The 53,703-nt window shown below is 59.1% G+C and carries 59 protein-coding genes and 2 tRNA genes (2 of these 61 cut by a window edge); 36 read left to right on the top strand and 25 right to left on the bottom strand.

The genetic code is table 11. The features are described 5' to 3' along the window. On the bottom strand, positions 1–372 hold the 5' portion of the coding sequence (locus ACYBHZ_RS14395) for a DUF4174 domain-containing protein (protein WP_460274975.1). Its footprint begins 66 nt before the window's first position; only the first 372 of its 438 coding nucleotides appear in the window; the start codon lies at positions 370–372; the stop codon falls past the left edge of the window. A gap of 103 nt (positions 373–475) precedes the next feature. Here ACYBHZ_RS14395 and scpA point away from each other — a divergent pair, with 103 nt between their 5' ends. Next, positions 476–2,599 (top strand): methylmalonyl-CoA mutase, encoded by a 2,124-nt coding sequence (gene scpA, locus ACYBHZ_RS14390; protein ID WP_460274974.1) that lies wholly within the window; start codon positions 476–478, stop codon positions 2,597–2,599. A 77-nt stretch (positions 2,600–2,676) separates the two neighbouring features. Here scpA and nhaA read toward each other — a convergent pair whose 3' ends face one another. Next, positions 2,677–3,900, bottom strand: a complete 1,224-nt coding sequence (nhaA, locus tag ACYBHZ_RS14385) for a Na+/H+ antiporter NhaA (protein ID WP_460274973.1) — start codon at positions 3,898–3,900, stop codon at positions 2,677–2,679. A 92-nt stretch (positions 3,901–3,992) separates the two neighbouring features. Here nhaA and ACYBHZ_RS14380 point away from each other — a divergent pair, with 92 nt between their 5' ends. From ACYBHZ_RS14380 to ACYBHZ_RS14360, 5 genes are read left to right on the top strand one after another with little or no spacing between them, the layout of a single operon-like run. After that, positions 3,993–4,613, top strand: a complete 621-nt coding sequence (locus ACYBHZ_RS14380) for a VOC family protein (protein ID WP_460274972.1) — start codon at positions 3,993–3,995, stop codon at positions 4,611–4,613. Beyond that, complete coding sequence (locus tag ACYBHZ_RS14375; RefSeq protein WP_460274971.1) at positions 4,610–5,113, top strand: GNAT family N-acetyltransferase; 504 nt, start codon at positions 4,610–4,612, stop codon at positions 5,111–5,113. The genes ACYBHZ_RS14380 and ACYBHZ_RS14375 overlap by 4 nt, the downstream gene beginning before the upstream one ends. A gap of 52 nt (positions 5,114–5,165) precedes the next feature. Continuing rightward, a complete protein-coding gene (locus tag ACYBHZ_RS14370; RefSeq protein ID WP_460274970.1) occupies positions 5,166–5,849 on the top strand; it encodes a TerB family tellurite resistance protein in 684 nt (227 codons plus the stop codon). After that, complete coding sequence (locus ACYBHZ_RS14365; RefSeq protein WP_460274969.1) at positions 5,846–6,904, top strand: endonuclease/exonuclease/phosphatase family protein; 1,059 nt, start codon at positions 5,846–5,848, stop codon at positions 6,902–6,904. Before ACYBHZ_RS14370 ends, ACYBHZ_RS14365 begins: the two co-directional genes overlap by 4 nt. 7 nt (positions 6,905–6,911) lie before the next feature. Further along, positions 6,912–7,268, top strand: a complete 357-nt coding sequence (locus ACYBHZ_RS14360; RefSeq protein ID WP_460274968.1) for an AAA+ family ATPase — start codon at positions 6,912–6,914, stop codon at positions 7,266–7,268. Between the two features lie 3 nt (positions 7,269–7,271). Here ACYBHZ_RS14360 and ACYBHZ_RS14355 read toward each other — a convergent pair whose 3' ends face one another. From ACYBHZ_RS14355 to ACYBHZ_RS14345, 3 genes are all read right to left on the bottom strand, one after another. Further along, on the bottom strand, positions 7,272–8,825 hold the full coding sequence (locus ACYBHZ_RS14355; RefSeq protein ID WP_460274999.1) for a Ppx/GppA family phosphatase: 1,554 nt from the start codon (positions 8,823–8,825) through the stop codon (positions 7,272–7,274). A gap of 101 nt (positions 8,826–8,926) precedes the next feature. After that, entirely contained in the window at positions 8,927–9,610 is a 684-nt protein-coding gene (locus tag ACYBHZ_RS14350; protein WP_460274967.1) for a P-loop NTPase family protein, read from the bottom strand. Between the two features lie 2 nt (positions 9,611–9,612). Then, positions 9,613–10,698, bottom strand: coding sequence for an AI-2E family transporter (locus tag ACYBHZ_RS14345; RefSeq protein WP_460274966.1), 1,086 nt, complete (start codon positions 10,696–10,698; stop codon positions 9,613–9,615). Positions 10,699–10,947: 249 nt separating this feature from the next. Here ACYBHZ_RS14345 and proS point away from each other — a divergent pair, with 249 nt between their 5' ends. From proS to ACYBHZ_RS14320, 5 genes are all read left to right on the top strand, one after another. Next, positions 10,948–12,291, top strand: a complete 1,344-nt coding sequence (gene proS, locus ACYBHZ_RS14340) for a proline--tRNA ligase (protein WP_460274965.1) — start codon at positions 10,948–10,950, stop codon at positions 12,289–12,291. Positions 12,292–12,357: 66 nt separating this feature from the next. Continuing rightward, a complete protein-coding gene (locus tag ACYBHZ_RS14335; protein ID WP_460274964.1) occupies positions 12,358–12,861 on the top strand; it encodes a hypothetical protein in 504 nt (167 codons plus the stop codon). A 135-nt stretch (positions 12,862–12,996) separates the two neighbouring features. Further along, entirely contained in the window at positions 12,997–13,503 is a 507-nt protein-coding gene (locus ACYBHZ_RS14330) for a DUF2937 family protein (RefSeq protein WP_460274963.1), read from the top strand. 90 nt (positions 13,504–13,593) lie between these two features. Next, on the top strand, positions 13,594–14,889 hold the full coding sequence (locus ACYBHZ_RS14325; protein WP_460274962.1) for a lipoprotein-releasing ABC transporter permease subunit: 1,296 nt from the start codon (positions 13,594–13,596) through the stop codon (positions 14,887–14,889). Then, the gene (locus tag ACYBHZ_RS14320; protein WP_460274961.1) at positions 14,882–15,562 is read left to right on the top strand and encodes an ABC transporter ATP-binding protein; all 681 of its coding nucleotides are present in this window, start codon (positions 14,882–14,884) and stop codon (positions 15,560–15,562) included. The genes ACYBHZ_RS14325 and ACYBHZ_RS14320 overlap by 8 nt, the downstream gene beginning before the upstream one ends. 5 nt (positions 15,563–15,567) lie before the next feature. On the opposite strand, the gene ACYBHZ_RS14315 is transcribed toward ACYBHZ_RS14320, so the two are convergent. From ACYBHZ_RS14315 to ACYBHZ_RS14300, 4 genes are all read right to left on the bottom strand, one after another. Next, entirely contained in the window at positions 15,568–16,428 is an 861-nt protein-coding gene (locus tag ACYBHZ_RS14315; protein ID WP_460274960.1) for a phosphotransferase, read from the bottom strand. Between the two features lie 176 nt (positions 16,429–16,604). After that, the gene (locus ACYBHZ_RS14310) at positions 16,605–16,874 is read right to left on the bottom strand and encodes a hypothetical protein (RefSeq protein ID WP_460274959.1); all 270 of its coding nucleotides are present in this window, start codon (positions 16,872–16,874) and stop codon (positions 16,605–16,607) included. Between the two features lie 92 nt (positions 16,875–16,966). Next, positions 16,967–17,383: a hypothetical protein gene (locus ACYBHZ_RS14305; RefSeq protein ID WP_460274958.1), complete on the bottom strand. Its 417-nt coding sequence runs from the start codon at positions 17,381–17,383 to the stop codon at positions 16,967–16,969. A gap of 150 nt (positions 17,384–17,533) precedes the next feature. After that, a complete protein-coding gene (locus ACYBHZ_RS14300; RefSeq protein WP_460274957.1) occupies positions 17,534–17,677 on the bottom strand; it encodes a hypothetical protein in 144 nt (47 codons plus the stop codon). Between the two features lie 180 nt (positions 17,678–17,857). Between ACYBHZ_RS14300 and ACYBHZ_RS14295 the strand changes: the two genes are divergently transcribed. Further along, positions 17,858–18,283 (top strand): type II toxin-antitoxin system PemK/MazF family toxin, encoded by a 426-nt coding sequence (locus ACYBHZ_RS14295; protein WP_460274956.1) that lies wholly within the window; start codon positions 17,858–17,860, stop codon positions 18,281–18,283. Between the two features lie 167 nt (positions 18,284–18,450). Here ACYBHZ_RS14295 and ACYBHZ_RS14290 read toward each other — a convergent pair whose 3' ends face one another. Together ACYBHZ_RS14290 and parE are read right to left on the bottom strand one after the other, a co-directional pair. Next, complete coding sequence (locus tag ACYBHZ_RS14290) at positions 18,451–19,254, bottom strand: TIR domain-containing protein (RefSeq protein ID WP_460274955.1); 804 nt, start codon at positions 19,252–19,254, stop codon at positions 18,451–18,453. 46 nt (positions 19,255–19,300) lie between these two features. Next, positions 19,301–21,256, bottom strand: coding sequence for a DNA topoisomerase IV subunit B (gene parE, locus ACYBHZ_RS14285; RefSeq protein WP_460274954.1), 1,956 nt, complete (start codon positions 21,254–21,256; stop codon positions 19,301–19,303). 174 nt (positions 21,257–21,430) lie between these two features. Between parE and ACYBHZ_RS14280 the strand changes: the two genes are divergently transcribed. The 3 genes from ACYBHZ_RS14280 (at position 21,431) to ACYBHZ_RS14270 (ending at position 24,200) form a co-directional block, all read left to right on the top strand. Continuing rightward, positions 21,431–22,402 carry a glycosyltransferase gene (locus tag ACYBHZ_RS14280; protein ID WP_460274953.1) on the top strand — a complete coding sequence of 324 codons (972 nt, stop codon included), beginning with the start codon at positions 21,431–21,433 and terminating at the stop codon, positions 22,400–22,402. A 166-nt stretch (positions 22,403–22,568) separates the two neighbouring features. Continuing rightward, complete coding sequence (gene ppk2, locus ACYBHZ_RS14275) at positions 22,569–23,567, top strand: polyphosphate kinase 2 (protein WP_460274952.1); 999 nt, start codon at positions 22,569–22,571, stop codon at positions 23,565–23,567. 180 nt (positions 23,568–23,747) lie between these two features. Beyond that, complete coding sequence (locus tag ACYBHZ_RS14270; RefSeq protein ID WP_460274951.1) at positions 23,748–24,200, top strand: hypothetical protein; 453 nt, start codon at positions 23,748–23,750, stop codon at positions 24,198–24,200. Positions 24,201–24,233: 33 nt separating this feature from the next. On the opposite strand, the gene ACYBHZ_RS14265 is transcribed toward ACYBHZ_RS14270, so the two are convergent. Beyond that, positions 24,234–25,178: an isopenicillin N synthase family dioxygenase gene (locus ACYBHZ_RS14265; protein WP_460274950.1), complete on the bottom strand. Its 945-nt coding sequence runs from the start codon at positions 25,176–25,178 to the stop codon at positions 24,234–24,236. Between the two features lie 192 nt (positions 25,179–25,370). Here ACYBHZ_RS14265 and ACYBHZ_RS14260 point away from each other — a divergent pair, with 192 nt between their 5' ends. Beyond that, positions 25,371–25,823, top strand: coding sequence for a GNAT family N-acetyltransferase (locus tag ACYBHZ_RS14260; protein ID WP_460274949.1), 453 nt, complete (start codon positions 25,371–25,373; stop codon positions 25,821–25,823). Between the two features lie 9 nt (positions 25,824–25,832). On the opposite strand, the gene ACYBHZ_RS14255 is transcribed toward ACYBHZ_RS14260, so the two are convergent. Beyond that, positions 25,833–26,252, bottom strand: a complete 420-nt coding sequence (locus ACYBHZ_RS14255; protein WP_460274948.1) for a DUF983 domain-containing protein — start codon at positions 26,250–26,252, stop codon at positions 25,833–25,835. Between the two features lie 297 nt (positions 26,253–26,549). On the opposite strand from ACYBHZ_RS14255, the gene ACYBHZ_RS14250 reads away from it, so the two are divergent. From ACYBHZ_RS14250 to ACYBHZ_RS14235, 4 genes are all read left to right on the top strand, one after another. After that, positions 26,550–27,482, top strand: coding sequence for an EF-hand domain-containing protein (locus ACYBHZ_RS14250; RefSeq protein WP_460274947.1), 933 nt, complete (start codon positions 26,550–26,552; stop codon positions 27,480–27,482). A gap of 89 nt (positions 27,483–27,571) precedes the next feature. Further along, positions 27,572–28,162 (top strand): RNA polymerase sigma factor, encoded by a 591-nt coding sequence (locus ACYBHZ_RS14245; protein ID WP_460274998.1) that lies wholly within the window; start codon positions 27,572–27,574, stop codon positions 28,160–28,162. Beyond that, positions 28,149–28,592 carry a hypothetical protein gene (locus ACYBHZ_RS14240; protein WP_460274946.1) on the top strand — a complete coding sequence of 148 codons (444 nt, stop codon included), beginning with the start codon at positions 28,149–28,151 and terminating at the stop codon, positions 28,590–28,592. The genes ACYBHZ_RS14245 and ACYBHZ_RS14240 overlap by 14 nt, the downstream gene beginning before the upstream one ends. Before the next feature lie 3 nt (positions 28,593–28,595). Further along, positions 28,596–29,177, top strand: a complete 582-nt coding sequence (locus ACYBHZ_RS14235; protein WP_460274945.1) for a periplasmic heavy metal sensor — start codon at positions 28,596–28,598, stop codon at positions 29,175–29,177. A gap of 68 nt (positions 29,178–29,245) precedes the next feature. On the opposite strand, the gene ACYBHZ_RS14230 is transcribed toward ACYBHZ_RS14235, so the two are convergent. Beyond that, positions 29,246–30,628, bottom strand: a complete 1,383-nt coding sequence (locus tag ACYBHZ_RS14230) for a diguanylate cyclase (protein WP_460274944.1) — start codon at positions 30,626–30,628, stop codon at positions 29,246–29,248. 141 nt (positions 30,629–30,769) lie between these two features. Here ACYBHZ_RS14230 and ACYBHZ_RS14225 point away from each other — a divergent pair, with 141 nt between their 5' ends. The 5 genes from ACYBHZ_RS14225 (at position 30,770) to ACYBHZ_RS14205 (ending at position 33,670) form a co-directional block, all read left to right on the top strand. Beyond that, complete coding sequence (locus tag ACYBHZ_RS14225) at positions 30,770–31,048, top strand: DUF3572 domain-containing protein (protein ID WP_460274943.1); 279 nt, start codon at positions 30,770–30,772, stop codon at positions 31,046–31,048. Between the two features lie 9 nt (positions 31,049–31,057). Then, positions 31,058–31,753, top strand: a complete 696-nt coding sequence (locus ACYBHZ_RS14220) for an HAD family hydrolase (protein ID WP_460274942.1) — start codon at positions 31,058–31,060, stop codon at positions 31,751–31,753. A gap of 122 nt (positions 31,754–31,875) precedes the next feature. After that, positions 31,876–32,475, top strand: a complete 600-nt coding sequence (locus ACYBHZ_RS14215) for a heme NO-binding domain-containing protein (protein ID WP_460274941.1) — start codon at positions 31,876–31,878, stop codon at positions 32,473–32,475. 5 nt (positions 32,476–32,480) lie between these two features. Beyond that, a complete protein-coding gene (locus ACYBHZ_RS14210; RefSeq protein ID WP_460274997.1) occupies positions 32,481–33,491 on the top strand; it encodes a diguanylate cyclase in 1,011 nt (336 codons plus the stop codon). A gap of 104 nt (positions 33,492–33,595) precedes the next feature. Next, positions 33,596–33,670 (top strand) — tRNA-Glu (locus ACYBHZ_RS14205). A 287-nt stretch (positions 33,671–33,957) separates the two neighbouring features. On the opposite strand, the gene ACYBHZ_RS14200 is transcribed toward ACYBHZ_RS14205, so the two are convergent. The 7 genes from ACYBHZ_RS14200 to ACYBHZ_RS14170 form a co-directional block, all read right to left on the bottom strand. After that, a tRNA-Glu gene (locus ACYBHZ_RS14200) sits at positions 33,958–34,032 on the bottom strand. A gap of 104 nt (positions 34,033–34,136) precedes the next feature. Beyond that, complete coding sequence (gene recJ, locus ACYBHZ_RS14195) at positions 34,137–35,882, bottom strand: single-stranded-DNA-specific exonuclease RecJ (RefSeq protein ID WP_460274940.1); 1,746 nt, start codon at positions 35,880–35,882, stop codon at positions 34,137–34,139. After that, positions 35,879–36,424: a cysteine hydrolase family protein gene (locus ACYBHZ_RS14190; protein ID WP_460274939.1), complete on the bottom strand. Its 546-nt coding sequence runs from the start codon at positions 36,422–36,424 to the stop codon at positions 35,879–35,881. Before ACYBHZ_RS14190 ends, recJ begins: the two co-directional genes overlap by 4 nt. Before the next feature lie 83 nt (positions 36,425–36,507). After that, entirely contained in the window at positions 36,508–37,482 is a 975-nt protein-coding gene (gene glpX / locus ACYBHZ_RS14185; RefSeq protein ID WP_460274938.1) for a class II fructose-bisphosphatase, read from the bottom strand. A 186-nt stretch (positions 37,483–37,668) separates the two neighbouring features. Further along, positions 37,669–38,358 (bottom strand): ceramidase domain-containing protein, encoded by a 690-nt coding sequence (locus tag ACYBHZ_RS14180; RefSeq protein WP_460274937.1) that lies wholly within the window; start codon positions 38,356–38,358, stop codon positions 37,669–37,671. Between the two features lie 8 nt (positions 38,359–38,366). Then, positions 38,367–39,677 (bottom strand): homoserine dehydrogenase, encoded by a 1,311-nt coding sequence (locus ACYBHZ_RS14175; RefSeq protein ID WP_460274936.1) that lies wholly within the window; start codon positions 39,675–39,677, stop codon positions 38,367–38,369. 108 nt (positions 39,678–39,785) lie between these two features. Further along, on the bottom strand, positions 39,786–40,103 hold the full coding sequence (locus ACYBHZ_RS14170) for a hypothetical protein (RefSeq protein ID WP_460274935.1): 318 nt from the start codon (positions 40,101–40,103) through the stop codon (positions 39,786–39,788). A gap of 328 nt (positions 40,104–40,431) precedes the next feature. On the opposite strand from ACYBHZ_RS14170, the gene ACYBHZ_RS14165 reads away from it, so the two are divergent. Further along, entirely contained in the window at positions 40,432–40,851 is a 420-nt protein-coding gene (locus ACYBHZ_RS14165) for a hypothetical protein (RefSeq protein ID WP_460274934.1), read from the top strand. 7 nt (positions 40,852–40,858) lie between these two features. Here the strand turns inward: ACYBHZ_RS14165 and ACYBHZ_RS14160 are convergent, their stop codons facing one another. Genes ACYBHZ_RS14160 through ACYBHZ_RS14150 form a run of 3 tightly spaced genes read right to left on the bottom strand, consistent with a single transcriptional unit; the run spans position 40,859 to position 43,895 of the window. Continuing rightward, positions 40,859–41,602, bottom strand: a complete 744-nt coding sequence (locus tag ACYBHZ_RS14160) for a TadE/TadG family type IV pilus assembly protein (RefSeq protein WP_460274933.1) — start codon at positions 41,600–41,602, stop codon at positions 40,859–40,861. 11 nt (positions 41,603–41,613) lie between these two features. Next, on the bottom strand, positions 41,614–42,159 hold the full coding sequence (locus tag ACYBHZ_RS14155; RefSeq protein ID WP_460274932.1) for a TadE/TadG family type IV pilus assembly protein: 546 nt from the start codon (positions 42,157–42,159) through the stop codon (positions 41,614–41,616). Next, the gene (locus ACYBHZ_RS14150; RefSeq protein WP_460274931.1) at positions 42,156–43,895 is read right to left on the bottom strand and encodes a Tad domain-containing protein; all 1,740 of its coding nucleotides are present in this window, start codon (positions 43,893–43,895) and stop codon (positions 42,156–42,158) included. The genes ACYBHZ_RS14155 and ACYBHZ_RS14150 overlap by 4 nt, the downstream gene beginning before the upstream one ends. 361 nt (positions 43,896–44,256) lie before the next feature. On the opposite strand from ACYBHZ_RS14150, the gene dnaG reads away from it, so the two are divergent. The 4 genes from dnaG to ACYBHZ_RS14130 all read left to right on the top strand — a co-directional run bounded on the left by dnaG (position 44,257) and on the right by ACYBHZ_RS14130 (position 49,521). Further along, entirely contained in the window at positions 44,257–46,221 is a 1,965-nt protein-coding gene (gene dnaG / locus ACYBHZ_RS14145; protein WP_460274930.1) for a DNA primase, read from the top strand. A 212-nt stretch (positions 46,222–46,433) separates the two neighbouring features. After that, positions 46,434–48,440 (top strand): RNA polymerase sigma factor RpoD, encoded by a 2,007-nt coding sequence (gene rpoD / locus ACYBHZ_RS14140; RefSeq protein WP_460274929.1) that lies wholly within the window; start codon positions 46,434–46,436, stop codon positions 48,438–48,440. 40 nt (positions 48,441–48,480) lie between these two features. Then, positions 48,481–49,023 carry a hypothetical protein gene (locus ACYBHZ_RS14135; RefSeq protein ID WP_460274928.1) on the top strand — a complete coding sequence of 181 codons (543 nt, stop codon included), beginning with the start codon at positions 48,481–48,483 and terminating at the stop codon, positions 49,021–49,023. A gap of 195 nt (positions 49,024–49,218) precedes the next feature. Then, complete coding sequence (locus ACYBHZ_RS14130; RefSeq protein WP_460274927.1) at positions 49,219–49,521, top strand: HlyU family transcriptional regulator; 303 nt, start codon at positions 49,219–49,221, stop codon at positions 49,519–49,521. Positions 49,522–49,578: 57 nt separating this feature from the next. Here the strand turns inward: ACYBHZ_RS14130 and ACYBHZ_RS14125 are convergent, their stop codons facing one another. Beyond that, a complete protein-coding gene (locus ACYBHZ_RS14125; RefSeq protein WP_460274926.1) occupies positions 49,579–50,430 on the bottom strand; it encodes an SDR family oxidoreductase in 852 nt (283 codons plus the stop codon). A gap of 112 nt (positions 50,431–50,542) precedes the next feature. Between ACYBHZ_RS14125 and ACYBHZ_RS14120 the strand changes: the two genes are divergently transcribed. The 6 genes from ACYBHZ_RS14120 to ribD form a co-directional block, all read left to right on the top strand. Then, entirely contained in the window at positions 50,543–50,932 is a 390-nt protein-coding gene (locus ACYBHZ_RS14120; RefSeq protein WP_460274925.1) for a winged helix-turn-helix transcriptional regulator, read from the top strand. 87 nt (positions 50,933–51,019) lie between these two features. Then, the gene (locus ACYBHZ_RS14115; protein ID WP_460274924.1) at positions 51,020–51,319 is read left to right on the top strand and encodes a hypothetical protein; all 300 of its coding nucleotides are present in this window, start codon (positions 51,020–51,022) and stop codon (positions 51,317–51,319) included. Positions 51,320–51,387: 68 nt separating this feature from the next. Then, a complete protein-coding gene (locus ACYBHZ_RS14110; protein WP_460274923.1) occupies positions 51,388–51,903 on the top strand; it encodes a hypothetical protein in 516 nt (171 codons plus the stop codon). Continuing rightward, a complete protein-coding gene (locus tag ACYBHZ_RS14105; protein WP_460274922.1) occupies positions 51,900–52,319 on the top strand; it encodes a secondary thiamine-phosphate synthase enzyme YjbQ in 420 nt (139 codons plus the stop codon). Before ACYBHZ_RS14110 ends, ACYBHZ_RS14105 begins: the two co-directional genes overlap by 4 nt. Before the next feature lie 141 nt (positions 52,320–52,460). Continuing rightward, positions 52,461–52,928 (top strand): transcriptional regulator NrdR, encoded by a 468-nt coding sequence (gene nrdR, locus ACYBHZ_RS14100; RefSeq protein ID WP_460274921.1) that lies wholly within the window; start codon positions 52,461–52,463, stop codon positions 52,926–52,928. Continuing rightward, positions 52,925–53,703, top strand: partial view of a bifunctional diaminohydroxyphosphoribosylaminopyrimidine deaminase/5-amino-6-(5-phosphoribosylamino)uracil reductase RibD gene (ribD, locus tag ACYBHZ_RS14095; protein WP_460274920.1) — the 5' portion only. The gene runs 322 nt beyond the window's last position; only the first 779 of its 1,101 coding nucleotides appear in the window; its start codon is at positions 52,925–52,927; the stop codon falls past the right edge of the window. Before nrdR ends, ribD begins: the two co-directional genes overlap by 4 nt.

The raw sequence follows: 53,703 nt of genomic DNA, 5'->3' as shown, positions 1-53,703 counted from the left end.
CACGTCCCACGGGTCGGGTTTGCGGAGCATCACGCGGCCGTCCTTGTCGACGATCACGAGGGCGAACCCGCGCGGGCGCAATTCTGTGCGCAAGGGGGAGCGGGCGTCGGGGTCGGTGTCCGTGAAAATGACCACGTCCCGTTCGAGAAGCGGGTCGGGCCGCTCTTCCAAAAGCGAAAGCTGTTCATTGTACGACGGGTCCAGTGTGCTGTCGGCGAAAACGGCGATGACGCGGTTTTTCCATTTGAAGGCGGACAGCTCGATGTCGTCCGCGCTTTGGATCAAGGGATCGGAGGGGATCTCCTCCTGCGCCAAAAGCGGGCTGGGGATCAGAAAAAGCGCTGTGATGGCGGCGAGATAGAAATGTTTCATCGGTCCTCCCAAGGTCCTCTCAATATAGGGTGCCGGGACGGCCAAACCAAGGTTGAACGCAGCCCCAAGGGGCGGCGATGAGAAAATGGGAAGGAGCCTGACGATGACGGACAGGAAGAAGTGGGAAGAAATTGCCACGAAAGAACTCAGAGGCAAGCCGCTTGAGGCTCTTGAGTGGGACACGCTCGAAGGGATCAAGGTCAAGCCGCTCTATGCCGAAGATGATCTCGAAGGGATGGAGCACCTCGGCAACACACCGGGCACGGAGCCGTTCACCCGTGGTGTGAAAGCGACGATGTACGCGGGCCGCCCTTGGACCATTCGCCAATATGCCGGTTTTTCGACCGCCGAGGAATCGAATGCGTTCTACCGCAAGGCGCTGGCCGCCGGTCAGCAAGGCGTGTCGGTCGCCTTCGATCTGGCAACGCACCGTGGGTATGACTCCGATCACCCGCGCGTCGTGGGCGATGTCGGTAAGGCCGGTGTGGCGATCGACTCTGTGGAGGACATGAAAATCCTCTTCGACGGTATCCCGCTCGACAAGGTTTCCGTCTCGATGACGATGAACGGGGCCGTCATCCCGATCCTCGCAAGCTTCATCGTGACGGGCGAAGAACAGGGGCATGACCGCGCGTTGCTCGCCGGGACCATTCAGAACGACATTCTGAAAGAGTTCATGGTGCGCAACACCTACATTTACCCGCCCGAGCCCTCGATGAAGATCATCGCGGATATCATCGAGTTCACGGCCAACGAGATGCCGAAATTCAACTCGATCTCGATTTCCGGCTATCACATGCAGGAAGCGGGCGCGAACCTCGTGCAGGAGCTGGCGTTTACGCTCGCCGACGGGCGCGAATACGTGCGCACCGCGATCAAGGCGGGGATGGATGTCGATAAATTCGCGGGGCGTCTGTCGTTCTTCTTCGCGATTGGCATGAACTTCTTCATGGAAGCCGCGAAGCTCCGTGCTGCGCGCTATCTCTGGACTCGCGTGATGGATGAGTTCGAGCCGAAGCTCTCCAAATCCAAGATGCTGCGGACCCACTGCCAGACCTCCGGCGTGTCGTTGCAGGAACAAGACCCCTATAACAACGTGATCCGAACCGCCTATGAGGCGATGTCGGCGGCTTTGGGTGGCACGCAATCGCTACACACCAACGCTTTGGACGAGGCCATCGCGCTTCCGACCGAGTTCTCCGCGCGCATCGCCCGGAACACGCAGCTCATCCTTCAGGAAGAGACCGGGATCACCAATGTGGTCGACCCGCTGGCAGGCTCCTACTATGTCGAAAGCCTCACCAAAGAGCTGGCTGATAAAGCATGGGCTCTGATGGAAGAGATCGAAGAGATGGGCGGCATGACCAAGGCCGTCAACTCCGGCATGCCGAAGCTACGGATCGAAGAGACCGCCGCGAAACGTCAGGCTAATATCGACCGGGGCGAGGAAGTCATCGTCGGCGTCAACAAATACCGTAAGGACAAGGAAGACCCGATCGACATTCTCGACGTGGACAATGTGGCCGTGCGCAACAGCCAGATCGCCCGCCTCGACAAGATCAAAGCCACGCGCGATGCCGCCAAGGTCGAGGAAACCCTCGGCGCGCTCGAAGCGGCGGCTAAAACCGGCGAGGGCAACCTCCTGTCGCTGGCGGTCGAGGCCGCCCGCGCGCGTGCAACCGTTGGGGAGATTTCGATGGCCATGGAAAAAGCATTCGGACGTCACCGCGCCGAGGTGAAAACACTGGCGGGCGTCTACGGCGCCGCCTACGAGGGCGACGAGGGTTTTGCCCAGATCCAGAAAGACGTCGAGACCTTCGCCGAGAAAGCCGGGCGTCGTCCGCGCATGCTCGTCGTCAAGATGGGGCAGGACGGCCACGACCGTGGGGCAAAAGTCATCGCCACCGCATTCGCCGACATCGGCTTTGATGTCGACGTTGGTCCGCTGTTCCAGACGCCGGAAGAAGCCGCTCAGGACGCCATCGACAACGATGTGCATATCGTCGGCATTTCCTCGCAGGCGGCGGGCCATAAGACGTTGGCCCCGAAGCTCATCGAAGCGCTGAAAGAGCAGGGGGCCGAGGACATCATCGTGATTTGCGGGGGCGTGATCCCGCAGCAGGATTACCAATTCCTCTATGATGCGGGCGTGAAGGCGATCTTCGGGCCGGGGACGAATATTCCGGCGGCGGCACGTGAAATCCTTGATCTGATCTCGACCGAGTGATCCGAGTATTTGAGCCGCAATGAAAAAGGGCCGGGGGATTGCTCCTCCGGCCCTTATTGTTTGCGATGTGATGCGTGTTAATGCGTGGCCTCTTGCACCTTTGGCGCAGTGATTTCGGCCTCGTCGATCTTTTCGGCCTTGCTGTCCTCCGCCGGAGCGAATTTGAGCACCACAAAGCCGATGATCGCGGAGATGACGGAACCGGACAACACGCCGATCCGCACTTCGTTCATGTGGAACGCGTCCTCAAAGGACAGCCCACCGATGAACAGCGACATGGTGAAACCGATCCCGGCCAGCGCTGCCACGCCGTAGATATGCAGCCACGTCGCGCCGAAAGGTTTCTTCGCCACGCCGAATTTCACCAAAAGCCAGGTCATGCCGAACACGCCGACCTGTTTGCCGAGGATGAGACCCAGCGCAATGCCGAGCGGCAGGGGCGAGAACACATCGGCAAAGGTCACGCCTGAGAGCACGACGCCAGCGTTGGCGAAGGCAAAGATCGGCACGATCAGGAAGAAAACGTAAGGTGACAGCGCATTCTCCAGCGCGTGCAGCGGCGATTTGCCCCATTTGTCTTTCATCGGAATGAAGAAGGCGGTGATCACACCGGCCAGCGTTGCATGCACGCCGGACTTCAGGACCAGAACCCAGAGCACCGTCCCGAGAAGGATGATTGGTGCGATCCGGTGAATGCCTGCCCGGTTGAGATAGAACATGATCACTAAGGGGATGACCGCGAGGAACAGGTAATCCAGATGCAGTTCAGCGGTGTAGAAGAACGCGATGATCAGGATTGCGCCAAGGTCATCAAGGATAGCCAGTGTCAACAGGAAGACCTTGAGCGAAGAAGGCACGCGGTCCCCCACCAGCGCCAGAATGCCGAGCGCGAAGGCGATGTCGGTCGCGGCCGGAATGGCCCAGCCACTGTGCGTCTCGGGCGAGGAGATGTTGAGCGCGAAATAGACTGCCGCAGGCACCACCATGCCACCCACAGCGGCCATCCCCGGAAGGACCACGTCGCGCGGATTCTTAAGCTTGCCTTCCATCAACTCGTGTTTGAGTTCGAGCCCGACGAGCAGGAAGAACACGGCCATCAAACCGTCGTTGATCCATAGGATCAGGGGTTTGGAAAGGCCCGTGTCGCCAAGTTGAACGGTGAAATACGACGACAATGCGCCATCGTAGAAGGGATAAAGCGAGGAATTGGCCACGAGCATGGCAGCGACGGCGGCCACCATGAGCACGATACCGCCTGAGATCTCACTGTCGAAGAACTGTTCCAATTTGCGCAGGAGCATTGTCTTTTTCTGGTCTTTCCTGAAAGTTAGGTTAAGGAAGTGTCATATGGAGATGGGGACGCTCCAGACAAGTTTCAATAAGGACAATATGAATGACCTACCGGATTGATCATCTGGTGATTTCCGCATCGGATCTGGAGCAGGGCAAAGACGCCATGGAGGCTTTGCTCGACGTGGAATTCGGTCCGGGCGGCAAGCATCCCGACATGGGAACGCATAACGTGTTGCTGGCGATGGCGCCGGATGCCTATCTCGAAGTGATCGCGCCCGATCCGGACGCGGAGCGACCTGAGTTCCCTCGTTGGTTCGATTTGGACAATTTTGGTGGACCTCCGCGCCTGTCGAACTGGGTTGTCGCCTGTGATGATCTCGAAGAAGCGTGGGAATTGGCGCCTGCCGATGTCGGTCGCATCATGTCGTTTCAGCGCGGCGATTACGCTTGGCGCATGATCGTGCCTGAAACCGGCGTTCTGCCTTTTGACAATTGCTTTCCGGCTTTGATCGAATGGCATTCCCCGCGTCCCGTTCCGGGGCTGCTCGATCCCGGTCTTGCCATGCGCCGTCTCAAGATTTCCCATCCGGATGCAGAGGGGCTGCGCGCCGCGCTTGCGCCTTTTGTCTCTGCGATGGAACATGTTCGAATTGTACAATCTTTGGAACCCGGTCTCACCGCTGAGATTGGCACGCCATCAGGGGAGATCTGGATCGCATGACCGAGAAACCGCATCTGCGCGTGGCTGAGGCGAAAGACGCCGCCGCGCTCAAAGCCATCATGGCCCCGGTGATTGCAGGCTCCACCGCGTCCTTCTCTTCAGTTGAGCGCGACGAGGCGGCTTGGGTGGCGATGATTGACGACCGACTGGCGCGCGACCGCGCGTTCTATGTGGCGGAGATCAAGGGCGAGGTGGTCGGCTATGCGACCTATGATCAGTTCCGTCCGGGCAACAACGGCTATCGGTTTACCATGGAGCATTCGGTTTATTTGAATGATGCCGCGCAGGGGCTTGGGCTTGGCCGGACGCTGATGCTGATGACCGAACAACATGCGCGCGAGGCGGGCCATCATTCGATGATCGCCGCGATTGATGCCGACAACACAGGTTCCATCGCCTTTCACAAGGCGCTTGGCTATGCAGAAGCCGGACGCATCCCGCAGGCGGGGTTTAAGTTCGACCGCTGGCTTGATGTATTGTTCCTGCAGAAATTCCTTTGAACTCACGGATTTGTCGCGGGACTTGAGAGGGTTTCGCGGATAAACTGGCCCTATGTCGATCTGGACCCGCATTCTTGAGGCGCTCAAGGCGCTTGGCGCTGGCGAAAGCCTCGCTTCGGTGTTCGAGCAGTTCCGCTCGGAGCCGGAGCGACGTATGGGCTTTACCATCGCCGTCATTGCTCTGGGCGCGAAAATGGCCAAGGCCGACGGGCTTGTGACCCGCGATGAGGTCACAGCCTTTCGGGAAGTGTTCCAGATCGCGCAAGAGGACGAAGCCGCCGCCGCTCGGGTGTTCAACCTCGCGCGCCAAGACGTGGCGGGGTTCGAAGACTACGCGAAAAGCGTGAAAAAGATGTACGGCAAGGAATGCCGTCCGCTGATGGATTTGATGGATGGGCTGTTCCATATCGCCATGGCCGATGGCGAATACCATCCCGGCGAAGATGCCTTCCTCACCCGTGTCGCTGAGATTTTCGACATTGAACCGCGCGCCTTCCGCGTGCTTCGGGCGCGCTACGTCCCGGATGCGGTGCGCGATCCTTACGATGTTCTGGGTGTCGATCCTTCCGCCCCGCTGTCCGAGATCAAGAAAGCCTATCGCGCCTTGGTGCGCGAAACCCATCCCGACCGTATGATCGCGCGCGGGGTGCCGGAAGAGGCGGTGCAATTGGCCTCCGACCGGTTGGTGGAAATCAACGCCGCCTGGGAGGAGATCGAGTCGGAGCGGGTGGTATGACACTTCGGATCGCCACCTATAATGTCGAATGGTTCGATAACCTGTTCGACAACAAGGGGCGACCGTTGGCGGATGATGAATGGTCAGCGCGCCACAACGTCAGCCGCGAAATGCAACTCGAAGCGATTGGCAAAGTGTTCAACGCTTTGGATGCCGACGCGATCATGGTGATCGAGGCGCCGGACACCAACCGCAAACGCGACACCATCCGCGCGCTGGAGCAATTTGCCGACTGGGCCGGGCTGCGGGCGATGGCGGTCGAGATGGGCTATGTGAACGAGACCCAACAGGAGATCGCACTGCTCTATGATCCTTTGGTGCTGCGGGCCCGACATGATCCGATGGGTGCGCCTGCGGGACTGGGCGAAGCGTTCGAGCCGCCTGCTTTCAATTCGATATATCGGCTTGATCTGGATACGGACCGCGACCGCGAAGAGGTGCGGTTTTCAAAGCCGCCGCTGGAACTTGCGATGGAGGTGCGGGCGACCGGCTTCGCGTTTCGCATGATCGGGGTGCATATCAAGTCCAAAGCGCCGCATGGCGCGCGCAACCGCGATGACGTGATCCGCATTTCCATCGAGAACCGGCGCAAGCAACTGGCGCAATGCATCTGGTTGCGAGAGCGTGTCGAGGGCCACTTGGAGGCGGGAGACCCGCTGATCGTGCTGGGCGATTTCAATGATGGTCCGGGGATCGACGAATACGAAAAACTGTTCGGGCGTTCCGGGGTCGAGATCGTCATGGGGCGCGAGGACCCGGATGTGCCTCCCGAAATGCGGCTCTGTGATCCCCATGCGGCGGAAGCTCTGTCGAAGCGCGGCAATCAGGGGCGGACTTCCGCACGGTTCTATATTGACGAGGAGAAACGCTATCTCTCGGCGCTTCTCGATTATATCATGGTCTCGCAGGATTTGAGGGAGGGGGGCAAGTGGCGCATCTGGCATCCGTTCGATGATCCGCAGTGTTTCAAGAACAAGGAATTGCAGCAGGCTTTGCTGACAGCGTCGGACCATTTCCCGGTGACCGTCGATCTGGATTTGCCGAGGACGGGGTGAAACCGTCATGAAAAACACCTATATTGGGCGCATGAAACGAATTGCTCTGATCACGATGCTGATGGCCAGTCCTCTGGCCGCCGAAGAGACGCCGCCTTCTGAGGGATCAGAAGGTTGGAACATGCTGCGCGAAGGCTCACGGCTCTTGCTGGAACAGTTGTTCGAGGACATGGGGCCTGCGCTCGAAGACCTTGAGGGCTTCGTTGATGATCTCAATGCCTATGAAGCGCCGGAAATTCTTCCCAATGGCGATATCCTGATCCGGCGCAAACCGGATCGTCCGCTCACTCCGCCGCAAGAGCCTGGGCCGGAGGCCATGCCGCCGGATGCCGAGAGGTCGGATGATGAGGCGATTGATCTCTGAGGCTTAGACCTTGGCGTGACGGACGTCGGTTTTTGCGCCGAGACTGTTGGCGAGCGATTGGAACCGTGCGTTGGTGACCTCGCCAAAGAGGTCTTCGGCATCGGGGCTCAACGTCAGGATCAGCTCTTTCTTCTTCGGGAAGTAATCAAGCTTCGCCACGTTGGTCGGCTCATTCACACAGAACATCGCGCCAAAGCGCATGGCTTTGCCCAAGACTTCTGCGTCGCGGATTTCTTTCTCCGAGAGCATGTTGATCAGATCGGTGAAAGGCGTGTTCTCGCGCGAGTTCTTGTAGCGGTGGAGCAAGGCCAGCCCGAGGAAAATGCGCTCGTTATGGGTTAGCCCGCCGAGATTGGCGCGCGTGGCGTTGTCGAAACAGACTTCCGCACGGTAATCGGGATGCGCGCGCCATGTCACGTCATGCAAGAGACAGGCAGCGCGGATCAGCCGCATCTTCTCATATTGCCGCGCCCGGAACAGCGGCTCGATGAAATTGTGCAGGCGTTTGCCAAAGCCCGGCACCCGCGCGTCCTTCTGTTCTGAGAAGCGACAGGCTTCGATCAGCGGGTCACGGGCGCGCACGCCATCGGGCATTTGCTCATAGAGCAGGCCTTCGCGAATGCCGTAGGAGGAGATGCAAATCTCCTTGGGATGGAAGGTGCGCACCAGTTGGCGCAGCACTTCGGAGGCAATCGGAACCAAAGACATACGGGCCGAAGAGGTGCCGGTCTTGGACCGCAGCTCCGACATATCGCTTTTGCGGATGAACTTGATCGTGTCGGTGACCGAGCGGCTCGACATCCGGTATTCGTGCAGGACGTGCAGCGGATAGTTCCGGCGTTCCATGTCGATCCGCGCAATGGCGCGCCAAGAGCCACCCACAAGGTAGATTCGCTTGTGTTCGGTCCCCATGACCTCGGCCAGATCTTTCATGATCGGGGCGATGTGATCCTTGAGGCCTTTGCGCCCTCCGGTGAGACCCTGTAATTTAAGCGGGCCGAGCGGGGAGGTGATGCGCTTGCCGACCGTGCCTTTGGAGACGATGGCCAGCTCCATCGAGGAACCGCCAATGTCACAGACAAGCCCGTCGGCCTCGGGCCAGCCGAGCAGCACACCCTGTGCCGACAGCCGCGCCTCTTCCTCTCCGTCGATAACCCAAAGGCTGAGGCCAGTCTCCCGCTCCACGTCCTCCCGAAAAGCGGGACCGTCCTCAGCCTCCCGTACCGCAGCGGTCGCGACCGCCGTCAGTGGTGGGATGCCCATACCTTGCGCCAGTTTCTGAAACCGTCGGATCGCGGACATGGCACGTTCTTTGCCGTCCGGGTTGAGCCGTCCGGTTTCCCGAAGGCCGGCCCCGAGCCCGCACATGATCTTCTCATTGTAGAAATAGGCGGGGCTGCGTGCCGCGCCGTCAAAGACCACGAGGCGGACCGAGTTCGATCCGACATCGACAACGCCGACACGCGACAGCGCGCGGGCTTCCTTGTCGAGAAACAGGGGGCGTCCGAAAATACCCCAATCCTGTTCAAGGGTCTCTGTGTGAGGAAGATCGGTCATATCTGTCACGGCGCATTCCTTGGCTTGGGGCGACAGTGCCAAAAGCCCGTGGCTTCGTCAATCGCATGATTTTTGTGCGAAAACAAAAACTTCCTGAAAGATCAGTCTTCTTTCGGGAAAAATTGTGCGGCGAGGCCACGGGAAATCGGTTTGCCGCTGCGCAGCGCAGCGTCGTCGAGTGTTTCCACCAAACTGCGCGCGGCGGCGGCGGAGCGTTCCATGCGTTTCACCAGCCACGGGATCAGTGCATTGGGCACGGCAATCTGGCGGTCATCGAATTGTTTGACGAGCATTGCGGTCAAAAGCATGTCGTCAGGCGCTTCGATCCGCGCAACAGTCGTCCCCTGCATCCGGGAGGCGAGATCGGGCAGGCCGAGTTGCCAGTGGTTGGGCGCGGTCTGCGCGGTGAGCAGCAGACGTCCACCCTCGGCCAAGGTCAGGTTGTGCAGATGGAACAGGGCCTCTTCGGCCTGACGCGGCTCGGGCAGGGAGGGGATGCGGTCGGCGTCTTCGATGACAACAAACCGCTGCGCCGCGAGCGCGGGAATATCGGCGGTGGTCAGTGCGTCATAGGAAAGGATGACGGCGTTATGATCACTGGCCCAGACATGGGCCATGTGCGTCTTGCCTGCCCCCATCGGACCGACCAGAACAAGTTTGCCGGACGGCCAGTTGTCCACGGCGTCGAGCGTCGCCATGGCGACGGCATTAGACGGCGAGACGAAAAACGCATCGCGCCCGAGCACCTGACGGACTGGAAGATCGAGAATGAGTTGTTCGGCCATAGTCAGAGATCGTCGTCAGGAGTGTCCGGAGCGGAGGTCTCTAAACCACGATAGAGGCGACTGTCGCGATATTGCGAAATGGCGAAACGGGCGACGACGCCAAGTGCTGCGGCAACGGGCACAGCGACCAGCATGCCGACGAACCCGAACATCGTGCCGAAGGCGGAGAGGGCGAAGATGAGCCAGACCGGGTGCAGCCCCACTGATGAGCCAACCAGATTGGGGGTCAGGATGTTGCCTTCGACGAACTGACCCACTGCGAAGATCGCGACGACGGCAATGATCCACTGCCATTCGCCCCAGAATTGGAACAGGGCCAGACCGATGGACAGGATGCCGCCAACGATGGCGCCGACATAGGGAATAAAGGTCAAGATGCCGGCAATGGCGCCCGCAACGAGGCCGAATTTCAGGCCGACGAGCATCAGGCCGACGGCATAGAACGTGCCAAGGATCAGACAGACGGTGCCTTGCCCACGAATGAAAGAGGCGAGCGTCAGGTCGATATCGGAGGCCAGGCGGCGGATGATCGGCGCGTGGTCACGAGGCAGAAGCTTGTCGATCTCTGCGACCATGCGGTCCCAGTCCATCAGGAGGTAGAAAGTGATGACTGGTACGAGCACCAAAAGCATCACCACGTTGAACAGGCTCATCGCAGACGCGATCGCACCGGACAGCAACTCCCCGCCTTTCGATTGGATGGTTTCGCCGATTTGGGCAAGCGTCTGGCGCAGCTGGCTCGACTCATCGAGCAGGACGGGGAATTTCGCAGTCAGGAAGGTCTGGAAATTGTCGATCAGCGTCGGAGCGATGTTCACCAGTTCCGTCGCCTGTTTGATCAGGGTCGGAATGACGAGAAGAGCGATGAGTACGAAAAATATGGCGGCCACGATGGTGATGACAATCGTGGCGGCGACGCGGCTGAGCCCCCATGATTCGAGGCGATCTGCGACCGGGTCGAGCATATAGGCGACGGCCATGCCCAAGACGAAGGGGAGGATCACATCCCCCATCACCCATAGAAGCACGAAAAACACCGCCGCAGCGATGCCCCAGTATTTCATCTGATCCCGTACCGGTAATGCCATGCTTGCCTTTCCGCTCTTTTCTTTCATATCGCCCGAGGGGGAAGCGGTTTCAAGGGGAAGAGCGCGCCGGGAAGGGACAGAGGCTCAGTTCGGGCCGAGGTGTTGCGCGCCTGTGCTTTTCCGGTTCTGATCTTAAACTGGTGCGTATTCGCATCCGTTTCCCGCAGTTTTCCAACGCCCTGCGGCTTGTCTGGCCCAAGGCGATGGCATAGACCGTTGCAAACATTGATCCACTCGAGGGCCTCACCGATGCGTCTGTCGCGCTACTTCCTTCCGGTTTTGAAAGAAACTCCTGCCGAGGCGTCGATCGCGTCGCACCGTTTGATGCTGCGGGCCGGCATGATCCGGCAACAAGCGGCGGGGATCTATTCCTGGCTGCCGCTGGGCTACAAGGTTCTCAAGAACGTCGAAAAGATCGTTCATGAAGAGCAGCAGCGCGCGGGTCATATCCCGCTCCTGATGCCGACCATCCAATCCGCCGATCTGTGGCGCGAGAGCGGTCGCTATGACGATTACGGCGAAGAGATGCTGCGGATCACTGATCGTCAGGGGCGCGATATGCTCTATGGTCCGACGAACGAAGAGGTCATCACCGACATCTTCCGCTCTTATGTGAAGTCTTACAAAGACCTGCCGCTGACGCTCTATCACATCCAATGGAAGTTCCGCGACGAAATGCGTCCGCGGTTTGGTGTGATGCGCGGGCGCGAGTTCCTGATGAAGGACGGCTATAACTTTGACCTGACGAAAGAGGATGCGCTGCACGCCTACAACCGTCACCTCGTGAGCTATATCCGCACCTATGAACGCATGGGCCTTCAGGCCATTCCGATGCGTGCCGACGGTGGTCCGATTGGCGGCGACTATACGCATGAGTTCCTCGTCCTCGCCGAAACCGGCGAATCCGAGGTGTTCTACGACAGCGCCGTGACCGACATCAAACTCGGCAAGCGCGAGATCGATTATGACAGCGTCGAAGAATGCCGCGCAGTGATGGAAGAGTTCACCTCGCTTTACGCGCGCACCGATGAGACCCACGACGAAGCGCTGTTCAACGAAGTGCCGGAAGAGCGCCGCCGTGTGGCGCGTGGTATCGAGGTTGGCCAGATCTTCTACTTCGGCACCAAATATTCCGAAGCCATGGGGGCAACCGTTCAAGGTCCGGATGGCAAACCCGTTCCGGTCGAAATGGGCTCGCACGGTATCGGCGTGTCGCGTCTTCTCGGCGCGCTCATCGAAGCGAACCACGACGACAAAGGCATCATCTGGCCGGAGGGCGTCACGCCGTTCCACGTGGGCATCGTCAACCTGAAACAAGGCGACGAAGAAGCCGATGCAGCCTGTGAAGCGCTTTACAAATCCTTCGAAGCGCTCGGGCTTGAACCGCTCTATGACGACCGCAAGGAACGTGCGGGCGGAAAATTCGCCACGATGGACCTGATCGGTCTGCCTTGGCGCATCACTGTCGGCCCGCGCGGTCTGGCCAATGGTGTCGTCGAAGTCACCTCGCGCCGCACTGGCGAGAGCGAAGAGATGTCGCCGGAACAGGCCATTGAGAAAATTACGAAAATCTACGCGGCATTGGCCGTGTAAAACCTCGCTTTTGGGGTGAGGGAAAGTTAGCATCGGCTCCGAAATCATATTTCGGAGCCGTTTTTTATGGGCCAGCTTTCTTCTGTTGTTGCCGCCAGTCTGGCCTTTCTGGCCGCCAGCCCGGCCATGGCAGATCACATGATCTACCATAACGACCGGTTCGATCTCTCTGCTCGTCTACCGATGGACTTCGTCCCTGACGCCCCGCCGCCGACCAATGGCGATGGGCGGGAATTCATTTCTGTCGATGGGCTGACCTCCCTGACGATCTACGGCAGCTATCAAATCACCGCCCCTCTGCAAGCAGAAGTGGCGGAGCGCAGGGGACTGCGCGCGATGGATGGCGATAGCATCACCTATGATGCGCAAATTGACCCGGATACCTATGTTCTCTCCGGGGTGCAGGCTGTGGACGGGGCGATCTACTATGTCCGGATGATCTCGGGGGAGACCTGCGAGGGCGATCCCGCCTACGGTTTTTACGAAATCACGTATGATCCGAGCGTCCAGAGCGAGATCAACCCGATGATCAACTGGCTCACCTCAAGTCTTGCCTTCGATCCCTGTTGATCTGCCTGCATTGTTTGCGGTATCGGCGATTTTTCGCATTTTCTGAACATTTTTCGGTGCTTGATTTGAAAGCGCGCCCCGAATCCTCTTAGCCTTTGCCCAATGAACTCCGCAAAAGACGGAAGAGAGGCAGCTATGTTGAGAGCAATCGCCCTTGCGGGCGGCCTGTTGGGGGCCGCCGTTGTGTCCCAGTTTCCTGAGTTTACCCAACAATATACACAACGTCTCGCAGGACAGGTCGAGGCCCTGCGCGTCGTCATCGCCGATTTCGATGCCTCCGCCAAAAAGGCGGATATGACCCGGGAGGACGCTTTGGCTTCCATGGGCGGTTCGGTGTTTCTCGAAAACCGGCGGCGGGACATGCGCGCCACGATTGACCGCTATGGCCGTCTCTCTGACGACCTGGTCGCGCTTCGGCAGGCCTCCCCGCTGGAGCGCCTCGCCATGCCGCAGCGGGTGGCCGATACCAAGCTGGCCCGCGCCACGTTCGATGATTTCAGACCTGCGCTTCCCCTGACGCTCGAGGGCGGGATTTCTGCCGCTGCGGGCTATCTGGGCGGCTGGGTCTTGCTTTCAGGGCTTTTGGCGCTGCTGCTCTGGCCGTTTCGTCGCCGCAAAGCGCGCTCGGGTCTCACGTTCTGATCGCAGGGTTTCACGGAGGGTTCAGGCCGCCGCGCTTGACCTTCGGCGCGTCAAAGGGTTTGGTCTGGCAAACCTTTAAGGAGCCTCCCCGTGGACGCGGCCAGAACGACCAAGCCCTTTTCCCGCTTCGAGTGGAAAATCGCCTTTGCCTATCTGCGCGCCCGGCGCGAGGAGGGCGGGGTGTCCGTCATGACATGGATCTCGCTGATCGGCATCACGCTGGCGGTTGCGGCGCTGATCATCACGCTCGCCGTGCGCACCGGGTTCCGCGATGAATTCGTCGATACGATCCTCGGCTCGAACGCCCATGTCACGGTCTATTCCTCGATCTATGTGACGCCGGAGGGGAAGACCTCCCGCGCGATCCAAGATTACGACGATTGGGCTGCGAAACTGCGTGAGGTTCCGGGCGTGACCCGCGCTGCGCCTTTGGTGCGGGGACAGGTTATGGCCACCTCGAACGGCCGCAATTCAGGTGTCGAAGTCTATGGCATTACGCCTGAGAACTTGATGACGATCCCGCGTGTGGCGATCACGCCGGATGAGCATTGGGGTGACATTTCCCGGTTCTCGGAAGGCATCGCCATTGGCTCAGGTGTGGCCCGTGAACTGGGCGTCACCGTGGGCGATCGGATCAAGCTCATCTCTCCCGAAGGCGCGAAAACCGCCTTTGGCACAAGCCCGCGGGTGTCTTCTTTCGAGGTCGTCTATGTCTTCTCTGCTGGACGTTATGATATCGATAAAACAAGGGCTTATCTGCCTTTCGTCGAGGCGCAAAAGTTCTTCAACCGCGAAGGTGCCGCCGATGAGATCGAGGTCATGGTGGAGCATCCAGATGCGGTCGATGACATCACCGTGCCCCTGCTGAAAGCGGTGGGAGAACGCGGGATGGTCTGGACTTGGCGTGATGCCTCAGGGTCGTTCCTGCGCGCCCTCGATATTGAGGACAACGTGATGTTCGTCATCCTCTCGGTTCTCGTTCTTATCGCGTCGATGAACATCGTGTCGGGCCTGATCATGTTGGTGAAAAACAAAGGGCGCGATATCGGTATCCTGCGCACTGTGGGCCTCACCGAAGGCTCTATTTTGCGGGTGTTTTTCATCTGTGGCGCGATCACCGGGGTGCTCGGCACGATCTTGGGCGTGATCCTCGGTTCGTTGTTTGCGATCTACATTGACGAGGTGCTGAGCTTTGTGAACTGGCTCAGTGGTGGCGGGGCTTGGGATCCTTCGATCCGGGGCATCTACGAATTGCCCGCCGAGCTGCGTACCGTGGATATTCTCAAGGCCGTGTCGCTCTCTCTGGGCCTGTCCTTTATCGTTACGATTTTCCCGGCGCGTCGCGCGGCCCGGATGAACCCCGTGGAGGCGCTGCGCTATGAATGACATGATGTCCCTGCAAGGCCTTCGGAAAACCTACAACGCCGGAAAGCCGAATGAAGTCGAGGTGTTGCGCGGTGTGGACCTCAGCGTCTCGCGTGGCGAAATCGTTGGCTTGATCGCCCCGTCGGGTGCTGGCAAGTCGACGCTTCTGCATATCGCTGGCCTCTTGGATTTGCCCGATACCGGCACAGTCGAGATTGCCGGGGAAGACATGACCGGGCGGAGCGACAAGACCCGCACCGCGATGCGCCGCGCGGGTGTTGGCTTTATCTATCAATTCCACCACCTTCTGCCGGAGTTCACCGCGCTCGATAACGTGGTTCTGCCGCAGCTCGCCAACGCCGTGCCGGAATGGGAGGCGGTGGATAGGGCGATGGCATTGCTGGAAAAAGTCGGGGTCGGCAAACGCGCCCAACACCGGCCTTCGGCGCTGTCGGGGGGCGAACAGCAACGCGTTGCCTTCTGTCGCGCGCTGGCCAATCAGCCGGGTCTTTTGCTGGCGGATGAACCCACGGGCAACCTTGACCCGGAAACCTCTGCTCTGGTTTTTGACGTGCTGATGGGACTGGTGCGGGACGAGGGGCTATCGGCTTTGATCGCAACGCACAACCTTGAACTGGCCGCCAAAATGGACCGGGTGGTGCGGCTTGAGGCTGGGCAGATCGTCCCTGCCTGAGCCGGTTACAACGCGAGAAAACGCGCCCTTTCATGGGCGTGTTTTAATCCGCCCGACGCCTGAATTTTCTGTGCAAGGAGAAGGCCATAGAAGATCGGGAAGGCGCGTTTTGCTTCGTTGCCCGGAAGGCCTTGCAATAGGGGATCAGTGATCTTCCGCGTCAGCCCCTCTTCGCTATAGATCGTCAGCCCCATGGCAAAGCGCGCGTAGTCCTCAATCAATGGAATATCACGCCGCCCGGCAAGATCAATCGCTGTCACCGTCTTGCCGTCCAGCATGAGATTTCCCGGCCAGAAATCGCCATGACCGGCCCAGAATGTGATCTCGTTCGGGGCAGTTTTCAGGAGCTCTCTGGTGCGGGCTGCGACATCTGCGGCAATGCCCAGTGTAAACGTATCAAGTCGATCCTCGAACCAGTCAAACGGGAAGGCTTTGGTTTCACGCCGCAATCCGCTCGCATGCGACATCCAAAAGGCTGCGGCCTTTGCGATGCCTGGAATTTCCTTTTCGCCCCCATGTCTTAGAATGTCCTCCGCAGAGGTTCCTACGACCCGGCTGATCACGAAAAAGCCGGCCTTTGGGGCGATGTGCAGCACTTCTGGCACCTGTGCTGGACCAGCGCCAAGATGTGCGACAAGCTCCTTCAACGCGCCGGTTTGGCCGCTCACGGCGCGCACCTTTTCGCTATGCCAAATCAGCTTGGCCACAGCCGGACGACCGTCCCAGTGGAGGCTGAAGGCGGCGCGTTCGCCTCGGGTTCTCAAAAGCTCCACATCCTCGGCCCGTGCGGCGAGGTGTGGGCGCTCTCGGAACAACTCTGAGAGCTTGTTTTGTGCGAGATCGAGAGGATCGGAAGGCTGGGTCATGAGCAGACTATGGTCGGATGATTTCAAGGGGTCAAAAGCTTTTCAAACGCTGTCGGCAAAGCGTCGGACTTCTGTCGGACTTTCGTCGGGCAGCTTTCAAAGCCGGAGACATAATCGGAGCGTAAAAAGAAACGCCCCAGCGGGGCGTTTCGAATGGCGTGTTCGGTGAGATGCCGTCAGTTCAGCACCGAGGCCAAAACCCCAATGGCGGCGATGGCGGTCAGAACCTCACCCAGATCGTTGTCGTCGTGTTTCTCGACGCGCACGGGCTTGGGCGCAGGCTGCGGCTGCCTTTGGCGCTCCTGATGGCGCATCTGTTCCTGCTGCTGCGGGTAAACCATCGGCTTGCCCTGCGGCCCCTGCGGGCCGTTGGCCAGAGCGGGCGTGGCCAGAAGCAGCAGGGCGCTGGCGGCGAGTACGGGGCGTGTCAGTCTGTTGCGGCGCATGGTGGCCTCCGTTGTTTGTTCCTGTACCCATAAACGCGCCACAGGGAAGGTTCTGTCGCTCCCTCACTGTCTTGTGAAGAGGCGGGGGCGGCTCAGTTTCCGAGAATGTTATTGGCGATGCCGAGTACGGAAATGACAATCGCGCCGTCACGGGCGATCTTGTAGATCGTGTCGTCGGAAATCACATATCGGTCGCCCTTCGGGTCGGGCAGACCGTAGCGGTCATAATCGCGGATCAGCTTGTAGCCGTCGGGCAAATGATCGCCGCGGTCATAGCGGTGATGCGTGGCCTGCGCGCCGTAGCATTTTTTGTCGAGCCCCGGCGGCAGCTCATGCCGTTTGCCTTCGCGCATCTGCTTCTCGATCCCCGGCGGCAGGTGGCAGCCTTTGGGAACCATATAGCTGTACTCGTCGCCGTGGGGCTTTTTGTTCTTTGGCCCGTCGGCGAGCGCCGGGGCGGCGGTGAGCGCGACAAGCGCGATGAGAATGGGGTTGCTCAGGTTGGTCATCTTGGCCTCCTTCGTTTTGAGCGAAGGTAGGGCGTCGTCCCGGCATGGTCACGTCACGGCAATGTGTGGCGGCAAAAGCCCGCCGGGCGGCGGGGGAATTTTGCGCATTGCTCTGAGGGGTGGGGGCTCTGTGAGGCGAGCCGTTGGAGGTTACTTGTTCGGAAGGACCGGCGCGCTCGAGGTCGCGGCTTTGGTCACTTGCGGGCTGTGCAGCGGATCGTCGGATTCCGCGAGTGCCGGAGAGGCCATCAGAGCCGCGAAGGTGAGGGCGAGGGATTTGAAGAAATTCTGCATTTGAGTGGTCCTTATGTGGTCGCTGCATGTGAGCGTTAACACAGATAAGGATATTGCGACCGTTTGACGCAAGTGGGGGCACGGGGATGTGATGGAAGGGTGAGGTTTGTGTGAGGGGGATTTTGTCTTGTCAGATGTTCTGAGCCTGTGATTCATTGATCTGAAAGAGGATGGGGGACCATGGGGCTCAGATATCATCCCGCTCAGGGGACAATTGTTTGTGTTGATTTCGATAAGGGATTTGTACCGCCGGAGATGATCAAACCGCGTTTGGCGGTGGTGGTGTCGAAGGCGATTCAGAAACGGCACGGGCTTTGTACCGTGGTGCCATTAAGTACCACGGTGCCGGATCCGGCCATGCCTTATCATTGTACTCTAGATATTCCGTTCGCATTGCCTCCGAGGTGGGGGAAGGTGACGCGTTGGGTGAAGGGGGATATGGTGTGTTCCGTAAGTTGGAAGCGCACCGATTTGTTACGGCTTGGGAAGGATCGCAACGGGAAGCGGGTTTACCAGATGGAAACGCTTTCTGAGGCAGAATTGGCGCGTGTGATGTCTTGTGTGCTGCACGGGCTGGGCTTGTCGGTTTTGACAAAGCATCTATGAAGGACTATATTTTGGACGTGGCGGCCCTGCTTCGGCATCCGCATTAAGACCCTACCAAGGGCCGCTGGTCAGACCGGAGACCGCAATCCGATGGCCAGTGCTGTAAGGCCCCGCTTTGGCGGGGTCTTTGCTTTTTGGGGCTAGAATGATAATTTTCTACTCATTTTTCAAAATGGGAGAAAATTATCGTTACAGTGTTCTAGCTCAATAATTGTATTTTCCATACGCTCTGGTGAGGGGCAGTGCCTTGCTAAATAACGCAAAAGATGAAGAACATTAGATAATTCGGACTGAATCTTTTTGTCTTCAGTCACTGCGTTCTGCAGAACAAGTTTTTCAATTGGTTTTAATAAATCGACTAGATATTCGGTAGGGATCGAAGTTTCATTTTCGGAAGATGCACTTTTTCGAAGTCGGCTTCGACTTAGTAGCAAAATTTCTTCGAGAAGATCGCGATCAGAACGTATCTCTTTTCCTACCGTACGTTCCTTAGTAAGTATTTTGTTGACTTTTTCCTCAAGTGTTGGCCACCACATTTCAAAAACGTTATCAAAGGTGCTTTGCTCAAGTTTTGCGCTGTCTCCACAGTCATTAATTGATTGCATCATTTTCTTAAAATCGGATTTTCTAAATTCAGTAGTTTGAAATGTAGAAAGAGGCCCCGAAATGTCAGTGTTTTCTAGGCCAAACAACACAGAGCATACTTTGGAATTATCTAAATCCTTCGAAAGTGCCCCAGCTTCAAATAATATCCAAGGTTTCTCCACGTTTTCCTTAGTAAGGCATATTATGCCCACATTTGACTCTGCGAGTTTTTTTGAAATTTCGGCTCCCCATTTGGCACCTTTTTCAACATCGTTTGGTGTGAAATAAGGTTTCGCAAACTGTAATACTGACGGTATCCATTCTCGCAGAACTTCAGCTAATTCACGCGAAATTTCACCACTCCAGCTAATGAACACACATGTCATCTAAATCTCCTTTGTTTCTCGAAAGTAAGACTTTCGAGAACCCTAATCACACATCCAATTCCTCAACAAACTTCGCGTTTTCCTGAATGTACTGGAACCGAAGCTCCGGTTTTTTGCCCATCAGACGCTCGACCAGATCGGCGGTTTCGCCCGGTTCGTCCTCGTCAATCGTCACCCGGATCAGCTTGCGGGTTTTCGGGTCCATCGTGGTTTCTTTCAAATCCTTGGCGTCCATTTCGCCAAGGCCTTTGAACCGCGACACGTCGATCTTGCCGCGGCCGCCGAGGCCTTTTTCCAGCCATTCGTCCCGTTCCGCCTCATCGAGGCAGTAGACGCGTTTGGGGCCTTGGGTCAGGCGGTAGAGCGGCGGGCAGGCCAGGAATAGGTGGCCTTGGTCGATGAGCGGGCGCATCTGGGTGTAGAAGAAGGTCATCAGCAGCGAGGCGATGTGGGCGCCGTCGACGTCCGCATCGGTCATGATGATGATGCGTTCATAGCGCAGGTCATCGACGTTGAAGCGCGTGCCCATGCCGACGCCAAGCGCTTCGCAGAGATCGGAGATTTCCTGGTTGGATGACAGCTTGTTGGAGGCTGCGCCGAGCACGTTGAGGATTTTGCCTTTGAGCGGCAGCAAAGCCTGCGTTTCGCGTTTGCGCGCGCCTTTGGCGGAGCCGCCAGCGGAATCGCCTTCGACGATGAACAGCTCGGTGTTCGAGCGGTCTTTCGAGGTACAGTCGGTGAGCTTGCCCGGAAGGCGGAGCTTCTTGGTCGCGGATTTGCGGGCGGTTTCCTTTTCCTGACGGCGGCGCATGCGCTCTTCAGCGCGCAGAACGAGGAAATCGAGGATCGCGCCAGCGGATTTGGTGTCGGCGGCGAGCCAGTTGTCGAAGTGATCGCGCACGGAGTTTTCGACGAGGCGCGCGGCTTCTGTGGTGGCGAGACGGTCCTTGGTCTGGCCGACGAATTCTGGATCAGAAATGAAACAGGACACGAGGGCACAACCACCGGTCAGAAGGTCATCGCGGGTGATGTCCTTGGCTTTTTTGTTGCCAACGAGTTCGCCGTAGGCCCGCACGCCTTTGAGGATCGCGGCCCAAAAACCCTGTTCATGGGTGCCACCCTCGGGGGTGGGCACGGTGTTACAATAGGATTGGATGAAGCCGTCGCGGGACGGCGTCCAGTTGATCGCCCATTCGACCTTGCCGGGCACGCCAAAGCGCGGCTGGAACTCGACCGTGCCGGCGAAGGGGCGCTCAGAGTAGGTGGTCACCGCGCCGAGGGTTTCGGACAGGTAGTCCGCCAGGCCGCCGGGGAAGTGGAAGGTGGCTTCGGTCGGCGTCTCGCCATCGTCGATCTCGGATTTCCAGCGAATCTCGACGCCGGAGAAGAGATAGGCTTTGGAGCGGGCCAGGGTGAACAGGCGTTTGGGCTTGAAACGGTGCTTGCCGAAAATCTCTTCGTCAGCGTGGAATTTGACGGAGGTGCCGCGCCGGTTCGGGGCCGCGCCGATTTTCTCGACCGGGCCTTGCGGGATGCCGCGGGAGAAGCGTTGCTCGAAGAGTTCTTTGTTCTTAGCGACCTGCACAACCATGAGATCGGACAGGGCGTTCACAACGGAGGAGCCAACACCGTGCAGACCGCCGGAGGTTTGGTAGGCCTTGCCGGAGAACTTGCCGCCCGCGTGGAGCGTGCAAAGGATGACTTCGAGCGCGGACTTGCCCGGAAATTTCGGGTGCGGATCGACCGGGATGCCGCGCCCGTTGTCGGTGATCGTCACCGAGTAATCGGCGTGCAGCGTCATCTCGATACGGTTGGCGTGACCGGCGACGGCCTCGTCCATCGAGTTGTCGAGGATCTCGGCCACAAGGTGGTGCAAGGCGCGCTCATCCGTGCCGCCGATATACATACCGGGGCGTTTGCGAACCGGTTCCAAACCTTCAAGCACTTCAATGGAAGATGCGTCATAGGCGGGCTCGGACCCTGTCAGGAGATCGTCGGACATATGTGTTGGCTCGATTTCTTGTGCTTCTTTGGAGGCCCATTAGACCATTGAGTGGGCACGGGGGCAATATGTTGCGGGCGCATGGGGAAAATCTTGAAAATTCCCTTTCTACACGGTCACGGAAACGTGATATGCCGTTCTGCAGTATCTACGGGGACAGTATTAGGGGGTGGCATGTCATTTCAGGACGTGGCCGTTATCGTGGAATGGGAAAACGCGCTTTTGGCAGAACTGGCGCGGCCCAAGGAAATGTTGCGCCGGTTGCAGGCGCAGGCAGTGCCTTTCGCGCAACGTGAGGGCTGCAGGTTTCATCTGGTCATCGCTTACAATCCTGAAGACGTGGACGTCGCGGTGCCGCAGGGCGCTGTGGCGGAGTGTATCGATGCGGAAAGCTGGCCGGGGACGGTGAGTTTTCTCAATGCGGGTGATCGGCATTATTATGCGCTCAAAAATCACGCCGTGGCGCAGCGCAGCGAGGATATGATCCTCTTCGTCGACAGCGATGTGATCCCGGAGGAGGGATGGCTCGAAGCCCTGCTTACGCCGTTTCACGATCCGCAGGTGCAGGTCGTGGGCGGGAACACCTATATGGACGTCTCAGACGCGGCGGGGCAGGCGTTTTCGCTGTTCTGGTTCTTCAAACCGCAGCGCGATTTGCCGGACCTGGCGGATCGGCGCACCTTCTTTGCCAACAATCTGGCGATCCGAAAGGCGACCTTCGACGCGCATCCTTTCCCGGAGGCTGGTGCCTATCGGGGGCAGTGCAATGAAATGGCCCGCGCGTTGAGCCGGGACGGGATCGCGATCAAATCGGCGGGCAAGGCGTGGATGTCGCATCCGGCGCCGAACGGGATGGGGCATTTCCTGAACCGCGCGGCGGCGAAAGGGTTCGACAACGTCTATTGGAGTCGTCAGCGCAAAGTCGGCTGGCTCAAAGCCAGCCCGATCGGAGCGCTGTTCCGTTTGCTGCGCTCGCTCGTCCAGCTCCCGCAGCGGATATGGGCGCGCAACCGGGTGCTGCGGCTCGGTGTGTCCGGAGGGGCTCTCGGGGCGCTGGGCGGCTTGAGCTATACGGTGATCGTATTCCTGTCGGAACTGGTCTCTTGGATCGCGCCGGGCTTCGTCAAACGTCACGTTTCTGTCTGAGCATGGGGCAAGCTGCCTTGCAAATTGGCGTCTTTGGGCAGTCATGCGACCGTGTGGCGGCTCAAGACGGCAAAAACCTTGCCACAGATCAAGGCGGGGAACAGGGTTTTGTGTAACAGGAGGGTGACAAGCGCACTGCTTTGCCAAACACTGGAGATATGCCCGCATGACGACGACCCCGAAGCCTGCCGCCAACACCTCGACTGTCGCGACGCCGATTGTGCAGGAGGTGAAACCCGTGGCTGTCGAGGCGGCGTCCGAGGCGGCTGTGCATGGTGGTCCGAAACAATTCCCGACGGTCACGCCGGATAAAATCCGCGCGGCGTTCGAGACCGGCAAATACCCTTATCGCAAAAAGATGACCCGCGCTGAATATGAGCGTACGAAAGTGGCGCTTCAGGCGGAGCTTTTGAAGGCGCAGCTTTGGGCGCAGAAGACCGGTGAGAAATACGTGCTCTTGTTCGAAGGCCGTGACGCCGCAGGCAAGGGCGGCACGATCAAGCGGTTCATGGAGCATATGAATCCGCGTCATGCGCGCGTGGTCGCGCTGAACAAGCCGACTGACGAAGAGCGCGGGCAATGGTTCTTCCAGCGCTATGTCGAGCATTTGCCAACCTCGGGTGAGTTCGTGCTCTATGACCGCTCGTGGTACAACCGTGCGGGGGTTGAGCGGGTCATGGGCTTCTGTACGCCAAACGAATACCTCGAATTCATGCGTCAGACGCCGGAGTTCGAACGGATGCTGACGCGCTCCGGGATCAAGCTTTACAAATACTGGTTCTCGGTGACGCAGGCGGAACAGCAACGCCGTTTCAAAGCGCGGGAGACCGACCCGTTGAAACAATGGAAACTGTCGCCGATCGATAAGGCGTCGCTGGACAAGTGGGACGATTACACCGAGGCGAAAGAGGCGATGTTCTTTTATACGGATACTGCAGATGCGCCTTGGGTCATCGTGAAGTCGAATGACAAGAAACGCGCTCGGATCGAATGCATGAAGCATTTCCTGATGACGCTCGATTATCCGGACAAGGACGAAGAGCTGATCGGCGAGCCTGATCCGCTGATCGTCGGACATGCGGGTCATGTGGTGCACAAAAGCGAGCATATTTTGGGCACGGCGCTGCACCCGGACGCGCGACGGGGCAAGAACGGCAAGGTATAAAGGCGAGCCTGAGGGGGTCATGTGTGGGAAAGCCCCGTCTCGAAAGAGGCGGGGCTTTTGATTTTTATCCCGATGATTCTCATCGCGGGTCCATCGTGTTTTCAGTCCTGAAAACCATATGGTATGAAAGATAGGCTGAGAGAGGCGTTTGCCACATTGGCTGCCAGATAAGAGGGTGTAATGAGGTCTGTGTTTTTCTATGTTGTGTTTGCTGTTGCGGGCATCATCTTATCTTATGTGATCAGCGGCATCGTGCATGATATTTTCGCCATTCCCCGGTACCGGTCTCTTGGAGAGACGGGGCGTTTAGGCCAAGTGGCGCTGGTCGTCTTGCTGCTTTTGCCGCTGATTGTGGCGCCGGTCGGAGTCGCAATCTTGCACAACAGGAGGACGCCTGGGCGCGCGAGTTGGCGGGAGATCATGGGGCTGTCTCTTGCGATTGGGCTGATGGTCCTGCTGTTGTCGAGCATGTGCTGGATTGGAATGGGGGCATGGTTTGGGCTGCTTCAGGCGCCCTTCCTGCAAATCATCCTCTTCGCCTTGGTTCCGCCGATTGTTGCCGGCACTCTTTTTGCACTGCTGTTCTTCGTGACACTCGTCATCCTCGGGGCGCGCAAAAGCGGAGAAGCTTAAGCGCCCAAGCCGATCTGCGCACTGCGGGGTGGCTTACCCGTTCGCGGCGGCGAATTTGCTCATGAGGTACGGCCCTGAAGTGACGGCCTCGGAGGTGTCGCCGGAGAGCGGCTTGACCTCGGCATGCCAGTTCGGCTGATGGAAATAGGCAATCGACATGCGGCGTTTGGTGGCCCATTCGGGGGGCGTGACCACACGGTGCAGTGTCGAGGTCCAGCGCCCACCGGTCCAGAGCGCCATGAGATCGCCGATGTTGATCACGAAAGCGCCCTTAATGGGCGGAATGCCTTTCCAAGTCCCTTCCGGCGTCAGGATTTCCAGCCCGCGCGAGCCGGGTTCCGGCAGGAGGATGGTCAGAGAGCCATAATCGGTGTGTGCCCCGGCGCGGAGTTGGTTTTCTTCGGGAGCCTTGTCTTGTGCCGGATAGTTCAGCGCGCGCATGCCCGAGATCGGCGTCGAGATGAAAGGCGCGAAATGATCGGCGGGGAGGTTCAGCGCGACGGCGAAAACCTCCATGATCCGGGCGGCGAGGGCCTCCATCTCGGCATAATAGCTACGCCAGGCGTCTTTGAAGCCGGGTAGGTCGGGGAACGGCGTTGGCGCATAGCAAAAAGCCAGCGCATCGGGATCGGTCTCACCGGGCGGAATGGCGGCGGGGCCACCGTTGAAGCTTTCCTTGAGATCCGGGGGCGTGTCTTCGCCGCGCGATTTGGCCAAGGCTTCGGTGCCGGGTCCGAGATAGCCGTAGGGGCCACCGGGAACGGGCGCGACCGTGTGCTTCGCCTCGGGCGACTGGGCGAAAAAGGCGCGGGCGTGAGACCAGAGGGTTTCGATCACCGCCTCGGGCACGCCGTGGCCGGTGACAGCGAGAAAACCGGTTTCGCGGCAGATGCGATCCACCTCGGCTCCGATTTCGGCGCGCCCCTCAGGGTCGGCAGCGGCAAAGGCGGAAAGATCGAGCAGAGGAAAATCGGTCATGAGGCAGGCTTTCTGTTTGGTCGATGCGATCTGAAAGCGCGGGGCGGGGTGCTGTCAATCGGTTGCGTGAGCTAGAGAGGCGCACAGGGCTGTTGCGCTTCAGTCAGGACCTATAATTCAGCAGTTCTGGCCCCATGACACGCTCTTGCCCGTCTGCGGCGGGTGTGGATGAGTGACCTCATGAGAGATCACATGAATATCACGCTGCGCCCGGCAGAGGCTGAGGATGTGGCCGCGATCACAGAGCTTGTGGGGGCGGCCTTCGCGCAATACACGCCTCTGATCGGCAAACCGCCCGCCCCGGCGCTTTACGACTATGCGGAGATCATTGCGCGGGGGCGGGTGACGCTGGCTGAGGCTGGGGAGGTTCTTTTGGGCGTGATCTACATCTACCCGGAGAGCGATGGGGCGATGATGCTGGACGTTCTGGCGGTGTCTGAGGCGGCGCGGGGGCGGGGGCTTGCGCGCCGCCTGATCCGCGCCTCAGAGGACCAAGCCCGTGCGGAGGGCGCTGCGCTTATGCGGGTTTACACCAATGCCGTGATGGCGGGGCCGCAGGTGCTCTATCCGAAACTGGGCTACCTTGAGACCCACCGCGCCGAGAGCGACGGGTACAACAGGGTGCATTACGAGAAAGCGCTTTAAGCTAGGCTGTCAGTCTTGCTCTTTGCCAAAGCCATGCAGCCGTTTGGCCCATTGGAAGGCGACCATCATCCCCTTGAACCGTGGTAGAAGGTAGAGCGACAGCGCGACCGTGCCGGTGGCGAAAATCGCGATGAGTACGAGCGGGTCGGGACGGAAAGCGACGAAGACCGCGCCCAGTATCGGGGCCATGAGGTGGCCGACGATCAGGATGGTGAGATAGGCCGGACCGTCATCCGCGCGGTGATGATACAGCTCCTCGCCGCAGACCGGACATTCGTCGCGCACGGTCAGATAGCCCTTCATCATCGGTCCGCCGCCGCAACAAGGGCAGCGCCGTTTCCAGCCCCGCGTCAGCGCCGGGCGCAATTCACGCTCGCCATCTGTCGGAAGGGGTCTGTTGGTCGCATAGCCCTGCGGGATATCTGTCATGTGTCGTGCGCCTTCATCTGCGGTTCGGGCCAAGTGTAGAGGACAGCACAGAATAAGACGCGCGCGCGGATTGTCCTTGCGTCGCGATGTCGCGCGGGCCGTGGCCTGCGCTCTCCTCCTCACGGGAAGCGTGGCACGTTTTTGGTTTTGACGCGAGTCTTCACGCGGCTGTGAAGCGCGGTGAAGACGGAAAGAACGACGGAAACCCGGAGATAGCCCGTTTGTATTCATGAAAGCGCGGCACGAAGGGGAGTTCACAGGGTCGCGCTAGGGTAGCCTTAAATGAGGATATAAGACATGAAACGTAAGAGCATTGTTTCCGCGATTGCACTGGTTGCCGTTCTGGGCGGCTCCGCTGCTGCTTTTGCCGCAGGTGCAGGTCAACAGGACCGTACGATGCGCATGGGCGCGGCTCAAGGCCAAATGGGTCAGATGGGCAAAATGGGCGAACAACGTGGCTTTGGCCCGCTCGGCCCGGATTTTGATTTCGCAGCGGTAGACGCTGATGAAGACGGTAAGCTGTCGCAAGAAGAAATCGACACCTTCCGTGCAGCGCAATTCGCCAAGGTCGACACCAACGGTGACGGCACGGTGGATGCAGATGAGCTTTACGCCCATCAGGAAGCCCAACGGGTTCAACGCATGAAAAATCGCGCTGCTGCGATGATCGAAGCGCGCGACACCGATGAGGATGGCCTTCTGAGCGCTGAGGAAATGCAGGGTCCGGGGGCTGCCACGATGTTTGACCGCCTCGACCGCGACAATGATGGCGCTCTGAGCGAAGACGAACTGTCCGGTATGCGTGGCATGCAGGCAGGTCAACGCGGCCAGATGCGTGGCCAAATGCAAGGTCATCAGGGCCAGAAAGGCCACATGGGTCGGATGGGTGGTCACCCGATGATGCAAGGCCGTATGGGTGGCCAGATGATGCAAGGTCAGCCGGGCATGGGCTACGGTCCGCAAGGTGGTCAGATGGGCTATGGCCCGATGAATGGCCAAGGCTACGGTCCGATGCAAGGTCAGCCGGGTATGGGCTACGGCCCGATGAACGGGCAGGGCTACGGTCCAATGCAAGGTCAGCCGGGTATGGGCTACGGCCCGATGAACGGACAGGGCTATGGCCCGATGTACGGTCAGCCGGGCATGGGTTACGGCCCGATGTATGGCCAGCAAGCTCCGATCGCTCCGCAGGCTCCGGCGCAGGATGCGCCTGAGGCGGAAGCGAACTGAGGCTGATATGAGAATTGATCGGGGGCCTGCCGCCCCCGATCAAGGACGTGATGGACCTGTCCGCGCGATTGCGATACGCAGAACCGGTGATGACCATGCCCTTCGACGCCCTCAATGATGTTTCCGACGAAGCCTTGCTCGTTGCCTTTGGCAATGGCGACAGGGCGGCGGCTCGGGCTTTGACCATGCGGTTGACGCCGCGGGTCGTTGGCTATGCCGCACGGTTGCTGAAAGATCGCGAAGAGGCCGAGGATGTGGCGCAGGACGCCATGATGCGGCTCTGGAAGATCGCACCGGACTGGCGTCAAGGCGAGGCGCAGGTGACGACATGGCTCTACCGCGTGGTCACCAACCTATGCACCGACCGACTGCGCAAACGCCGCAGCAAGGGGCTCGACGAAATCGCCGAGCCGGAAGACGGGCGGCCCTCGCAGGATGCGGTTCTGATGCAGCGCCAAAGGGTTGATGCCTTGCAGGCTGCTTTGAACGAGTTGCCGGATCGCCAACGTGAGGCGGTCGTGTTGCGGCATATCGAGGGTCTGGGCAATCCGGAGATTGCCGAGGTTTTGGACATTAGCGTCGAGGCGGTCGAAAGTCTGACCGCCCGGGGCAAGAGGGCGCTGGCCAAGGCTTTGGCATCGCAGCGCGAAACATTGGGGTTCGAAGATGACGGATCGTGACGACAAACGGACGGTTGAGCTCTCGGAACGGGCTTTGGATGCGCTTTTCATGGAGGCGCGTCATGATGCAATGCTGCCTTCGGGCGGTCTGATGGATCGTATTCTGGCGGATGCCGAAACCATGATCGACACGCGTGAGGCGGCCGAGACGGCACGGCTCGCGGCGCTTCGGGCGCAATCCGGATCGAAACAACGCCATCCTCTGATCGCGGCCATGGTTGCTGCGCTGGGCGGTTGGCGTGCGGTTGCCGGTCTGGCCACAGCCGGTGTCGCCGGGTTGGTGATCGGTCTTGGTGCGCCGTCTGCGGTGACCTCTTTGGCGACTGGCACCTATACGGTGGACACTGTCAGCAGCTATGACACGGCGACAAGCGAGTATGGGATCGATGCTTTGATGCCGAGTTTCTATGCACTTGCGGGGGAAGGATAAACGATGACGGATCAGCAGAACACCACACCGCAGCCAACCGGATCGGCAGGCCCCGAGACGGGTAAAGGCGTGCACTGGAGCCGGATCGTGCTCGTGGTGTCCCTTGCGCTGAACATCGCCATCCTCGGCATTGTTGGCGGCGCTTTGATGCGTTGGAACGCAGGCATGGAGCGCGCGCGCACCCAACAAGCGCGCGATTTCGGGTTCGGCCCGTTCGTCGGAGCGTTGGAGACGGAAGACCGCCGATCCCTTGGGCGGGCGTTTGCACAGTCTGCGGGCAATCCGCGTGAGGCGCGGGAAAAGGTCGGCGCGATGTTCGACGCGATGCTTGCGGCGCTCCGGGCGGATGACTTTGATGCCGACGGGTTCGAAGCTCTGTTGTCCAAGCAGCAACAGGAATTTGCGCGCGGCCAGCGGATCGGAGCAAAACTTGTCGCCAAGCAGATTTCTGAGATGAGTGTAGAACAGCGCAAAGCCTATGCTGAACGGCTCGAAGAGTTCCTGCGCAACCCGCCGCGCCCGCCGCATCAGCAGGGCAATGGTGGGCCGGGCAAAGGCGGACCGGGCAAAGGCCCGAGCGATTGAGTTGCAGTGACGCGAGGATAGATGTGAAAGGCGCCGGAATTCGGCGCTTTTTTGTGGTCGTCTTAGCATCAGGCCGCATGTGAACCCAGCGTGACCTGATTGCGGCCTTCCGCCTTGGCAGCGTAAAGCGCCCGATCAGCGATCGTGAGCAAAGCGTCAATATCCGGAATGCTCTCATCCGTTGCGCCGCCCATAGCGAGCCCGATTGACACGGAGACGGTCACAGGCGTGCCATTGGGAGCACGGGCTGCGGGAAGGGCGCAAATCTCGCTGCGCAGCCGCTCTGCGACGCTGCGCGCATGTGCGAGATCCGTCATCGGCATGCAGATGAGGAATTCTTCGCCCCCGTAGCGAGAGACAAGGTCCATGCCGCGCAGATTGTCGGAGAGCCTGCGGGCCACTTCTGTGAGAACAGTGTCGCCGATGGCGTGGCCCCATGTGTCATTTACCAATTTGAAACAGTCGATATCGAGCAGCATAAGCGCGAAAGGCTGTCCGTTTTTATGGGCGTCTTTGGCGATCTTTTCGAGACGCGGCAGGGCGTAATGCCTGTTGTAAAGCCCCGTCAGCTTGTCGTGCGTTGCCAGATGCAGCCCTTCATCGAGTGCGCGTTTTAAAAGATCGGCCTCTTTCTTGCGGCGCATCTGACTGCGCAGGCGCAGGACCAGCTCTTCAATATCGGCGTCGCGGGTGATCAGGTCGTTGGCTCCGAGATCGAGCGCCATGAGCGCCTCTCGCCGATCCTGCCGCTCATGGACCACGATGATGCCTGCATTGCGTGTGGATATGCGGGCACGTAAATCAGACACCAACCTGAGCCCGTCGCCGCCCCCGGCGCGGATTGATATTACGTAAAGATCGGCGGCCTCGCCGTGATAAATGCTCTCCAGCAAGCGATCGGCGCGTTCGAGTGTGATTTCGTCATGGATTAATCCCTTGAGACGTGTCCGCCATTGCATGGCTTCCTCTGTGGACGTGCCCACCAAGGCGATTTTGCCGGGGGTGTCATAATGATTTTGCGCTTCGGAAAATCCCAGTGCACGGGCGGTCTCGTTGTGACGACGCAATTCCTCAGAGGTGGCGGAGGCACGCATGAGGGCGCGCACGCGGGCAGAGAGTGTCAACTCGTCAAGCGGTTTCGAGAGAACCTCGTCTGCCCCGGCCTTGAGTGCTGCGATCTTTGCGCCAGAATTTCGTGGCGGTGTGAGGATCGCCACTGGGATATGGGCCGTGGCCGGGTCTGCCTTAAGTCGGGCACAGGCCTCGAACCCTGATATATCCCCGAGATCGCTGTCGAGCAGGATTAGGTTGGGCCGCTCCGCGCGTGCTTGCGCGATGGCGCAGGCCCCGGATGTGGCCTGTGACACGTTGTAGAAGGCCGAGGCGAGTTTGACCTTCAGGATGATCCTGTTGGTCGGCACGTTGTCGGCAATGAGAATACGGCCCGCCATCGGGGCTCCTCTTTGGCAGCGGCTGCGCGTTTCACGCCATGTCGCATTTGATTTTTGTTGTGGTTCGGGTGTTGCGCTTTCCCGGGATTTTCGGTGAGAAAGGTTAATAAAGTGTTTCCAATCCTCTGGAGTATCCCACAGATGCAGCAGGACGCAGCTGAACTCATCGGCCTGAAAGTTTTGGCATGGCTTGCCTCAGAAGATGAAATTTTCCCTGTTTTCTTGGGGGCCAGCGGTGTCTCCGCCGAGGAGTTGATGTCCCGTGCCGGGGAAGTGGAGATTCTTGCGGCGGTTCTGGATTTCGTGACCATGGATGATCAATGGGTTAACGCTTGTGCCGAAGCCACAGGGCTGGATCCTCATGACCCGATGCGCGCACGTCAAGCCTTGCCGGGCGGCGCACAGATCAACTGGACCTGAGGGGCTGGGATGCACGGGATCGAGGCGATTCTTTTCGATAAAGACGGCACGCTGATGGATTTCCAGTCCAGCTGGGGGCCCTGGGCGGCACAGGCAATCAACCGCATGTGTGGCACGGACGCCGGGCTGAACGCGGCGGTGGCGCAAGCTTTGGGATTTGATATGACGCGGGCGCGCTTCTTGCCGGACAGTTCCGTGATTGCGGGCACGCCGAAGGATGTTTTGGCGGTCTTGGGGCCGTTGTTTCCGAAGAATTCGGCGGAAGAGATCATGGGCTGGCTGGAACCCAAACCGGAGGATTTTGCCCCGGCTCCCGTGACGGGGCTGTTCGAAACCTGCGTTGCGCTTCGGGATCGGGGTTTGCGTCTCGGGGTTGTGACCAACGATTTCGAGGCCTCCGGTCACGATCATCTCAAACAGATGGGCGTGGATGCTCTGTTCGGCACGGTTGTCGGGTATGACAGCGGCTATGGCGGCAAACCCGCGCCGGGGCCGTGCCTCGGGGCTGCGGAGCGCTTGGGCGTTGTCGCCGAAGCCTGCATCATGGTGGGCGACAGTTTGCACGATTTGGAAGCGGCCTCCCGCGCCGGGATGATCCCCGTTGCAGTTCTGACCGGGGTCGCCGGGGAGGAGGAGCTTTCGCCCCATGCCGAAGTGGTGCTCGACAGTGTTGCAGATTTGCCGATGTGGATGGCTGGCCGCTGAGCACGTAGGCTTCGCCGGGTCGCGCAAATTTTAGGAACATTGCGAGGCGTCTGAGACTGCTCTTGGTAATTTCTTAAGAGAGACTGGGTAAACATCCCGCACGTAATTGTGGGAGCGCCGTCATGCATGGAATGATCAATCGTGCGATCCAGTGCTTTATGCGCGACACCTATGGTGGGAAGACGTGGAACGCGGTCGCGGAAGGTGCGGATCTGGGCTTCGACAATTTCGAGGCGATGCTGAGTTACCCTGATCAGGTGACGCTTGACGTGCTTGGCCGGGCGGCGCGACACCTTCACAAGCCGGTCGAAACCTTTCTTGAAGATTTGGGCACCTATCTCGTGTCCCATCCAAATGTCGAGGCGATCCGCCGCCTTTTGCGGTTTGGCGGAGAGAATTTCACCGAATTTCTGTTTTCTTTGAATGAGCTGGAGGGACGGGCCAAACTTGCCCTGCCGGACATCGAGATGCCCACGCTGCGGGTTGAGGACTGCGGAGACGGCACCTTTCGGCTCAGTTGTCTCAGTGCGATGCCGGGCTTTGGGTATGCGATGGTCGGGGTGATGCGGGCCATGGCCGATGACTACGGCGCCTTGGTGTTTCTGGAGCATCAGGGCTGGATGGATTCGGGAGAGGAGATCATCACCATCAACTTGCTCGAAGCGGCCTATGCGGAAGGGCGCGCGTTTGAGCTTTCCGAACGAATCGGGGGGGAGTTGTGAGCGAGATGCGGTTCGACCCTGAGACGCTGATCGCCTTCATGCCGATGAGCCTGATGTATGACGATGCGGGGGTCATCCGTTATGTCGCGCCGACACTGGCTAAGCTGCGCGATCCGCAGACATTGTTGGGCATGCATCTGTCACGGGTCTTTTCCGTGCGCGACAATGGCCGGGGGAACGGGGAGGGACCGATTCCTCTGCGCACGAAACTCTATCTTAATTTCTTGTCCGGTGTTTCTACTCCGCTCAAGGGCATGGCCGCGCCGATCCCGGGGACGGGCCTGCATCTTTTGAACCTGTCTTTCGGGATTTCCATCGTCGATGCTGTGGCGGATTACCGACTGACGGCGGGGGATTTCGCGCATACCGATCTTGCGATTGAAATGCTCTATCTGGTCGAGGCGAAATCTGCCGTGCTCGAAGAGACGAAACAGTTGAACACACGCCTGCAAGGGGCGAAGGTTGCAGCAGAAGAACAGGCTTATACCGACACGCTCACGGGGCTGAAAAACCGGCGGGCAATGGACTATGTGATGGAGCGAATGCTGCGCGCGGCGGTGCCTTTCGCGATCATGCATCTCGATCTCGACTATTTCAAATCGGTCAATGACACACTGGGCCATGCGGCGGGCGACGCGGTTTTGCAGCAAGTTGCACGAGTGCTGTTGGAAGAGACGCGGGCAGAGGACACGGCCGCGCGCGTCGGTGGCGACGAATTCATCCTCATCTTCAACAAGTTCACGGAACGCGAGAGGCTTTTGCGGACCGCAGACCGGATCATCATGCGGTTGGAGCAACCGATTCCCTATTATGAGGAGCTTTGCCGTATCTCTGGTTCAATCGGCATTACGACGACGGATTTCTATGAAAGCCCTGACACGGATACGATGATCCATGACGCCGATCTCGCGCTATATAGCTCGAAATACGAGGGGCGGGCACGGGCGACAATGTTCGATCCGAAGGTGCATGTTGGGCATATCAGTGATCCCATGCAGCAGTCGGTCCGGGGGTAATGCGATGGGGAGATCAGACATGTGAGGTATGAATTGCGATTTTCGCTATTTTTCCTCTTGCGCCCTCCGCATGCATCTCATAAATACCCGTTCACGCCAAGCGCGGTCCGTTCGTCTATCGGTTAGGACGCCAGGTTTTCAACCTGGAAAGAGGGGTTCGATTCCCCTACGGACTGCCACTTTCTCCCAAAATTGAAGTTAGCCTGTCGCGCAAGAGTTCACCTCTTTTGCGTTCTTCCGTGTTTCTAGTCTAACGATGAAAAGACGTTCACGCATGTGTCTTAGTTCGTACATTCTTAATGTATGCGCGTTCAGTTTGGAGAAAACGGCCGTTTTCGAACTTCCCCCAAATGTCATAAAACGAAACCCAATCACACCACTCTTTGCGTCAAGCAAGGCGAGAAGCCTAGACATCAACGCACTTAGAAAGCATCTGCTTTTCGGATTTTATTCTGGGAGAGGAAAGTGGCAGTCCGTAGGGGAATCGAACCCCTCTTTCCAGGTTGAAAACCTGGCGTCCTAACCGATAGACGAACGGACCGCGCTTGGCGTGAGCGGGTATTTATGAAATGCGCGCGCGGGGCGCAAGGGGGATTCTCACAGAATTTTGCAGTTTTTTTGACAGGCTGCGATTTCCTGCCTTGATCAGGCCTCCGCTGCGTCTTCGAGGCGCAATTGTACGGATTGACGCCCGCCCCAGGTGTTGATCTCAAGCTTGCCTGCAAGATGAAAACGCGCGCCGCCGTGCCGTTCCAAGGCCGGGCCAATGGGGCCGTCATACGCGCCAAAGCTGATCGCTTCGAGACGCGGGCCTTGGCCGTCGGAAAAGCTGATTTTCAGGTGGTTGGCGCCGACGCGTTTCGCAAAATGAATTGTGCAGGACGGGAAGGCGAAGCGTGGGGCAGGGGCGGATGCGCCATAGGGGCCAGCGGCTTCGAGCTGTGCGATCAACTCGGGTGTGGCCGCGCCGGGCATCAAAAGACCGTCGAGCTTCAAATCTGAAGGCCCCATCGCCCCCGCGCCCTGTTTTTCTAACAGTTCGGCAAGCCGCTCCATCGCGGGTTCGAGCTGGTCGCGCATCACGGTCAGGCCTGCGGCCATCTTGTGGCCGCCGCCTTTGATCAGAAGGCCCTCGGAGGCCAGCCGCTGGATCGACGCGCCAAGATCGACGCCGGACACGGAGCGGCCGGAGCCTTTGCCGACGCCCTCTTCGTCAAAGCCGATGACGATGGCGGGGCGGTTGGTGCTTTCTTTCAGGCGCGAGGCGACGATGCCGACGACGCCGGGGTGCCAGCCATCTCCGGCGGCCCAGACGAGCGGCGCATCAAGTCCACGCATTTCGGCTTGTAGCAGTGCCTCATCCCGCACGGCGTTCTCAATCTCGCGGCGCTCTGTGTTGAGCGCATCAAGGCGTTCGGCGAGGGCTTGCGCTTCGTTCGGGTCTTCGGTGGACAGGAGCCGCGCGCCGAGGTCGGCAGCGCCGATCCGTCCTCCCGCATTGATGCGGGGGCCGAGCAGAAAGCCGAGGGAATAGGAGGTCGGGGCGGTGTCCATGCGCGCCACATCGGCAAGGGCGCGCAGCCCGATCCGGTCGCGGCGGGCCATGACTTTGAGCCCTTGGCGCACCAAGGCCCGGTTGACGCCGAGCAGGGGGGCGACATCGGCCACGGTGGCGAGGGCCACAAGATCGAGCATGGACATGAGATCGGGGCCTTTTTGCCCCTCGCCGCGCATTTGCCGCCCAACTTCGACAAGCATCAGGAAGACGACGGAGGCGGCACAAAGATGCGCCAGATCGCCGCTTTCGTCTTGTCGGTTCGGGTTCACTACGGCGACACAGTCGGGCAGGGTCTCCCCGCCAAGGTGGTGGTCGAGCACCACGACATCCGCGCCCTTGGCTGCGGCGATGGCGTCATGGGACAGCGTGCCGCAATCGACGCAGACGATCAGATCGTGATCTTTGGCCAAGCCCTCCATCGCGGGCTCGTTGGGGCCGTAGCCCTCGTCGATCCGGTCGGGGATGTAGAGCGTCGAAGACAGCCCCATTTGGCGCAGCCATGTGATCAGAAGTGCGGCGGAGGTGCCGCCATCCACGTCGTAATCGGCGAAGACAGCGATCTTCTCGCTGCGTTTGACGGCGTTGAGAAAGCGCGTTGCGGCCACGCCCATGTCTTTGAGCGTCAGGGGATCGGGCAGCAAATCCTTGAGTTTGGGATCAAGGAACTGCGTGACGTCGTCGGGGGCGACGCCACGACGCGCCAGTGTTTGGCAGAGCGGCAGGGGCAATTGCGTCTGCTGTGCCAAAAGCTCCGCCTGTCGATCGAGATCGGCAGAAGGACCGAGCCAGCGGCGGCCGGTGAGCGAGGCGGAGACATTGAGAAAATCGGTCATGCCCCGAGTATATCGCTGACTGAGCGAGCGGATGCAAACTCGCCGTGCAGATGGCTGACCGCGCTGGTGTGTACCTCTTCGGCGGACATAGGCGGCAGGTCGGCCCATGTGGTGTCGGCGTTCGCCGTGAATGCGGCGCAGGCGTCATGGGCGAGTGTGACAGTGAAGCCAAGATTGGCGGCCATGCGGGTGGTCGTCGAGACGCAGTGCGGCGTGGTGAGCCCACAGATGACCAGATCGCTTTCGCCGAGAGCTCTGAGACGCGGCTCAAGATCGGTGCCGATGAATGCGGAGTTCACGGATTTTTCCAAGATGGGTTCACCGGGAAGCGGTGTCACCTCCGGTTTGAAGGTAAGCCCGTCTCCGGACAGTGGAGAACCGGGCGTTTGTGAGACGTGGCGAATGTGAATGACGGTCCATCCTGAGGCGCGGGCATGGGACAAAAGGCGTCCGGCATGTGCCTCGGCGTTCGGGTTGTTGCGCTCGCCCCAAATGGGATCGTTAAAGCCGGTTTGAAGATCGATGAGGATCAGTGCGGTCATAAAAAACTCCCGCCAGCGTCGGGCTGGCGGGAGTGAATGTGCAAGGGATCGGGGACGAGGGCAACAGCCTCTCGCGCCGCAGATCAGTCCTTCCGCGGTTTCGTCGGGTTGCGGTAGCTCATACGGCGGATCGAGCCGGTTTTCGAGCGCATCAGGATGGTTTCCGTGGTGAGGAAGCCCGGTTCGCGTTTGATGCCGTGGACGATGGAACCGTTGGTCACACCGGTCGCGGCGAAGATCACGTCGGAGGTCACCAGCTCGTCGCGGGTGTAGATTTTATCGAGGTCAGTGATCCCGGCCTTGGCGGCGCGGCCGCGTTCGTCGTCGTTGCGGAACAACAGTTTGCCCCACATCTGGCCGCCCATGCATTTCAGAGCGGAGGCGGCAAGCACGCCTTCCGGAGCGCCGCCGGAGCCCATGTACATGTCGATGCCCGTGGAGGGTTCGGCGCAGTGGATGACACCGGCAACGTCACCATCGGTGATCATGCGGATCGCGGCACCGGTGGCGCGCAGCTCGGCCAGCATCTCTTCGTGACGCGGACGTTCCAGCACGCAAAGGGTGATCTCTTTCGGGGTGACGCCTTTGGCTTTGGCCAGCGCTTCGACGCGTTCGGTCGGGGTCATGTCGAGGGAGACGACATCTTTCGGGTAGCCCGGCCCAATGGCCAGTTTCTCCATGTAGACGTCGGGCGCGTGCAACAGGGTGCCGCGCGGAGCCATGGCGATCACGGTCAGCGCGTTGGGCATGTCTTTCGCGGTCAGTGTGGTGCCTTCGAGCGGGTCGAGGGCGATGTCCACGGCGGGGCCGTTGCCGTTGCCGACATTCTCGCCGATGTAGAGCATCGGAGCTTCGTCGCGCTCGCCTTCCCCGATCACCACGACGCCTTGAATGTCGAGCTGGTTGAGCTGATCGCGCATGGCGTTGACGGCGGCCTGGTCTGCGGCTTTCTCATCGCCGTGGCCGACGTAATCGGCGGAGGCGATGGCGGCCTGCTCAGCCACGCGGGCGAGGCCAAGGGACAGCATACGGTCATAGAAGGTGGGGGCTTGCGACATGGGTCTTACGGGTCCTTTTTGGGCGGACGAAAATATTGCTCCTCTTCATGACCATATGTTCCGAAGCGGGGCAAGGGGGCTGCACAAGTCGCAGCGCTAACATTGATATGTTTGCGCTATCAGTCTGAATAAGATGAAGTTTTTGCGACGGGAACGGGGCGTCTTGACGCCGGTGGAGGGCTTGGTTCAGCTGCGAGCGGACCGCACGCGCGCCTGAAGCAACAGTCCGATCATCAGCCCGTTCAGGACGTGCCACATGAAGTGCGTGCCGGTTGCAAAGCCCGCGCAAACCTGCATGTCGAAGGTGCGGAATGTGAGAGAGAGAAAGAAGGTCACAGTGGCAAGAGCGAACCAGATCGCGACCGGAGAACGCCGCCAGAGCGTGATGGCGCTGACGATCAAAAGCGCGATCAGGGCGGGGGCATATTGCCCGGAGCCGTTTAAAGGATCGACGGCATTGGTGTTGGCGGCTTCGCCATTGGCCATCGAGACAAGGATATAGCCCACGGCCAGAGTGAGCAGTGTGCCGGTGATCCATTTGGTGCGCGGCTTGGTCGATGTCGGCTGGGTCACGGCGGCGTAGATGTAGAGGCCGACGAAGGACCAAATCGGGATGGTGTCCGCCCATTCCGACCAGCGGTTGGCAAAGGTGTGGAACAGGAAAGACCCAAGCCCGATGAGGGCCGCGAGCGCCATGAGCGTCAGATCAACGGGCCGGATTGTCTTGCCGGTGTCGCGCGACAGGCGCAGCGCGACCATCAGTGCCCAAAGCGCGGCAAGCGGGAAGGCCAGATTGGTGATCGCATTGATCGGTTCGGCCCAGAACCCCGGCCCCAGTCTTTCGCAATAGATATCGACGGGGTCGGTTAGGGCCATGGTGATCCTTAGACGTGTTCGATCCGGATCGCCACTGGTTCGGAGGCGAGGACGGAGGTGGATTGCATCCCCTCAAGCGCGGCGTCGAGCGAGGCGCGGGAGGTGGCGTCGGTGACGATGAGCACCGGCGCGACTTCCGGGTTCGCATCTTGGCCATATTGGCGCATCCGGTCGATGGACACGCCCGCATCGCCCAGAGCGGCGGCGATTTTCGCCAGCGCGCCGGGTTTGTCCAACAGAGACATGCGCAGATAGAACGGCGCAGGCGTTGCTGCGACCGCCGGGATGGATTTTTCCAGCATGTCGGCCGGGACGCCGAAGGTCGGCACACGAATACCGCGTGCGATGTCGAGTACGTCGGACATGACGGCGGAGGCGGTGGGGCCTTCGCCCGCGCCAGCACCGCGCAGCACGATCTGGCCGACTTCATCCCCTTCGAGTACGCACATGTTGGTGGCGTTTTCCAGCTGACCCAGCGGCGAGAGCGCGGGCACGAGGCAGGGCGTCATGCGTTGCTCAAGGCCACGGCCCGTCATCTGGGCAACGCCCAGAAGTTTGATGCGGTAGCCCATGTCGGCAGCGTGGCGGATGTCCTCGATGGTGATCCGCTCGATGCCTTCAAGCACCATATTGTCAAAGTCGACCTGCGTGCCGAAACCGATGGAGGCGAGAAGCGCAAGCTTGTGCCCGGCGTCGATGCCGCCAACGTCCAGCGTCGGGTCGGCTTCGAGATACCCAAGTGCCTTGGCTGCCTCGAACACCTGGTCATAGGTGAGGCCTTCGTTTTCCATCCGGGTGAGGATGTAATTGCAGGTGCCGTTCATCACGCCGATGATGCGCTCGATCCGGTTGCCCGCGAGACCTTCGGTCAGGGCCTTGATCACCGGAATGCCGCCCGCGACGGCGGCTTCAAAGCGCAACACGGCGCCTTTGGCTTCGGCTTTCTCGGCGAGAATCTGTCCGTGATGGGCGAGCATGGCTTTGTTGGCGGTCACGACATCCTTGCCCGCAGCCAGTGCAGCCTCGGTGGCGGCTTTGGCGGGGCCATCGGAGCCGCCCATCAGTTCGACAAAGAGATCGACATCATCGCGCAGGGCGAGCGCGACGGGATCATCTTCCCAAGCATAGCCGGAAATATCGACACCGCGATCCTTGTCACGGGAGCGGGCGGAAACGGCGGTGATCACGACGGGGCGACCGCTGCGTGCGGCGATCAGATTGGCCTTGCGCTGGATGATTTTGATCACGCCGACGCCGACGGTGCCAAGACCTGCAATGCCAAGGCGCAGGGGGGCTTGGGAGGACGTTGATTTCGGCATTGGTGGCTCCGCTCAAGGATGTGTGAAAAAACCTGACCGCCGTGATAGCGACGATTTCAGAAGGGTGCAACTGGCACGGGCAGGGTTCGGGCAGGCTTGGTGCTGGGTTCAGTTGTTTCGGGCCATGGCCGCGAGAAGCGCGGCACGTTCGGCCTCTGTCAGAACGGGGCTGTTTGCGAGGTTTTCCGCGCGCCAAGCCAGAGAGCGGGCACGGGCTGCGGTGTAGTCTGTGCTGTCTGTCGCGGATTGCTCTGCTTCTCTGTCTTCTTCCAGTGCCGACAAGGCGGAGGACGAGAGCAGCGTGGGCCAAGCGTCAGCCCCCTCGACGGGGCGTAGCTGATCCGAGAGGTCAGGCCGTTCGGCACATGCGATCAACCCGGCCAGAGGCAGAGAGAGAAGCGAAAAACGAAGGGCGCGGCAGGTCATGGTCTGATCCGAAGTTCATAGCGATCTGTACCCTAGCCCGGAGTGCGGTCGGGGACAATCCAGCTTTCCCTTTGAAGGCTGGCGAGATAAAGCATTTCGCAAATGTGAGGGCCTCACGTTTGGGAGACGTTGCGATATCGATGCCGAGTGGTGACGTTTTTCAATAAATCTGATTCAGATGACACGAAAAACGCTTTAAAGCGGAATGAATGCAATCCGGAGACCGATCATGACTTCCCCAGAGACGCCCACTGAGACGCCCACTGAGACGCGATCTGACATTTTGTCTTTATCCCCTTCACCGATGCGGCGCGGGAGCGCGGTGGCTATGCTTGGTATTTTGGGCCTTTTGCTGATCCGGATCGCCTTCACTGCCGGTGAATTGTCAACCGGTTGGATGGCGATGCTTCTGGTGATGGCGGTGGCCGTACTTTGGATCGCTTGGCGGTTGTGGCAGGCCTCCGGCGTGCGACTTGTCCTCAGCGAAGAGGCTCTGATGGAAGAGGGCGGGCGCGTGCTGTGCCGTCTCGACGACATCGACAAGGTCGAGCGCGGCACTTTTGCGTTCAAACCGTCGAACGGGTTCCTGATCCGATTGAAAACGCCGGGGGAGCGGGTTTGGGCGCCGGGACTGTGGTGGCGGTTCGGCAAACGTATCGGTGTCGGCGGGGTCACACCCGCCGGACAGGGCAAAGCCATGGCGGATGTGATCGCGGCTCGGATCGGCGGGCAGGGGCGGCTCGACTGAACGTGGCTTAGCGACGTCCTCCGTTGCCAGAGTGATAGCCTGAGCCGTTATACCGACCGCCGCTGTTGTTGTAATTTCCGCTCGAGGTGTTCGAGTCGCTTTGATCCCCGCTGCTTTCAACATCGTTGTCGTTGGAATCTTGGCTCGTTGAGGCCTCCTCTTCTTCCTCTGCGCCTTCATAGTCCACCTGCGTCGCGAAACGCGGCTTTGTGGTGACGATGTCTGTGAACGTCATGGAACTGAGAAAGACGTTGAAGATCGGGGACCATGCCCGAGCGGTTTCGACGACCAAGACTTGTTCACCATCGGCGAGCAGGGGAATGCGTTCCTCAACCTCTGAGACCGTATTATCGGTCAGTTTGGTGTAATCGCCTGTGGCATAGGACCAAACAAGGTCATAGCCCTCGTTCTCATCCTCATCGATGTAATATTCTACGGCTGAGATACGCATATCCGTGTCGCTATAGTTGTTGAGGAACTCATAGAGCTGCGCCAAACCGTCGAGAAAGGTATCGTCGATCGTATCCGTTTGACGAGAGATGTAGTCTGAGATGGTGTAATTGGCCTTGTTGGCCTGCGCCTTGGCTTGAAAGGCGGAGAAGGCGGTGTAAACGAACATCAGAAAGATGATCAGGCCGGGGGTGACCAGCAAGGCTTCGATTGCGACAGAGCCGCTTTCATCTCGTTGAAAGCGCTTGCGCCCCTTTGTGAAGAGGGAGGTCGAGGCATGTCGAAAGTGTTTTCCTAGCATCTATCTGTCTCTTAACTATTGGGCTCGTTGACAAAACCGGCGGTTGATATGATGGCGTAACCAGATCCTTCGGTGCGCTCCATGGCCGCCCCGATCCATGTCGTTGGGAAGATCGGATCAACATTTACACAGGCGCGCACCAGCATGAGCTCGTTTTCACCACCATCTGTGAAGGTCGTCGCGGGGCTCACATCGGTGGCTCGGTCGATACAGGCCGCAATGTAATCCGGTTCTTCAAAGTTCCATGCATCGACTGGTTCGAGTGCAATATGGATATTGTCGTCACAATTGCGGACGTATCGCGCGTATTCACAAGTCGCGGATTTCATATTGGCGAGTGTGACGGAACTCATGTTGCCGAGGCGTACGTCGCGCACGGCGAGTTCTAATCCCCGGTCCAACATTGAGGCTGACACGGTGTAATAGCCAATCTCATAAGACCCCATGACCAAATACATGATCATCGGGAAAATCAGCGCGAACTCGATGGTTGCGTTGCCGTCTTGATTTTTTGCATGCCGCCTGAACACACGTCTAAGTTTGAGTGGCCGTTTCATTCTACCAACCTCAGTTCAGTGATTTTGCTGGCGATGGCCGAGAAAGCGTCTGAAATTTCTGTGCCGTCCACATCGTAGTAATGCGCGGAAGAGGATGCGCAGGACTCCATGACCTCCTGGCCGGCAGTCGGGGCTTCGAAGCCGATGGCGAAGATAATTACGCCTTCAGCTTTGGCCGCATCGCAGATTTTGAGAAGCCGGTCGTCTTTGGTGGAGCTGTTGTAGCTTTTGCGGGTTGCATCACGCCAGTCGTAATAAACATCACTGTCGTTAGCGGCGAGGCGGCGGGCATAGGCGTGGTTGTAGACGGTCATGGAAGACCAAACATCGGCCCATGTCATTTCCCAAATATCATCCGGGTCGGTGTCCGGATCATAGGGCAGGGACGATGTCGTGTTTCCGCTCGAAAGTTTGGTGTAGTACGTCGTCGTCGAACAGTTGTAGGCATAGCCATAGTAATACGAACAACTTTCTCGGTCCGCCCCCACATAAATTTCGCCGTCCGACGTATTGTAGACATCGGTGGATTCATCGTCCGAACGATAGGGGTCGGGCATGTAATACTGGCTGGTGTGCGACCCGTCGGTCATCACGACCATGTATTTCTGCGCATCGGATGCATCCGCAGGGTGGCCGCTTGCGGCGCTGGTGAGCTTGCCGTCGGCGACCATGGCGTCTGTAATGGCCTGAGCGCTCGGATCCAGAAGGGCCGCGCCCCATTTTACGCCGAGATCGATGGACGTGTTGCCAACGGCGGATAGTGACTGGATGAACGTGTCGATAGTATCTTGGTCGTTGGAGAAGGGGAGGATTTCGCGGGAAGATTCGACCGGGCAGGTTTCCTGCTCCAGATCCATATCGAGATTGTTCCAGTTATATTTGAACGGATCGAAATCCATTGTTTGCTCATAATAGCGCGTGGTTTCGTCCGCGGTATATTCGAGCCCTACGGTCGAGAAGTCGTCCTCCTCGAAGTTGATGCAATGGGACTCGTCATGTGCGTCCAGCAGGTTGAGCGTATCGAGAATATCGGCACCCGCATTGACCTGTGTCGCATAGGGAATGACCGAGATCGCGAGTTCATCGCTTGCGGCGTTATCGAAAATGACTTCCGTAAATTCCTGAGCCGCAGTCTTCAAGTTCGTCAAGCGGCTGTAACTGCTCATGGACCCGGATACGTCGAGCACGAGCGAAATCTCGAGGCCAGAGAGGCCTTGTTCGGCCGTACTGTAGCTCGACATGCTGAGAGTGTCGACCGATGCGAATTTCATGAAATAGGTCGAAATCGTAGCATCCGCGTAGGCGGTCACGATACGGCTGTCCCCCTGTGTCGTGACCTCGACATCCGAGAGGTACGCGCTGAGACCGGCCTTTGCGAAATAATCGGTGACAACTTCTTCGGGATCGTTGGTGTTTTCAAGGTTCGTCGCTGCGAGCACTGCGCGGTCGAGCGTGTTCTGGAGTTCGACGCGAAGTGTTTCGTGGCGGACGACATCAAGGCCGATCCCGGCCAGCAGAAGCATCATGACAAATGCGAACAAGCCGAAGATCGCAAGCGATCCCTCTTCGTCCTGTTGATAGCTGCGCCCAAGCGGCAGACATCGTTCGGCGGGGGAGAGCGGGGTGCTTTCCGCACTCATCGTCTGGCCCGCAGCCTGATATTCCGCGCGATCGGCGATCTGATGCCGAACCGAGCGAAACTCGGCGGCTTCCTTGCGCAAAATTTTACCCAACATTGAACCCGTCTCCCTTTCGGAGTGGCCCCCGAATTTACCTGTGTACGCCGTGTCTGCTTGGTTCCCCTGGTTCGAATTAGACACTCGCACACTGTTATTTTGATACGCCGAATGTCGTCGGTAAAGCCTCGTGAGCATCTGCCCTGAAATCGTCCCATTGCCCTCCGGTTTGTGAATAATCGTGCCTAATTCTGGGGACTGTTGATGTCGGGAGACATGCTTTCGTCATGGTTTTGCACACTTTTGGCGGAGTTTTGACACAATGTTGACGCAATGCGATTCGGCTTCTTTTCCCGACACATCCGCGAAGGCCGTTTAGGGCCTCTGGACCTTGCCTCAGAGAGGGGCGATACTTGCGCCCATGTCACTGCCCCCGGGATTCTTGGATGAGCTGCGATCGCGCCTGTCGCTGACCGATGTGGTCGGTCGCAAAGTCATGTGGGATAATCGCAAGTCGAACCCGGGAAAGGGCGACATGTGGGCGCCCTGTCCGTTCCATCATGAAAAGACCGCGTCTTTCCATGTGAACGACAAAGACGGCTACTACTATTGCTTCGGTTGCCATGCCAAAGGCGATGCCATCAACTTTGTGCGTGAGACGGAAAACGTCGGCTTCATGGAAGCCATCGAAATTCTCGCGCAGGAAGCGGGCATGCCTGTGCCGAAAAGCGATCCGAAGGCGCAGGAGAAATCCGACAAACGTGCCGAGTTGGCTGCCGTGAACGAGGCGGCGAACCGGTTTTTCCGTCTGTGTCTCTCGCAACAGGGCGGGACGGCGGCGCGCGCATATCTCGATAAGCGCGGCATGAAGCCGGAGACACGTGAGCGTTTCGAGATCGGCTTTGCGCCTCCGGGCAACGCGCTTTTGCGGGCGCTCAAGGATCAGGGCATTTCCGCAGAGATGGCTGTTGAGGCCGGCGTCGCTGCGAAGCCCGATGATGGGCGCGAGCCCTATGATTTCTTCCGCGACAGGATCGTTTTTCCCATTCGCGATGCGCGTGGGCGTCTGATCTCCTTTGGCGGACGGGCGATGGACCCGAATGCACGGGCGAAATACCTTAACGGTCCAGAGCGGATTTTGTTCGATAAAGGCAATGCGCTTTATAACCATCAGGAAGCCCGCGTGGCCTGTGGTCGCGGCCAGACCTTGGTCGTCGCAGAGGGCTACATGGATGTCATCGCGCTCGCAGAAGCCGGGTTCGAGGCCACCGTTGCGCCTTTGGGGACAGCGATCACCGACCGGCAATTGCAACTGATGTGGCGAATGTCGGACGAGCCTGTCATCGCGCTTGATGGCGATAAGGCGGGGCTGCGTGCCGCCTTCCGGGTGATTGATCTCGCCATGCCGCTGTTAGAGGCGGGGAAGGGGCTGCGCTTTGCGATCTTGCCGGAAGGGCAAGACCCCGACGAGCTGATCAAGGCCAAGGGGCGCGAGGCGATGCAGGAAGTGCTCGACAACGCGCTTCCCATGGTTGCTCTGCTGTGGCGGCGGGAGACCGAGGGCAAGGTCTACGACAGCCCCGAGCGCCGCGCCGCGCTGGATAAGTCCCTGCGCGAAACCATCCGCCCCATCGCCGATGCGTCGATCAAGCGCCATTACGGCGAAATTCTCAACGACATGCGTCGCGAGCTGTTCCGCGGCAAGCGTGAGGAAGGCGGCAAGACGCGCCGCGTCTGGACACCGAATGCGCCGCGCGGAAAGTTTGGCAAACAAATCGCCGTGCCGACGGAAGGTCTTAAGGCGTCTCTTATTGTGTCAGGAGACGAGGCGCAGGCCGATCTGATGCGCGAAGCGGTGGTGCTTGCTGTGCTGATCGCCAATCCGGGGCTCGCCTTGGACTTCCTGTCTCAACTGGAAGCGCTCACGCCCCGGTCTGACGATCACGCCGTGCTTTTGCATGCGGTGCTGACCCATGCCGAGGACGAAGATCCTGCAACCTTGCGGCAAAACGTGATGGCGATTGCGGGGCAGGAAGCCCTTGATCGCCTGATGTCCCATCCCCATGTTCAGATCACGCCCCCCGTGCGCCGACCGGACCGCGAAATGGCACAGATGTGCCTGACCGAGGAACTGGCCAAGCTCAAGGCGCGGCGCGGATATCAGGTCGAGTTGAACGAAGGATTGGAAGACATGCTCGCCGCTGATGACGAAAAGCTGACATGGCGGTTGCGGCAAGCGGCGGAAGCGCGCAACCGTGCGACGAAGGCGGAAGCCGAGGATAAGACTGAGTTCGATGTGGCGGACAACGGTCTGGAACTGTCGCGCGATGAACGGGACGCGTTCCGCGCACTTTTGGACCGAATCGCCCCTGAACGTGGCAAGTGAGCCGCTTTTTGTGTGGGCAACGCAATGACAGTCGCGGTGCCACTGGTGCAGGGATGGTTAAGGAAATATGGGTATCTGGGTGGCGAATCATCGATTCGCATGACATGATTCGGACTTCGAGGGGTGCTGGACCGGGCTGGTCCGCGCTTTTGAGGCATCAGGTCTTCACATCAGGTCTTCCGGGACCCGCTTGATTTTGAGGGGAGAGCCGTATGGCAGCCAAAGACAACGACGACGCCAAAAAGGACGATCAGGACCAGGACGTGATGCTCGACGTGAGCCAGGCTGCGGTCAAGAAGATGATCGCCGAGGCGCGCGAGAAAGGCTACATCACCTACGATCAGCTCAATAAGGTGCTGCCGCCTGAACAGGTGAGCTCCGAGCAGATCGAGGACGTGATGTCGATGCTCTCCGAAATGGGCATCAACGTGATCGAGGACGAAGAAGCCGAAGACGACGACGGCGGCAATGGGTCTTCCGATGATGCCAAGGGCGGTGAACTGGTCGCGGCTGCTGGCTCGCGCGAAGTCGCTATGGCCAACTCCGAGACCGAGAAGCTCGACCGCACCGATGACCCGGTGCGCATGTATTTGCGCGAGATGGGCTCTGTCGAACTTCTGTCCCGCGAAGGCGAGATCGCGATTGCGAAACGCATCGAGGCCGGCCGCAACACGATGATCGCCGGGCTCTGCGAAAGCCCGCTGACTTTCCAGGCGATCACCATCTGGCACGACGAACTTTTGTCCGAGGACATTCTCCTGCGCGACGTCATCGACCTTGAAGCCACCTTTGGCGGCGGTGTCGATGAGGACGAAGAGGAAGAGAATGTCGTCGAAGGGCTCAACGCCGAGGCGACCGCTGGGGAAGCCAAGACGAAAGAGCAGGAATACGACGCCGACGGTAATCCGATTTCCTCCGATGACGACGAGGATGACGACGAGCAGGCCAACATGTCGCTCGCCGCGATGGAGGCCGCGCTCAAGCCGCAGGTTCTTGAAACGCTGGCCCAGATTTCCGAAGACTTCTCGCGTCTCTCCGAGATGCAGGATTTGCGGATGTCGGCAACGCTGAACGAGGATGGGTCCTTCTCCGAAGCGGAAGAGGCGGAATATCAGAAACTGCGCTCCGAGATCGTGGTGCTGGTGAACTCGCTTCATCTGCACAACAACCGTATCGAAGCGCTGATCGACCAGCTTTACGGCATCAACAAGCGGATCATGTCCATCGACAGCTCGATGGTGAAGCTTGCCGATCAGGCGCGCATCAACCGGCGCGAGTTCATCGAGGATTACCGCGGCTCCGAGCTTGATCCGAACTGGCTGGACCGTATGGGCGAGAAATCCGGTCGTGGCTGGCAGATGTTCATCGAACGCTTCACGCCGAAGGTGGAGGAGCTGCGCTCCGACATGGCCATGGTTGGTCAGTACGTCGGTGTGGACATTTCCGAATTCCGCCGCATCGTCGCGCAGGTCCAGAAGGGCGAAAAAGAAGCCCGTCAGGCCAAGAAGGAAATGGTCGAGGCCAACCTGCGTCTCGTGATCTCCATCGCCAAGAAATACACCAACCGCGGTCTGCAATTCCTCGATCTCATTCAGGAAGGCAACATCGGTCTGATGAAGGCGGTCGATAAGTTCGAATACCGTCGCGGTTACAAATTCTCGACCTATGCGACCTGGTGGATCCGTCAGGCGATCACGCGCTCCATCGCGGATCAGGCCCGTACGATCCGTATCCCGGTCCATATGATCGAGACGATCAACAAACTGGTCCGCACCGGTCGTCAGATGCTGCACGAGATCGGTCGCGAGCCGACGCCGGAAGAATTGGCCGAAAAGCTGCAGATGCCGTTGGAGAAGGTCCGCAAGGTGATGAAAATCGCCAAGGAACCGATCTCTCTGGAAACGCCGATCGGCGACGAGGAAGACAGCCAGCTTGGCGATTTCATCGAGGACAAGAACGCAGTTCTGCCCCTCGACGCGGCCATTCAAGAGAACCTCAAAGAGACCACCACCCGCGTGCTGGCCTCGCTCACCCCGCGCGAAGAACGCGTGCTGCGGATGCGCTTCGGGATCGGGATGAACACCGACCACACGCTGGAAGAGGTGGGCCAACAGTTCTCCGTGACCCGCGAACGTATCCGCCAGATCGAGGCGAAGGCTTTGCGGAAGTTGAAGCACCCGAGCCGGTCGCGGAAGCTGCGGTCGTTCTTGGATCAGTAAAGTTAGAGGCGCCTCCCGAAAGGGGGGCGTTTTTTGTTTTATGGAAAACAGTGAATATACCCAATACGAAGAAGCATTTGCCCTCAAGACCAGTCTGGAGCGAATTTTAGGTCATGAGGAATGGCTTCGCTTGAAGGATACTCGAAGCATTGGTGCTTGGCGAAAATCGCTTTTGCGCGCACTGAAATCTTCTTCCGTTGCAATTAACTCAACGGTGAAAGTCGCAGATGATCAGTGGCGCGATGAAGCTCAAAGAATTATCAGACAATGCGAAGAGAGATTAAGAACCGTTTCGACAATTAGAGAAGCCTTTGCAGTTATTGCGGCTTGCTATATCGAACTAAGTTTTCATCAGTTAGGGTTCTGTCCAGACCGGCAAGGGTCACACGCTAAAGTGAGAGCGATAGACGCACATTGGAATCTTTCTACCTATCGTTCAGTTCAATATGTGCAGAATGAAGAACAAGCACTTTGGCATGAATACCATCAGGATCATAGAAGCCCGAATGAAAAGCTATTTGACGAGCGGTATAAGAGATTGCGCGGAACATGGCCGCAGGCCGCCGCGCATCGGACATGCTGAAAGCATCCCTCCGGCATGACCCGGCCCCACGGTCTGGCGATTTTGTAAGCGCAGCCTTTCGTTCAAATCTCCGACGGATTTGGCAGGCATAAAGTGCCCCGTACCACCGTTTCATCACCATCCCCCGGTCAGGCGATGCGCGGCTTGCACTTCGGAGGCGGGGGCTTCAAACTGCCGCCCAAACAGGAGGCCCCTATGTCCCTTTTCGGAAAACTCTTCGGCGGCAAATCGCAAGCTGACACCACCTCTCAATCCGCCGCCAAGCCTGAGCTTTACGGCAAGGATTACCGCATCTTCCCGGAGCCGATGAAGGCGGAGAGCGGTTATCGTATCGCAGCAAAGATCGAGAAGGATTTCGACGGCGAAACCCGCGCGCATATGATGATCCGGGCAGATACGATGAGCGATATCGACGATGCGCGCCAAGAAAGCCTGCGCAAGGCGCAGATTTTCATCGACCAGATGGGCGACAGTATTTTCGACGATCCCCGGATGTAAGCTCCGGCATGTCAGAGGCCAGATGTGAAAAGCCCCGCTCAAGCGGGGCTTTTGTGTTTAGAGCGCGGCTTTGACCGTCGCAGAGATCGGCTCGGTCGGGTGGCCGATCAGTTTGGACAGGGTTTTGCTGTCGTCGAACAGCGCGCCTGTGGCGGCTTTCGCATCCGAATCCGCGAGGATGGCGGCGAACCCGGCGGGCAGGCCTGCGCCGACCAGAGCCTCGGTAAAGGCGGCTTCCGGCATGTCGGTGTAGACGACCGGTTTGCCGGAGGCTTCCGTGACGATGGCGGCATAGTCAGTAAGCGTATAGGCCTCGTCACCCGCCAGTTCCAGAACCTCGCCGTCATGACCTCCGGCCAGTACGATGGCGGCCGCTTCGGCGAAATCTTTGCGCGTGGCGGTTGCGAGTTTGCCTTCGCCTGCGGCCCCGAAATGCTGGCCCAGTTCAAGGTCTTGGCCGAGCGTCATGGTGATGTTTTCGGAATACCAGCCATTGCGCAGAAGCGTGTAGGACATGCCGCTGTCTTTGAGCATGGCCTCAGTGGCGAGGTGCTCTTCGGCCAGTGCCATATTGCCGGTGTCGGCCTTGAGAATCGAGGTGTAGGCGATGAATTTGACGCCTGCAGCCTTGGCAGCCTCGATCACATTGCCATGCTGCGGCGCGCGCTGACCAACTTCGGAGGAGGAGATCAGCAGAAGGCGCTCAACCCCATCGAATGCCGCCGTGAGAGCGGCCACATCGGTGTAATCGGCGCGACGGGTGGCGATGCCCTTGGCGGCGTAGAGATCGGCGCCTTTGTCGGAGCGCACCAGCGCGATGATGTCATCTTTTGCAACGAGCGTGGCGAGGTGGTCGACGACAAGCTGGCCGAGTTGGCCGGAGGCGCCGGTGACGAGATATTTGGTCATATGCATTCCCTTTGGGGTTCGTTTCGGGTACAAGTCTCAATTAGAGACCTAAGTGTTCAATGAAAAGGAGGCACTTTTTCGGTCCAAGGTAACATGAAGGGAACCTTCTCAAATGCGCGACATTCCGATGAGCCGCCTTGAAGAGTGGAAAGCGATGGGGTTTGAGCCGCAGAACTGCCCGGTGCGGCAGGTGCTTGACCATGTGGCCGCGAAATGGACCTCGCTTATTTTGCTGGAGTTGGAAAACGGGCCGCAGCGGTTCAACGCGCTGGGACGGTCACTCCCGGACATTTCCAAACGGATGCTGACCCAGTCGCTCCGCGATCTGGAACGCGACGGGCTTGTGGCGCGTGAAGTTTTCGATACGAAGCCGCCCTCGGTCGCCTATAGCCTGACGGAGCTCGGGCAGTCCTTTCTCGCACCGCTGCATCTCCTGATCGATTGGGCCAGTGTGAACATGCCTGAGATCGAGGCGGCACGGGGTGCATTCGACCAGAATTGACGGCTCCTCGACAGGAAATCGGATTTCGTTGAAACTTATTTAAGCTTTCCCGCGTTGGTCTTGGACAACCTACACGGGAGAGCTGTCATGACACCTATTACAAAGGCCCTTCTCGCCTTTACCTTCGCCATCGCTGCCTTTGCGATGATGGCGCCTTTGGGTGCTCTCGGCGAAGCCGTGCAGGATATGGCGGTCTTGGATGGTCCCTATGAGACTACGCCGGAGAGCGATCTGATCGTGATCGCGGTGCCGGAAGCAGATTTGCAGCGATGTATCGCCTCGCTGGACGCGGTTTTCATGGGGCCGGTCGTGGATGCACAAGTTCAGACGGCGTCTCTGAGCTTGGACAAGAACGGCCCGACCGTGCGCTGTGTGGTAGAAAGCTGACGGGATCGTTTTAAAACGTCTGCCAATGCGCTACCCCTTTTAGACGCAGGTTGGGTAGGGGTAAAAAAATGATGGTTTCCAAAGGCGGTCTGGCGCACAGAGGCGGCGCGACGACATTGGCGTTGATCTTGTGCGTCACAGTGTCCGAGGCGGCGAAGGGACAAGAGGCGCCATTGCTTCAATGCAAATTCTCGAATGAAAAATACGTGTCTCTCACGGCGGATGCGGCGGGTGTAACCTATCGTTTTGGGCGTCCCGGTCAGATGCCGGAGCTTGAACTGAATCGTCCCTATTCCGAAGTTGTCGTAACGCCTTGGCCCGGTGTTGGCGGGTCCATCTGGGAAGAGCTGCGGTTGAAGAATGGCGATATCAACTATGTGCTCTGGGGGGATTTCGATCGGATGTCCGAGGCGCATGATGTGAGGGCGGGCATTGTGGTCGAACGGTCGGGAGAGGAGCTTGCGCGGCTCGACTGCCTGCCGGAGACCATCGACTACACCGTGTTTGGCTTTGCCGATGCCTATGAGGCGGCAGGCTATTGCTGGGACTTCGATGAGGACGCTTGGCAGGAGGTCTGCGAATGAGCCATCGCCTGTTTGAAATTTCGACCTCTGGTCCGGGGCTCTATGAATGGACTGCGGACCTGGCCCGTTGGGTTGCGGGCGAAGGTCCGGTTGAGGCCATGCTCACGCTTATGGTGCAACACACGTCTGCCTCGCTTGTCATTCAGGAAAATGCTGACCCGGAAGTCCAGACAGATCTACAGGCCTATTTCCACCGCCTCGTGCCGTCGACTTCCGATCCATCCATGTCCTATCTGACCCACACATATGAAGGTCCGGATGATATGCCGGCGCATATCAAGGCGGCGCTTCTGCCTACGACGATCACAATTCCTGTTTTGAACGGACGCATGACCCTTGGAACATGGCAAGGTGTTTACCTTTTCGAACATCGGGACCGTCCGCATGTCCGGCGAGTTGTGGCGCTTTTGCGTTAAGGATGGTTGCGATCCGGTCTACAACATCTAGCGCTGAAAATTTGATCTACCCAAATTCTGGGTAAGCCCCTATAGTGCCTGTGGATAACTGGGGTGCAGCCCCCGGATGAGGCAGCGAAGACCAGAGAAGGGGACGCCAGAATGCGTTGTCCGTTTTGCGGAAATATCGATACCCAGGTGAAAGACAGTCGTCCGGCCGAGGATCATGTGGCGATCCGGCGTCGGCGTTTTTGTCCGGCCTGCGGTGGGCGTTTTACAACCTATGAACGGGTTCAGCTGCGCGATCTTGTGGTGGTGAAAACCAACGGGCGTCGCGAAGATTTTGATCGTGATAAGCTTGAACGCTCAATCCGCATCGCGGCGCAGAAACGTCCGATCGAACCGGAACGCCTCGATCAGATGATTTCCGGCATTGTCCGGCGTCTGGAGAGCATGGGTGAGACGGATATCCCGTCGAAAACCATTGGTGAAATCGTCATGGAAAGCCTCGCACGGATCGATACCGTGGCCTATGTGCGCTTTGCCTCCGTCTATAAGAATTTCCAAGCGGCAGACGATTTCGATAAATTTGTCAGCGAGTTGCGCCCCGACGCCAAGCCCGACGAATGACCACATCCGAAGATTTGCGCCATATGCGCCACGCACTGTCTCTGGCGGCGCGTGGCCTTGGCCGGACTTGGCCGAACCCTGCTGTGGGATGTGTCATTGTCAAGAACGGGCGCATTGTCGGTCGCGGTTGGACACAGCCGGGCGGGCGCCCGCATGCAGAGGTCGTCGCGCTCAAACAGGCCGGAGGCGCGGCCCGTGGCGCGATCGCCTATGTCACGCTCGAACCTTGCTCCCATCACGGCAAAACACCTCCCTGTTCCGAAGCACTGATCGCGGCGGGGCTGTCGCGTGTTGTCGTCGCTTTGGGCGATCCCGATCCCCGTGTGAACGGTCGGGGCTTTGCGATGTTGCAAGAGGCAGGCATCGAGGTCGTCACGGGCGTCTGCGAAGAAGAGGCGCGGGTGGCGCAACAGGGTTTTTTGTCGAAAGTCACGCTTGGCCGACCGATGATCACGCTGAAACTGGCGATGTCATGGGATGGCCGGATTGCGACGGCGACCGGGGAAAGCCAATGGATCACGGGGCCAATGGCGCGCCGTCGGGTCCATGCCATGCGCGCCAGCCATGACGCGGTTCTCGTCGGTGGGGGCACGGCGCGGGCAGATGATCCGTCGCTCACCGTGCGCGGGCTTGGCGTTGCGCATCAACCCATTCGCCTTGTGATGTCGCGTCGGCTCGATCTGCCGTTGGACAGTCTCTTGGCCCGCACGGCGCACGATATCCCCGTTTGGATTTTGCATGGCCCTGACGCTGCGCCGGAGTTGGTTTCCGCTTG

The organism is Celeribacter sp. ULVN23_4 (genome assembly GCF_054788345.1).
The sequence above is the reverse complement of the archived record's forward strand: the minus strand, read 5'-3'. Positions and strand labels throughout refer to the sequence as shown.

Excerpts from the sequence above, each read along its gene's own strand:
- ACYBHZ_RS14380 (WP_460274972.1), top strand. The coding sequence starts at position 3,993 with ATGACCTACCGGATTGATCATCTGGTGATTTCCGCATCGGATCTGGAG.
- ACYBHZ_RS14105 (WP_460274922.1), top strand. The coding sequence starts at position 51,900 with ATGAGCCATCGCCTGTTTGAAATTTCGACCTCTGGTCCGGGGCTCTAT.
- ACYBHZ_RS14210 (WP_460274997.1), top strand. The coding sequence starts at position 32,481 with ATGCGGTTCGACCCTGAGACGCTGATCGCCTTCATGCCGATGAGCCTG.
- ACYBHZ_RS14165 (WP_460274934.1), top strand. The coding sequence starts at position 40,432 with ATGCTTGGTATTTTGGGCCTTTTGCTGATCCGGATCGCCTTCACTGCC.
- proS (WP_460274965.1), top strand. The coding sequence starts at position 10,948 with ATGCGTCTGTCGCGCTACTTCCTTCCGGTTTTGAAAGAAACTCCTGCC.
- ppk2 (WP_460274952.1), top strand. The coding sequence starts at position 22,569 with ATGACGACGACCCCGAAGCCTGCCGCCAACACCTCGACTGTCGCGACG.
- ACYBHZ_RS14120 (WP_460274925.1), top strand. The coding sequence starts at position 50,543 with ATGCGCGACATTCCGATGAGCCGCCTTGAAGAGTGGAAAGCGATGGGG.
- ACYBHZ_RS14315 (WP_460274960.1), bottom strand. The coding sequence starts at position 16,428 with ATGACCCAGCCTTCCGATCCTCTCGATCTCGCACAAAACAAGCTCTCA.
- ACYBHZ_RS14230 (WP_460274944.1), bottom strand. The coding sequence starts at position 30,628 with ATGGCGGGCCGTATTCTCATTGCCGACAACGTGCCGACCAACAGGATC.
- ACYBHZ_RS14225 (WP_460274943.1), top strand. The coding sequence starts at position 30,770 with ATGCAGCAGGACGCAGCTGAACTCATCGGCCTGAAAGTTTTGGCATGG.
- nrdR (WP_460274921.1), top strand. The coding sequence starts at position 52,461 with ATGCGTTGTCCGTTTTGCGGAAATATCGATACCCAGGTGAAAGACAGT.
- ACYBHZ_RS14260 (WP_460274949.1), top strand. The coding sequence starts at position 25,371 with ATGAATATCACGCTGCGCCCGGCAGAGGCTGAGGATGTGGCCGCGATC.
- ACYBHZ_RS14370 (WP_460274970.1), top strand. The coding sequence starts at position 5,166 with ATGTCGATCTGGACCCGCATTCTTGAGGCGCTCAAGGCGCTTGGCGCT.
- ACYBHZ_RS14350 (WP_460274967.1), bottom strand. The coding sequence starts at position 9,610 with ATGGCCGAACAACTCATTCTCGATCTTCCAGTCCGTCAGGTGCTCGGG.
- ACYBHZ_RS14235 (WP_460274945.1), top strand. The coding sequence starts at position 28,596 with ATGACGGATCAGCAGAACACCACACCGCAGCCAACCGGATCGGCAGGC.
- ACYBHZ_RS14150 (WP_460274931.1), bottom strand. The coding sequence starts at position 43,895 with ATGTTGGGTAAAATTTTGCGCAAGGAAGCCGCCGAGTTTCGCTCGGTT.
- ACYBHZ_RS14270 (WP_460274951.1), top strand. The coding sequence starts at position 23,748 with ATGAGGTCTGTGTTTTTCTATGTTGTGTTTGCTGTTGCGGGCATCATC.
- scpA (WP_460274974.1), top strand. The coding sequence starts at position 476 with ATGACGGACAGGAAGAAGTGGGAAGAAATTGCCACGAAAGAACTCAGA.
- ACYBHZ_RS14365 (WP_460274969.1), top strand. The coding sequence starts at position 5,846 with ATGACACTTCGGATCGCCACCTATAATGTCGAATGGTTCGATAACCTG.
- ACYBHZ_RS14250 (WP_460274947.1), top strand. The coding sequence starts at position 26,550 with ATGAAACGTAAGAGCATTGTTTCCGCGATTGCACTGGTTGCCGTTCTG.
- nhaA (WP_460274973.1), bottom strand. The coding sequence starts at position 3,900 with ATGCTCCTGCGCAAATTGGAACAGTTCTTCGACAGTGAGATCTCAGGC.
- ACYBHZ_RS14220 (WP_460274942.1), top strand. The coding sequence starts at position 31,058 with ATGCACGGGATCGAGGCGATTCTTTTCGATAAAGACGGCACGCTGATG.
- ACYBHZ_RS14295 (WP_460274956.1), top strand. The coding sequence starts at position 17,858 with ATGGGGCTCAGATATCATCCCGCTCAGGGGACAATTGTTTGTGTTGAT.
- ACYBHZ_RS14155 (WP_460274932.1), bottom strand. The coding sequence starts at position 42,159 with ATGAAACGGCCACTCAAACTTAGACGTGTGTTCAGGCGGCATGCAAAA.
- ACYBHZ_RS14330 (WP_460274963.1), top strand. The coding sequence starts at position 12,997 with ATGTTGAGAGCAATCGCCCTTGCGGGCGGCCTGTTGGGGGCCGCCGTT.
- dnaG (WP_460274930.1), top strand. The coding sequence starts at position 44,257 with ATGTCACTGCCCCCGGGATTCTTGGATGAGCTGCGATCGCGCCTGTCG.
- ACYBHZ_RS14255 (WP_460274948.1), bottom strand. The coding sequence starts at position 26,252 with ATGACAGATATCCCGCAGGGCTATGCGACCAACAGACCCCTTCCGACA.
- ACYBHZ_RS14130 (WP_460274927.1), top strand. The coding sequence starts at position 49,219 with ATGTCCCTTTTCGGAAAACTCTTCGGCGGCAAATCGCAAGCTGACACC.
- ACYBHZ_RS14160 (WP_460274933.1), bottom strand. The coding sequence starts at position 41,602 with ATGCTAGGAAAACACTTTCGACATGCCTCGACCTCCCTCTTCACAAAG.
- ACYBHZ_RS14245 (WP_460274998.1), top strand. The coding sequence starts at position 27,572 with ATGACCATGCCCTTCGACGCCCTCAATGATGTTTCCGACGAAGCCTTG.
- ACYBHZ_RS14240 (WP_460274946.1), top strand. The coding sequence starts at position 28,149 with ATGACGGATCGTGACGACAAACGGACGGTTGAGCTCTCGGAACGGGCT.
- ACYBHZ_RS14180 (WP_460274937.1), bottom strand. The coding sequence starts at position 38,358 with ATGGCCCTAACCGACCCCGTCGATATCTATTGCGAAAGACTGGGGCCG.
- ACYBHZ_RS14125 (WP_460274926.1), bottom strand. The coding sequence starts at position 50,430 with ATGACCAAATATCTCGTCACCGGCGCCTCCGGCCAACTCGGCCAGCTT.
- ACYBHZ_RS14115 (WP_460274924.1), top strand. The coding sequence starts at position 51,020 with ATGACACCTATTACAAAGGCCCTTCTCGCCTTTACCTTCGCCATCGCT.
- parE (WP_460274954.1), bottom strand. The coding sequence starts at position 21,256 with ATGTCCGACGATCTCCTGACAGGGTCCGAGCCCGCCTATGACGCATCT.
- ACYBHZ_RS14345 (WP_460274966.1), bottom strand. The coding sequence starts at position 10,698 with ATGGCATTACCGGTACGGGATCAGATGAAATACTGGGGCATCGCTGCG.
- ACYBHZ_RS14110 (WP_460274923.1), top strand. The coding sequence starts at position 51,388 with ATGATGGTTTCCAAAGGCGGTCTGGCGCACAGAGGCGGCGCGACGACA.
- ACYBHZ_RS14305 (WP_460274958.1), bottom strand. The coding sequence starts at position 17,383 with ATGACCAACCTGAGCAACCCCATTCTCATCGCGCTTGTCGCGCTCACC.
- ACYBHZ_RS14280 (WP_460274953.1), top strand. The coding sequence starts at position 21,431 with ATGTCATTTCAGGACGTGGCCGTTATCGTGGAATGGGAAAACGCGCTT.
- ACYBHZ_RS14300 (WP_460274957.1), bottom strand. The coding sequence starts at position 17,677 with ATGCAGAATTTCTTCAAATCCCTCGCCCTCACCTTCGCGGCTCTGATG.
- ACYBHZ_RS14190 (WP_460274939.1), bottom strand. The coding sequence starts at position 36,424 with ATGACCGCACTGATCCTCATCGATCTTCAAACCGGCTTTAACGATCCC.
- ACYBHZ_RS14355 (WP_460274999.1), bottom strand. The coding sequence starts at position 8,825 with ATGACCGATCTTCCTCACACAGAGACCCTTGAACAGGATTGGGGTATT.
- glpX (WP_460274938.1), bottom strand. The coding sequence starts at position 37,482 with ATGTCGCAAGCCCCCACCTTCTATGACCGTATGCTGTCCCTTGGCCTC.
- ACYBHZ_RS14360 (WP_460274968.1), top strand. The coding sequence starts at position 6,912 with ATGAAAAACACCTATATTGGGCGCATGAAACGAATTGCTCTGATCACG.
- recJ (WP_460274940.1), bottom strand. The coding sequence starts at position 35,882 with ATGACCGATTTTCTCAATGTCTCCGCCTCGCTCACCGGCCGCCGCTGG.
- ACYBHZ_RS14310 (WP_460274959.1), bottom strand. The coding sequence starts at position 16,874 with ATGCGCCGCAACAGACTGACACGCCCCGTACTCGCCGCCAGCGCCCTG.
- ACYBHZ_RS14175 (WP_460274936.1), bottom strand. The coding sequence starts at position 39,677 with ATGCCGAAATCAACGTCCTCCCAAGCCCCCCTGCGCCTTGGCATTGCA.
- ACYBHZ_RS14335 (WP_460274964.1), top strand. The coding sequence starts at position 12,358 with ATGGGCCAGCTTTCTTCTGTTGTTGCCGCCAGTCTGGCCTTTCTGGCC.
- ACYBHZ_RS14290 (WP_460274955.1), bottom strand. The coding sequence starts at position 19,254 with ATGACATGTGTGTTCATTAGCTGGAGTGGTGAAATTTCGCGTGAATTA.
- ACYBHZ_RS14265 (WP_460274950.1), bottom strand. The coding sequence starts at position 25,178 with ATGACCGATTTTCCTCTGCTCGATCTTTCCGCCTTTGCCGCTGCCGAC.
- ACYBHZ_RS14375 (WP_460274971.1), top strand. The coding sequence starts at position 4,610 with ATGACCGAGAAACCGCATCTGCGCGTGGCTGAGGCGAAAGACGCCGCC.
- ACYBHZ_RS14215 (WP_460274941.1), top strand. The coding sequence starts at position 31,876 with ATGCATGGAATGATCAATCGTGCGATCCAGTGCTTTATGCGCGACACC.
- rpoD (WP_460274929.1), top strand. The coding sequence starts at position 46,434 with ATGGCAGCCAAAGACAACGACGACGCCAAAAAGGACGATCAGGACCAG.
- ACYBHZ_RS14320 (WP_460274961.1), top strand. The coding sequence starts at position 14,882 with ATGAATGACATGATGTCCCTGCAAGGCCTTCGGAAAACCTACAACGCC.
- ACYBHZ_RS14170 (WP_460274935.1), bottom strand. The coding sequence starts at position 40,103 with ATGACCTGCCGCGCCCTTCGTTTTTCGCTTCTCTCTCTGCCTCTGGCC.
- ACYBHZ_RS14135 (WP_460274928.1), top strand. The coding sequence starts at position 48,481 with ATGGAAAACAGTGAATATACCCAATACGAAGAAGCATTTGCCCTCAAG.